At 66.9% G+C, this 54,763-nt stretch carries 53 protein-coding genes, 1 tRNA gene and 1 pseudogene (1 of these 55 cut by a window edge); 35 read left to right on the top strand and 20 right to left on the bottom strand.

All coding sequences use genetic code 11. The features are described 5' to 3' along the window. Positions 1 to 479, top strand: partial view of a TRAP transporter large permease gene (locus ACWGRX_RS23985; RefSeq protein WP_291648596.1) — the 3' portion only. It extends 841 nt beyond the left edge of the window; only the last 479 of its 1,320 coding nucleotides appear in the window; its start codon lies beyond the left edge, outside the window; its stop codon occupies positions 477 to 479. Positions 480 to 482: 3 nt separating this feature from the next. Here the strand turns inward: ACWGRX_RS23985 and ACWGRX_RS23980 are convergent, their stop codons facing one another. After that, positions 483 to 1,001, bottom strand: a complete 519-nt coding sequence (locus ACWGRX_RS23980; RefSeq protein WP_452119617.1) for a hypothetical protein — start codon at positions 999 to 1,001, stop codon at positions 483 to 485. A gap of 212 nt (positions 1,002 to 1,213) precedes the next feature. Between ACWGRX_RS23980 and ACWGRX_RS23975 the strand changes: the two genes are divergently transcribed. After that, positions 1,214 to 1,519, top strand: coding sequence for a hypothetical protein (locus ACWGRX_RS23975; RefSeq protein WP_452119616.1), 306 nt, complete (start codon positions 1,214 to 1,216; stop codon positions 1,517 to 1,519). Positions 1,520 to 1,672: 153 nt separating this feature from the next. Here ACWGRX_RS23975 and ACWGRX_RS23970 read toward each other — a convergent pair whose 3' ends face one another. After that, positions 1,673 to 3,097, bottom strand: coding sequence for a M20 family metallopeptidase (locus ACWGRX_RS23970; protein ID WP_452119615.1), 1,425 nt, complete (start codon positions 3,095 to 3,097; stop codon positions 1,673 to 1,675). Between the two features lie 141 nt (positions 3,098 to 3,238). Between ACWGRX_RS23970 and ACWGRX_RS23965 the strand changes: the two genes are divergently transcribed. Beyond that, the gene (locus ACWGRX_RS23965; RefSeq protein ID WP_452119614.1) at positions 3,239 to 4,393 is read left to right on the top strand and encodes a glycosyltransferase family 4 protein; all 1,155 of its coding nucleotides are present in this window, start codon (positions 3,239 to 3,241) and stop codon (positions 4,391 to 4,393) included. Continuing rightward, complete coding sequence (locus ACWGRX_RS23960) at positions 4,390 to 5,058, top strand: class I SAM-dependent methyltransferase (RefSeq protein ID WP_452119613.1); 669 nt, start codon at positions 4,390 to 4,392, stop codon at positions 5,056 to 5,058. Before ACWGRX_RS23965 ends, ACWGRX_RS23960 begins: the two co-directional genes overlap by 4 nt. Positions 5,059 to 5,076: 18 nt before the next feature. On the opposite strand, the gene ACWGRX_RS23955 is transcribed toward ACWGRX_RS23960, so the two are convergent. Both ACWGRX_RS23955 and ACWGRX_RS23950 read right to left on the bottom strand, forming a co-directional pair. Next, positions 5,077 to 6,144, bottom strand: a complete 1,068-nt coding sequence (locus tag ACWGRX_RS23955; protein WP_452119612.1) for a patatin-like phospholipase family protein — start codon at positions 6,142 to 6,144, stop codon at positions 5,077 to 5,079. Next, positions 6,141 to 6,926 (bottom strand): 3-hydroxybutyrate dehydrogenase, encoded by a 786-nt coding sequence (locus ACWGRX_RS23950; RefSeq protein ID WP_291638993.1) that lies wholly within the window; start codon positions 6,924 to 6,926, stop codon positions 6,141 to 6,143. Before ACWGRX_RS23950 ends, ACWGRX_RS23955 begins: the two co-directional genes overlap by 4 nt. A gap of 127 nt (positions 6,927 to 7,053) precedes the next feature. Here ACWGRX_RS23950 and ACWGRX_RS23945 point away from each other — a divergent pair, with 127 nt between their 5' ends. The 3 genes from ACWGRX_RS23945 (at position 7,054) to ACWGRX_RS23935 (ending at position 11,033) form a co-directional block, all read left to right on the top strand. Then, positions 7,054 to 7,584, top strand: a complete 531-nt coding sequence (locus tag ACWGRX_RS23945) for a transcriptional repressor (protein WP_452119611.1) — start codon at positions 7,054 to 7,056, stop codon at positions 7,582 to 7,584. 69 nt (positions 7,585 to 7,653) lie between these two features. After that, positions 7,654 to 8,940: a flavodoxin-dependent (E)-4-hydroxy-3-methylbut-2-enyl-diphosphate synthase gene (gene ispG / locus ACWGRX_RS23940; RefSeq protein WP_452119610.1), complete on the top strand. Its 1,287-nt coding sequence runs from the start codon at positions 7,654 to 7,656 to the stop codon at positions 8,938 to 8,940. Positions 8,941 to 9,047: 107 nt separating this feature from the next. Then, positions 9,048 to 11,033, top strand: a complete 1,986-nt coding sequence (locus ACWGRX_RS23935; RefSeq protein ID WP_452119609.1) for a potassium transporter Kup — start codon at positions 9,048 to 9,050, stop codon at positions 11,031 to 11,033. A 48-nt stretch (positions 11,034 to 11,081) separates the two neighbouring features. Here the strand turns inward: ACWGRX_RS23935 and ACWGRX_RS23930 are convergent, their stop codons facing one another. Next, positions 11,082 to 12,032, bottom strand: a complete 951-nt coding sequence (locus ACWGRX_RS23930) for a polyprenyl synthetase family protein (RefSeq protein ID WP_452119608.1) — start codon at positions 12,030 to 12,032, stop codon at positions 11,082 to 11,084. Between the two features lie 84 nt (positions 12,033 to 12,116). Between ACWGRX_RS23930 and mtgA the strand changes: the two genes are divergently transcribed. Both mtgA and rpmF read left to right on the top strand, forming a co-directional pair. Beyond that, on the top strand, positions 12,117 to 12,890 hold the full coding sequence (mtgA, locus tag ACWGRX_RS23925; RefSeq protein ID WP_452119607.1) for a monofunctional biosynthetic peptidoglycan transglycosylase: 774 nt from the start codon (positions 12,117 to 12,119) through the stop codon (positions 12,888 to 12,890). Between the two features lie 89 nt (positions 12,891 to 12,979). After that, on the top strand, positions 12,980 to 13,165 hold the full coding sequence (rpmF, locus tag ACWGRX_RS23920) for a 50S ribosomal protein L32 (protein WP_291638998.1): 186 nt from the start codon (positions 12,980 to 12,982) through the stop codon (positions 13,163 to 13,165). 103 nt (positions 13,166 to 13,268) lie between these two features. Here the strand turns inward: rpmF and ACWGRX_RS23915 are convergent, their stop codons facing one another. Continuing rightward, a complete protein-coding gene (locus ACWGRX_RS23915) occupies positions 13,269 to 13,499 on the bottom strand; it encodes a hypothetical protein (RefSeq protein ID WP_452119606.1) in 231 nt (76 codons plus the stop codon). Between the two features lie 160 nt (positions 13,500 to 13,659). Between ACWGRX_RS23915 and ACWGRX_RS23910 the strand changes: the two genes are divergently transcribed. Next, on the top strand, positions 13,660 to 15,354 hold the full coding sequence (locus tag ACWGRX_RS23910; protein WP_452119605.1) for an EAL domain-containing protein: 1,695 nt from the start codon (positions 13,660 to 13,662) through the stop codon (positions 15,352 to 15,354). 175 nt (positions 15,355 to 15,529) lie between these two features. Here ACWGRX_RS23910 and phaR read toward each other — a convergent pair whose 3' ends face one another. Continuing rightward, positions 15,530 to 16,120, bottom strand: coding sequence for a polyhydroxyalkanoate synthesis repressor PhaR (gene phaR / locus ACWGRX_RS23905; protein WP_452119604.1), 591 nt, complete (start codon positions 16,118 to 16,120; stop codon positions 15,530 to 15,532). 258 nt (positions 16,121 to 16,378) lie between these two features. Here phaR and ACWGRX_RS23900 point away from each other — a divergent pair, with 258 nt between their 5' ends. The 4 genes and pseudogenes from ACWGRX_RS23900 to yddG all read left to right on the top strand — a co-directional run bounded on the left by ACWGRX_RS23900 (position 16,379) and on the right by yddG (position 19,680). Beyond that, positions 16,379 to 17,557: an acetyl-CoA C-acetyltransferase gene (locus ACWGRX_RS23900; RefSeq protein ID WP_291639002.1), complete on the top strand. Its 1,179-nt coding sequence runs from the start codon at positions 16,379 to 16,381 to the stop codon at positions 17,555 to 17,557. 10 nt (positions 17,558 to 17,567) lie between these two features. Further along, positions 17,568 to 17,660, top strand: a pseudogene (locus ACWGRX_RS23895) (DUF1737 domain-containing protein); the annotation flags it as partial. A gap of 274 nt (positions 17,661 to 17,934) precedes the next feature. Further along, a complete protein-coding gene (phbB, locus tag ACWGRX_RS23890) occupies positions 17,935 to 18,657 on the top strand; it encodes an acetoacetyl-CoA reductase (protein ID WP_291639003.1) in 723 nt (240 codons plus the stop codon). Positions 18,658 to 18,786: 129 nt separating this feature from the next. Further along, on the top strand, positions 18,787 to 19,680 hold the full coding sequence (gene yddG, locus ACWGRX_RS23885) for an aromatic amino acid exporter YddG (RefSeq protein ID WP_452119603.1): 894 nt from the start codon (positions 18,787 to 18,789) through the stop codon (positions 19,678 to 19,680). On the opposite strand, the gene ACWGRX_RS23880 is transcribed toward yddG, so the two are convergent. The 3 genes from ACWGRX_RS23880 to gloB all read right to left on the bottom strand — a co-directional run bounded on the left by ACWGRX_RS23880 (position 19,653) and on the right by gloB (position 21,782). Continuing rightward, on the bottom strand, positions 19,653 to 20,414 hold the full coding sequence (locus ACWGRX_RS23880; RefSeq protein ID WP_452119602.1) for a GNAT family N-acetyltransferase: 762 nt from the start codon (positions 20,412 to 20,414) through the stop codon (positions 19,653 to 19,655). The genes yddG and ACWGRX_RS23880 overlap by 28 nt on opposite strands. Before the next feature lie 2 nt (positions 20,415 to 20,416). After that, entirely contained in the window at positions 20,417 to 20,863 is a 447-nt protein-coding gene (locus ACWGRX_RS23875) for a cupin domain-containing protein (protein ID WP_452119601.1), read from the bottom strand. 154 nt (positions 20,864 to 21,017) lie between these two features. Further along, a complete protein-coding gene (gloB, locus tag ACWGRX_RS23870) occupies positions 21,018 to 21,782 on the bottom strand; it encodes a hydroxyacylglutathione hydrolase (protein WP_452119600.1) in 765 nt (254 codons plus the stop codon). 132 nt (positions 21,783 to 21,914) lie between these two features. Between gloB and ACWGRX_RS23865 the strand changes: the two genes are divergently transcribed. The 5 genes from ACWGRX_RS23865 to ACWGRX_RS23845 all read left to right on the top strand — a co-directional run bounded on the left by ACWGRX_RS23865 (position 21,915) and on the right by ACWGRX_RS23845 (position 27,393). Then, a complete protein-coding gene (locus ACWGRX_RS23865) occupies positions 21,915 to 22,685 on the top strand; it encodes a class I SAM-dependent methyltransferase (RefSeq protein ID WP_452119599.1) in 771 nt (256 codons plus the stop codon). Between the two features lie 110 nt (positions 22,686 to 22,795). After that, positions 22,796 to 23,749 (top strand): acetyl-CoA carboxylase carboxyltransferase subunit alpha, encoded by a 954-nt coding sequence (locus tag ACWGRX_RS23860; RefSeq protein WP_291648511.1) that lies wholly within the window; start codon positions 22,796 to 22,798, stop codon positions 23,747 to 23,749. A gap of 171 nt (positions 23,750 to 23,920) precedes the next feature. After that, a complete protein-coding gene (locus ACWGRX_RS23855; RefSeq protein ID WP_452119598.1) occupies positions 23,921 to 25,333 on the top strand; it encodes a L,D-transpeptidase family protein in 1,413 nt (470 codons plus the stop codon). 224 nt (positions 25,334 to 25,557) lie between these two features. Then, entirely contained in the window at positions 25,558 to 26,472 is a 915-nt protein-coding gene (locus tag ACWGRX_RS23850; protein ID WP_452119597.1) for a TorF family putative porin, read from the top strand. Positions 26,473 to 26,598: 126 nt separating this feature from the next. Then, the gene (locus ACWGRX_RS23845) at positions 26,599 to 27,393 is read left to right on the top strand and encodes a 2-keto-4-pentenoate hydratase (protein ID WP_452119596.1); all 795 of its coding nucleotides are present in this window, start codon (positions 26,599 to 26,601) and stop codon (positions 27,391 to 27,393) included. Positions 27,394 to 27,425: 32 nt separating this feature from the next. Here the strand turns inward: ACWGRX_RS23845 and ACWGRX_RS23840 are convergent, their stop codons facing one another. After that, the gene (locus ACWGRX_RS23840; RefSeq protein ID WP_452119595.1) at positions 27,426 to 28,247 is read right to left on the bottom strand and encodes an AraC family transcriptional regulator; all 822 of its coding nucleotides are present in this window, start codon (positions 28,245 to 28,247) and stop codon (positions 27,426 to 27,428) included. A 105-nt stretch (positions 28,248 to 28,352) separates the two neighbouring features. On the opposite strand from ACWGRX_RS23840, the gene ACWGRX_RS23835 reads away from it, so the two are divergent. Then, positions 28,353 to 29,558, top strand: a complete 1,206-nt coding sequence (locus ACWGRX_RS23835; protein WP_452119594.1) for an MFS transporter — start codon at positions 28,353 to 28,355, stop codon at positions 29,556 to 29,558. Positions 29,559 to 29,675: 117 nt separating this feature from the next. On the opposite strand, the gene secA is transcribed toward ACWGRX_RS23835, so the two are convergent. Next, complete coding sequence (gene secA / locus ACWGRX_RS23830; protein ID WP_452119624.1) at positions 29,676 to 32,519, bottom strand: preprotein translocase subunit SecA; 2,844 nt, start codon at positions 32,517 to 32,519, stop codon at positions 29,676 to 29,678. Between the two features lie 327 nt (positions 32,520 to 32,846). On the opposite strand from secA, the gene ACWGRX_RS23825 reads away from it, so the two are divergent. The 5 genes from ACWGRX_RS23825 to mutT all read left to right on the top strand — a co-directional run bounded on the left by ACWGRX_RS23825 (position 32,847) and on the right by mutT (position 36,918). Beyond that, complete coding sequence (locus ACWGRX_RS23825; RefSeq protein ID WP_452119593.1) at positions 32,847 to 33,698, top strand: peptidylprolyl isomerase; 852 nt, start codon at positions 32,847 to 32,849, stop codon at positions 33,696 to 33,698. Positions 33,699 to 33,840: 142 nt separating this feature from the next. Beyond that, entirely contained in the window at positions 33,841 to 35,091 is a 1,251-nt protein-coding gene (gene argJ, locus ACWGRX_RS23820; protein WP_291638587.1) for a bifunctional glutamate N-acetyltransferase/amino-acid acetyltransferase ArgJ, read from the top strand. Continuing rightward, positions 35,075 to 36,001, top strand: a complete 927-nt coding sequence (locus ACWGRX_RS23815; protein ID WP_452119592.1) for a DMT family transporter — start codon at positions 35,075 to 35,077, stop codon at positions 35,999 to 36,001. The genes argJ and ACWGRX_RS23815 overlap by 17 nt, the downstream gene beginning before the upstream one ends. Positions 36,002 to 36,015: 14 nt before the next feature. Beyond that, positions 36,016 to 36,507 carry a carboxypeptidase regulatory-like domain-containing protein gene (locus ACWGRX_RS23810; RefSeq protein WP_452119591.1) on the top strand — a complete coding sequence of 164 codons (492 nt, stop codon included), beginning with the start codon at positions 36,016 to 36,018 and terminating at the stop codon, positions 36,505 to 36,507. Positions 36,508 to 36,513: 6 nt separating this feature from the next. Next, the gene (mutT, locus tag ACWGRX_RS23805; RefSeq protein WP_291638584.1) at positions 36,514 to 36,918 is read left to right on the top strand and encodes an 8-oxo-dGTP diphosphatase MutT; all 405 of its coding nucleotides are present in this window, start codon (positions 36,514 to 36,516) and stop codon (positions 36,916 to 36,918) included. Positions 36,919 to 37,067: 149 nt separating this feature from the next. Here mutT and ACWGRX_RS23800 read toward each other — a convergent pair whose 3' ends face one another. The 3 genes from ACWGRX_RS23800 to ACWGRX_RS23790 all read right to left on the bottom strand — a co-directional run bounded on the left by ACWGRX_RS23800 (position 37,068) and on the right by ACWGRX_RS23790 (position 43,559). After that, entirely contained in the window at positions 37,068 to 38,492 is a 1,425-nt protein-coding gene (locus ACWGRX_RS23800) for a glutamate synthase subunit beta (RefSeq protein WP_452119590.1), read from the bottom strand. Between the two features lie 4 nt (positions 38,493 to 38,496). Continuing rightward, complete coding sequence (gltB, locus tag ACWGRX_RS23795; protein ID WP_452119589.1) at positions 38,497 to 43,215, bottom strand: glutamate synthase large subunit; 4,719 nt, start codon at positions 43,213 to 43,215, stop codon at positions 38,497 to 38,499. Positions 43,216 to 43,418: 203 nt separating this feature from the next. Then, complete coding sequence (locus ACWGRX_RS23790; RefSeq protein ID WP_452119588.1) at positions 43,419 to 43,559, bottom strand: hypothetical protein; 141 nt, start codon at positions 43,557 to 43,559, stop codon at positions 43,419 to 43,421. A 260-nt stretch (positions 43,560 to 43,819) separates the two neighbouring features. Between ACWGRX_RS23790 and ACWGRX_RS23785 the strand changes: the two genes are divergently transcribed. Together ACWGRX_RS23785 and ACWGRX_RS23780 are read left to right on the top strand one after the other, a co-directional pair. Continuing rightward, entirely contained in the window at positions 43,820 to 44,878 is a 1,059-nt protein-coding gene (locus ACWGRX_RS23785; RefSeq protein WP_452119587.1) for a threonine aldolase family protein, read from the top strand. 103 nt (positions 44,879 to 44,981) lie between these two features. Continuing rightward, the gene (locus tag ACWGRX_RS23780; RefSeq protein WP_452119586.1) at positions 44,982 to 45,773 is read left to right on the top strand and encodes a hypothetical protein; all 792 of its coding nucleotides are present in this window, start codon (positions 44,982 to 44,984) and stop codon (positions 45,771 to 45,773) included. A 206-nt stretch (positions 45,774 to 45,979) separates the two neighbouring features. Here ACWGRX_RS23780 and ACWGRX_RS23775 read toward each other — a convergent pair whose 3' ends face one another. Then, positions 45,980 to 46,453, bottom strand: a complete 474-nt coding sequence (locus ACWGRX_RS23775) for an Hsp20 family protein (RefSeq protein WP_291638580.1) — start codon at positions 46,451 to 46,453, stop codon at positions 45,980 to 45,982. Positions 46,454 to 46,633: 180 nt separating this feature from the next. Here ACWGRX_RS23775 and ACWGRX_RS23770 point away from each other — a divergent pair, with 180 nt between their 5' ends. Then, the gene (locus tag ACWGRX_RS23770) at positions 46,634 to 47,689 is read left to right on the top strand and encodes an alpha/beta fold hydrolase (protein ID WP_452119585.1); all 1,056 of its coding nucleotides are present in this window, start codon (positions 46,634 to 46,636) and stop codon (positions 47,687 to 47,689) included. On the opposite strand, the gene hisN is transcribed toward ACWGRX_RS23770, so the two are convergent. Both hisN and ACWGRX_RS23760 read right to left on the bottom strand, forming a co-directional pair. Continuing rightward, positions 47,594 to 48,376 (bottom strand): histidinol-phosphatase, encoded by a 783-nt coding sequence (hisN, locus tag ACWGRX_RS23765; RefSeq protein WP_452119584.1) that lies wholly within the window; start codon positions 48,374 to 48,376, stop codon positions 47,594 to 47,596. The genes ACWGRX_RS23770 and hisN overlap by 96 nt on opposite strands. Before the next feature lie 301 nt (positions 48,377 to 48,677). Next, on the bottom strand, positions 48,678 to 49,592 hold the full coding sequence (locus ACWGRX_RS23760; protein ID WP_452119583.1) for an N-formylglutamate amidohydrolase: 915 nt from the start codon (positions 49,590 to 49,592) through the stop codon (positions 48,678 to 48,680). Positions 49,593 to 49,885: 293 nt separating this feature from the next. Between ACWGRX_RS23760 and cpdR the strand changes: the two genes are divergently transcribed. From cpdR to ACWGRX_RS23745, 3 genes are all read left to right on the top strand, one after another. After that, positions 49,886 to 50,245: a cell cycle two-component system response regulator CpdR gene (cpdR, locus tag ACWGRX_RS23755; RefSeq protein WP_291638577.1), complete on the top strand. Its 360-nt coding sequence runs from the start codon at positions 49,886 to 49,888 to the stop codon at positions 50,243 to 50,245. Between the two features lie 134 nt (positions 50,246 to 50,379). Beyond that, a tRNA-Val gene (locus ACWGRX_RS23750) sits at positions 50,380 to 50,454 on the top strand. A 275-nt stretch (positions 50,455 to 50,729) separates the two neighbouring features. Continuing rightward, entirely contained in the window at positions 50,730 to 51,269 is a 540-nt protein-coding gene (locus ACWGRX_RS23745; RefSeq protein WP_452119582.1) for a hypothetical protein, read from the top strand. Positions 51,270 to 51,547: 278 nt separating this feature from the next. Here the strand turns inward: ACWGRX_RS23745 and ACWGRX_RS23740 are convergent, their stop codons facing one another. Further along, positions 51,548 to 52,129 (bottom strand): hypothetical protein, encoded by a 582-nt coding sequence (locus tag ACWGRX_RS23740; RefSeq protein WP_452119581.1) that lies wholly within the window; start codon positions 52,127 to 52,129, stop codon positions 51,548 to 51,550. 45 nt (positions 52,130 to 52,174) lie between these two features. After that, positions 52,175 to 53,137, bottom strand: coding sequence for a helix-turn-helix domain-containing protein (locus tag ACWGRX_RS23735; RefSeq protein ID WP_452119580.1), 963 nt, complete (start codon positions 53,135 to 53,137; stop codon positions 52,175 to 52,177). Between ACWGRX_RS23735 and ACWGRX_RS23730 the strand changes: the two genes are divergently transcribed. The 4 genes from ACWGRX_RS23730 to ACWGRX_RS23715 all read left to right on the top strand — a co-directional run. Continuing rightward, on the top strand, positions 53,054 to 53,269 hold the full coding sequence (locus ACWGRX_RS23730; protein ID WP_452119579.1) for a helix-turn-helix domain-containing protein: 216 nt from the start codon (positions 53,054 to 53,056) through the stop codon (positions 53,267 to 53,269). The two genes, ACWGRX_RS23735 and ACWGRX_RS23730, sit on opposite strands and share 84 nt — an antisense overlap. A gap of 2 nt (positions 53,270 to 53,271) precedes the next feature. Next, positions 53,272 to 54,009: a hypothetical protein gene (locus tag ACWGRX_RS23725; RefSeq protein WP_452119578.1), complete on the top strand. Its 738-nt coding sequence runs from the start codon at positions 53,272 to 53,274 to the stop codon at positions 54,007 to 54,009. Then, complete coding sequence (locus ACWGRX_RS23720) at positions 54,006 to 54,263, top strand: hypothetical protein (RefSeq protein WP_452119577.1); 258 nt, start codon at positions 54,006 to 54,008, stop codon at positions 54,261 to 54,263. Before ACWGRX_RS23725 ends, ACWGRX_RS23720 begins: the two co-directional genes overlap by 4 nt. Continuing rightward, the coding region (locus tag ACWGRX_RS23715; protein ID WP_452119576.1) for a hypothetical protein at positions 54,260 to 54,763 on the top strand (504 nt) is incomplete at its 3' end. The genes ACWGRX_RS23720 and ACWGRX_RS23715, both read left to right, overlap by 4 nt.

Genomic DNA, 54,763 nt, shown 5'->3' with positions numbered 1-54,763 from the left:
TGACGGCGCGGACCTCGGCGATGGTCTGCTGGCTCTTCGTCGGCTCCTTCATCTTCTCGTCGATCTTCGCCATTCTCGGCGGTCACGAGCCGATCAAGAACCTGGTCACGGCGCTCAACCTGTCGCCGACCATGTTCCTGATCGTCGCGCAGATCATCATCTTCATTCTCGGCTGGCCGCTGGAATGGACCGAGATCATCGTGATCTTCGTGCCGATCTTCCTGCCGCTGCTGGAGTTCTTCAAGATCGATCCGCTGTTCTTCGGCATCCTGATCGCCTTGAACATCCAGACCTCGTTCCTGTCGCCGCCGGTGGCGATGGCGCCCTTCTATCTCAAGGGCATCGCGCCACCGCATGTCACAATCAACCAGATCTTCTCGGGCGTGATGCCCTATCTGGCCCTGGTGCTGGTGGCGATGCTGCTGGTCTATGTCTTCCCGGGCATTGCGCTCTGGCTGCCAAAATATCTCTACGGCTGAGGGTCAGCGCTCGCTGCGGCTGTCCTGGCCGCAGCGGAAGCCTGTAGCCTTCTCGTCGGCGAGGCGGCGCGCTTGCTCATTGGCGTCACTGCTGCGGCCATCGACACTGCCGATGACGCATGAGACGCCGTCCGGGCTGAGCCGGTAGACGACGAGGCGGCTACCATCGAGCCTGCCGACATTCCGGCCGGTGGCGTAGCGCAGAATCGCGGCTTGTGGCCGGCTGCCCCTGGGCCCGCGCCATTCAATGGTCCGGCCGGCTTCGAAGAAGCCCGCCTTGTCCGAGACGGTCTCGGCGATCGGCCGCGTGCTGAAATCGACCGAGGAGGAATCGTCGCCGGCGGTCCAGATCACCGGAATGCCGGCCTTGCCGGCGCAGCGATGCACCGAGACGCCCTGATCGTCGGGTCTGGCCTTCCGGCATTTACCGTAGTCATGGCTGGTGTAGCTGCTGGTCCAGCGCTCGGCGGCCGCGGCGGTGCCGAAGAGAGCCAGGCAGAGCCCGAATGTGATCGTCCTCATCGGCAGGCCCTTCTTCGGCGATGCTGCCTGCATCAAACGCCAGAGAAGGCGGAAAGCAAGTCTCGTGAGAGCGGGCCGCCGACTGTCGTCGCGAACTCGGAAAGGGCGGTCTTCGATTCTTTTTTGAGTGCCCGGCGATTCAGGTTCTGGGGCGAACAAGGCCTGATCATGGCGAATGGTTCGCCACCCGGCTACTCAATCGGAGAACGAACATGACCCGCACCAAGAAGAGCTTCGCCGCCGCCGTCGCCGCCCTGGCGCTGGGCGCTTCCGTTTTCGCCACCTCCGATGCCGAAGCCCGTCCGCGCTATCGCGGCGCAGCCATCGGTGCCGGCATCGTCGGTGCGCTGGCCGTCGGCGCCCTCGCCGCCGCGGCCGCCAGCCCCGCCTATGGCTATGGTTACGGTTATGAGCCGGCCTATGCCTACGGCCCCGTCCGCCGCTGCCATCTGGTCGATCGGGTCAACTATTACGGCGAGGTCATCGGTACCCGCCGCGTCTGCCGCACCTATTACTGAGCTTTCCCGAGGCCGTCCTCCCCGGCCAAACTTCAAGGCCCGCCAGAATGGCGGGCCTTTTTCGTGCTTGTGGCGCTGGAAACGAGCCGCACCGTCATTCCGGACTCAGGCCTTCGGCCCGCCCCGGAATGACGGCGGAGGTTCCGCGCGGAATCAGCCGCCGGTCGACATGGTCAGCGGCGGCTTCACCTCGGCGGGAATCGGCGAGACATAGCCGCCATCGGCGGCGACGCGCTTCTGGAAATCGGCCTTGGCCGCCGCCATCAAAGCAGGGTCGGTCAGCACGGCGGCGCCGGTCGCGGCCATCGCCTTGGCGACCTGGACCATCGCCTTGTGAGCGGCCGGGGTCTTGCCCTGCGCCACCACCTGCCAGGTGTGGAAGGGCGTGCCGATCGCGACCGTCGGCGCATGCGCCTGAACGGTCGGCACGACCCAGCTGACATCGCCGACATCGGTCGAGCCGATCGCCGGGTTGCGCGGGGCGTCGAGCGGCACGGTGAAGTCGGCGAGCGCCGCATCGGTCTTGGGCAGGCCGATCGAGCGCCAGAGCGCGTCGATGTCCTTCTGGGTCAACGTCGCGCGGATCTTGCGCGCGAACTCCTGGTCGGTCTCGTCGAAATGCGGCGGGCCGAGATCCTCCATGATGCCCTGAAGGGCGCTTTCCAGCGGGCCGTTGCCGACGACGTTGGAGACGGCGCTGACGATCTTCACCTCGACCTTGGTCTCGGTCATCAGCGCGGCGCCCTCGGCGATCTTCTTGACGCGGCTGACGAGCTCCAGCATGCCCGGCAGATCGCGGGCGCGGATCGAATAGCGCACGCGGGCATGGGCCTGGACGACGTTCGGCGCGATGCCGCCGGTGTCGAGCAGGGCATAGTGGACACGCGCATCGCTCGGCATGTGCTCGCGCATATAGTTGACGCCGACATTCATCAGCTCGACGGCGTCGAGCGCGCTGCGGCCGAGTTCGGGCGAGGCGGCGGCATGCGAGGTGCGGCCGGTGAAGGTGAAGTCGGCGCGGGTATTGGCGAGCGAGAGCGGCGGCGTCACCTCCCAGAAGCTGTTCGGATGCCATGAGATCGCGATATCGGCGTCCTCGAAGGCGCCGGCGCGGACCATGAAGGCCTTGGCGGCGCCGCCTTCCTCGGCCGGGCAGCCATAATAGCGCACGCGGCCGGGCAGCTTGTTCTCGGCGAGCCAGTTCTTCATCGCGGTCGCGGCTAAAAGGGCGGCCGAGCCGAGCAGGTTGTGGCCGCAGCCATGGCCATGGCCGCCGGCCTCGATCTCGCGATGCTCTGCGACGCCGGCCTCCTGGCTGAGGCCCGGCAGCGCGTCGTATTCGCCGAGGAAGGCGATGACCGGGCCGCCTTCGCCGGCTTCACCGATCACCGCGGTCGGGATGTCGGCGACGTTCTCGGTGATGCGGAAACCCTGATGCTTCAGTTCGGCGACATGCTCGGCGACCGAGCGCTTTTCAGTGTAGCACACCTCGGGGATCGCCCAGACGCGATCGCTGAGTTCGATGAAGCGCTGCTTGCTGGCGTCGACATGGCGCCAGAGATCGTTGCGGTTGTCCATTGCTGGTCTCGTTCTGCGGTGAGCTTTCGGGCCTTTGTCGCAAGCATGGGACCTCGCGTCCAGCAACTGCAAGGCATGGCAGTCCTGTCTGGGGCTATCCTTGGCGCTTGATTTTCGGGGCGGCATCAGCCTGATGCGCGCATGGCTCGCCGCAAGCTCCTTTTCGTCGCCACCGAGGACTGGTTCTTCGCCTCGCATTTCCTGCCTATGGCGCGGGCTGCGGGCGAGATGGGCTTCGACGTCGCGGTGATCGCCCGCGAACGCCAGCACCGGCGCGTGATCGAGGCGGCCGGCGCCAGGCTGATAGCGCTCGAGGCTGAGCGCCGCAGCCTGTCGCCCAAGGCGCTCTACCGGCAGGTTATGGCGCTGAAGCACCTGATCGCCGCCGAGCAGCCGGAGATTCTGCATTGCATCGCGCTGAAGCCGATCGCGCTCGCCGGGTTCGCCGGGAAGATCGCAGGGGTCGAGCGGCGGGTCTATGCGCTGACCGGGCTCGGCTTCCTCGGTGCCCGCGAGGGCGCAGTGGCGCAGGCGGCGCGGTTGGCGGCACGCTTCTGGTTGCGCGAGGCGATCGACGGGCCGCAGGTGCGCTTCCTGTTCGAGAACCCGGATGATCCGGTCATGCTGGGCCTCGATCCCGCCGATGCGACGAAGGTCGCGATCGTCGGCGGTGCCGGCGTCGATCCGCTGATCCTGATGCCGGAGCCGATGCTGCCGCAGCCGCCGCTCAAGGTCGCCGTCGTCGCCCGCATGCTCTGGTCGAAGGGGGCCGACCTCGCCGTCGAGGCGGTGACGCTGGCGCGCAAGCAGGGTGCGCGCATCGAACTCACCCTGCACGGTGCGCCCGATCCGTCCAACCCCAAGGCGGTCCCAGAAGCGACCTTGCGCGAATGGTCGTCGCGCCCCGGCATCAAATGGGCCGGGCCGACGCGCGACATCGAGGGGGTCTGGCGGGCCCATCATGTCTGCTGCCTGCCTTCGCGCGGCGGCGAGGGCCTGCCGCGCACCTTGCTCGAAGGCGCAGCCTGCGGCCGGGCGCTCTTGACCACCGACGTGCCGGGCTGCCGCAGCTTCGTGCGCGACGGCCAGGACGGTTTCGTCGTCCCGGCCAATGATGTCGCGGCCCTGACCAGGGCGCTGATGGCGCTCGCCGGCTCGCCCGGCATGGTCGAGCGCATGGGGCTGAGCGCGCGCGAGCGGCTGCTCGCCGGCTATACCGAGCGCGACGTGATGGAAGGCGTAAAGGCGCTCTATCGCGGCCTGCTCGGGCAACCGCAGGCGGATGTCGTCGCATGAGCGAGGAACTCGCGACGGAGGATCGGCTCGGCTTCATCCGCGCCCATACGCGTCTCCTGCCGGTGCCGCACGCGCCGGAGATCTCGCTGCATGTCGCCGAGGAGGCGACCGAGCTCTGGCAGAAGACCGAGGAGGAGCTCGCGACGATCGGCCTGCCGCCGCCCTTCTGGGCTTTCGCCTGGGCCGGTGGGCAGGCGCTGGCGCGCTATGTCCTCGACCATCCGGAGGTGGTGAGCGGGCGGCGCGTGCTCGATTTCGCCAGTGGCTCCGGGCTCGTCGCCATCGCTGCGGCCAAGGCCGGCGCAGCCGATGTGGCGGCAGCCGATATCGACGCCTTCGCCGCCGCGGCGATCGGCCTCAATGCCGAGGCGAACGGCGTTTCGGTCACGCCCCGGCACGAGGATCTGATCGGCCGGGACGAGGGCTGGGAAACCGTGCTCGCCGGCGATATCTGCTATGAGCGCGAGCTCGCGGGGCGGGTGATCGACTGGCTTTCAGCCCTGTCGAAACGCGGCGCGACCGTGCTGATCGGTGATCCTGGCCGCAGCTACCTGCCCAAGGACCGGCTTGTCGAGGTCGCGACCTATCAGGTTCCGGTGACGCGGGCGCTGGAGGATGCCGAGATCAAGAAGAGCTCGGTGTGGCGGCTGGCGGGCGCACCGTGACGGCGCTGCCGTTCGCTCTCAGTCGATCGCGTCCTTGAGATCGACCGTGCCCTGCTTGCCGATCGCGTCGTAATTGCGCTTGAGCCAGCGCTTGGCGGCATTGCGCCCCATATCGCGCAGGCGCAGCAGGAAATCCCATTCGGCCCTGAGGCGCGAGGAGCTGGTGAGCTGCGCCAGAGGCGCGCCGCCATCGATCCGGTGCATCAGAACGCGCTTGTAATCGGCCGTCGAAAGCTTGCCGGCATCGATCAGGCGGTTGACGAAGGCGATGGCGCGCAATTCGCGCAGGAGCGAGGCGTTGAAGGTGATCTCGTTCAGCCGGTCCTGGATGGCGCGAGCATTGGTCGGCAGCTCCTTGCGCTCGAGCGGGTTGATCTGAACCAGCAGGATGTCGTCACCCTGCGCCTCGTAGAACAGGGGGTAGAGCGCCGGGTTGCCCATATAGCCGCCGTCCCAATAGGCCTGCCCGTCGATCTCGACGGCCTGGAACAGCATCGGCAGGCAGGCCGAGGCCATCAGATGGTCGGCGGTGAGTTCCTGGCGGGTGAAGACCCTGATCTTGCCGGTACGGACATTGGTCGCGGCGATGAACAGGTTGACGTCGGCGCAGCCGCGCACCTTGTCGAAGTCGATAAGGTCCGAAATGACGCCGCGCAGCGGGTTGATGTTGAGCGGGTTGACGTCATAGGGGCTCGCCATCTTCGAGAACATCTCGAACCAGATCAGGCCGGGCGGATGGCCATTGCTCCAGGCGCCGAGCATGGTGTCGAGCAGCGAGCGCTCGGAGCCGCCATATTTGCCGTCGACGCTGATCCGGCGCCAGAAGTTCTCCAGCGCCGTGCGGGCGCCGTCGGCGCCGCCATCGAGCCAGCCCTCGGCGAGCACGACGGCGTTCATCGCACCGGCGCTGGCGCCGGTCATCGCCTCGATGGCGATCCTTCCATCGGCGAGGATCGCGTCGAGCACGCCCCAGGTGAAGGCGCCATGGGCGCCGCCACCCTGCAGGGCGAGGTTGACCGACTTCTCCGCCTTCGGCCCGGCGAGGCCCTTGACCTGGGGGACGCGGCGCTGGCGGCGGCCGGTCACGCGGCGGTCCAGCCGCCGTCCATCGGCAGGGTCGTGCCGGTGATCGACTTCGCCGCGTCGGTGCACAGGAAGACGGCGAGCGCCGCGACCTGCTCGACGGTGACGAACTGCTTGGTCGGCTGGGCGGTCAGGAGCACATCGTTGATGACCTGCTCCTTGGTCAGGCCCCGCGCCTTCATCGTGTCGGGGATCTGCTTCTCGACCAGAGGCGTCCAGACATAGCCGGGGGCGATGGCGTTGACGGTGATGCCCCTGGTCGCGACCTCGAGCGCCACCGTCTTGGTGAAGCCGGCGATGCCGTGCTTGGCGGCGACATAGGCCGATTTGAAGGGGGAGGCGACGAAGGCGTGGGCCGAGGCTGTGTTGATGATCCGGCCCCAGCCCTTCTCCTTCATCTTCGGCAGGGCGGCGCGGGTGGCGTGGAAGGCCGAGGACAGGTTGATCGCGATGATCTGGTCCCATTTCTCGAGCGGGAATTCGTCGACTGGGGCGACATGCTGGATGCCGGCATTGTTGACGAGGATATCGATGGCGCCGAATTCCTTCTCGGCCTCGGCGACCATCGCCGCGATCTCGTCGGGCTTCATCATATTGGCCGCGGAATAGCGCGCCTTGACCTTGAACTCGGTCTCGATGCCGGCCCGTTCCTTCTCGATCGCGGCGGCATCGCCGAAGCCATTGATCACGACATTGGCGCCCTCCGCGGCGAGTGCGCGGGCATAGGCGAGGCCGATGCCGGAGGTGGAGCCGGTGACGAGCGCGGTGCGGTCTTTGAGGAACATTGCGGGCGGCTCCTGACAAGGGGCGGGGAATTGCTTAGCTTACAGGCGGCGAGGGCGGCCGCGCCAGTCGGCGAGACTTGGTCGCCGGACGGTGCCTTATGTGATATTGCAACGCAACATGACAAAAATGCAGCCAGATGCGCACGATCACAGCCATGAGCACGCCCATGCCGAGGGCGGCTGCCGGCATGCGCACGACCATGCCGGCCAGGCCGAGGCGGGGCTGGCCCGGGCGGAGGCGGTGTGCAGCGAGCGCGGCCTGCGGCTGACGCCGATCCGGCGCAAGACGCTCGAGGCGCTCTATGCCGACCACCGCCCAGTCGGCGCCTATGATCTCGCCGACCGGATTTCGCCGCCGGGCGGGCGCCGGCTGGCGCCGATCTCGATCTATCGCGCCCTCGACTTCTTGGTCGAGCAGGGCTTCGTGCACCGTCTGAGTTCGCGCAACGCCTTCATCGCCTGCCCGCACGGCCATGGCGCCGACGAGGCGGTCGCCTTCCTGATCTGCGAGGTCTGCGGCGGGGTCGACGAGGATGCCTCGCCCGCCATGCGCGGCGCGATCCGCGGCATGGCGCAGGCCCGGCAGTTCAAGCCTTCCTATCAGGTCGTGGAGATCGTCGGACGCTGTGAGCATTGTCGTCATGCCGACGCTGCTTGACGATTTTCCTTCAAGGGCGCAGTTCAGCCGCAGTGAACCGTTCCCGGCCCTGAAATCCGGACCTTCTTCATGACCGAGCCGCTCCAGATCTGCCTGCCCGAAGGTCCGCATGCCGCGCCCGCGCCGCGGGCGGGCACGGTCCCGGTCATGGTCGGGCACGTCAAGGTCGGCGGTGGCGCGCCGATCGTCGTGCAATCGATGACCAATACCGACACCGCCGACATCCCGGCGACGGTCGGCCAGGTCGCGGCGCTGGCGCGGGCCGGCTCCGAGCTGGTGCGGATCACGGTCGACCGCGACGAGGCGGCGGCGGCGGTGCCGCATATCCGAGAGCGGCTCGACATTCTCGGCATCGACGTGCCGCTGATCGGTGATTTCCACTATATCGGGCACAAGCTGCTGGCCGATCACCCGGCCTGCGCGCAGGCGCTGGCGAAATACCGGATCAACCCCGGCAATGTCGGCTTCAAGGACAAGAAGGACCGGCAGTTCGGCCAGATCGTCGAGCTCGCGATCAAACACGGCAAGAGCGTGCGCATCGGCGCCAATTGGGGCTCGCTCGACCAGGAGCTGCTGACCGGGCTGATGGACATCAATGCGAGGTCGCCGCGGCCGATTGATGCGCGCGCCGTGATGCGCGAGGCGATGGTGCGTTCGGCGCTGTTCTCGGCGGAGCGCGCCGAGGAGATCGGGCTCGGGCGCGACCGGATCATCCTCTCGGCCAAGGTCTCGGGCGTGCAGGACCTGATCGCGGTCTACCGGATGCTGGCCTCGCGCGGCGACTACGCCATCCATCTCGGCCTGACCGAGGCGGGCATGGGCTCCAAGGGGCTGGTCGCTTCCTCGGCGGCGCTCGGCGTGCTGCTGCAGGACGGCATCGGCGACACGATCCGCTTCTCGCTGACGCCGGAGCCGGGCGGAGACCGCACGCTCGAGGTCAAGGCCTCGCAGGAGCTGCTGCAGACCATGGGCTTCAGGGCCTTCGTGCCGCAGGTCGCCGCCTGTCCGGGCTGCGGGCGCACGACCTCGACGGTTTTCCAGGAGCTGGCGCGGGACATCCAGGACTGGATCGCCGCTTCGATGCCCGAGTGGAAACTGCGCTATCCCGGCGTCGAGGAGCTGAACGTCGCGGTGATGGGCTGCATCGTCAACGGCCCCGGCGAATCCAAGCATGCCGATATCGGCATCTCGCTGCCCGGCACGGGCGAGGCGCCGACCGCACCGGTCTTCGTCGATGGCAAGAAGGTCACGACCCTGCGCGGCGCCAACATCGCGACCGAGTTCAAGACCATGGTCGACGAGTATATCGGCCGGCGCTACGGGCAGGCCTATGAGTTGCGCAAGGCGGCGGAATAGCCGCGAGCCGACTGTGGCTTTGCTGGGCTTGCGCCTAGGCGGGCGAGACGGGCTGTGCTAGAGGCCCCGGCCTTTCGCTGCATCGCAGCATCCGCGGAGCGTCCCTGATGGGTCATGACCAGCAGAATCCGGCCCCTGCCAAGCCGGACGGGGACCGTTTCGGGCTCGAAGAGCCGGTAAATGGCGGGCATTCCTCGCATAGCTATGCGGCGCTGGCGCTCGGCGCGCTCGGCGTGGTTTTTGGCGATATCGGCACCAGTCCGCTCTATGCGTTGCGCGAGACGATCCTGGCCGCGACCGGCGCCGCCTCCGGCGGCCATGGCGGTGCGGTCGACGTCACGCTCGCCGGCCCGCTGCCGCGCGAGGTCATCCTCGGCGTGCTCTCGCTGATCCTGTGGTCGCTGGTCAGCGTCGTGACGCTGAAATATGTCGTGCTGCTGCTGCGGGCCGACAATAACGGCGAGGGCGGCACGCTGACCCTGGTCGCGCTGGCGCAGCGTGCGCTCGGCCGGTCCCGCGGTGGCGTGGTGCTATTCCTCGGCATGGCGGGGGCGGCGCTGTTCTATGGCGATGCGGTGATCACCCCGGCGATCTCGGTGCTCTCGGCGATCGAGGGCATCAAGCTGGTGACGCCGGTGCTCGACGATTATGTCGTGAGCATCGCCTCAGTGATCATGATCGCGCTCTTCCTGGTGCAGAGCCGCGGCACGGCCAAGGTCGCGAATTTCTTCGGTCCGGTGATGACGCTCTGGTTCCTGACCCTGGGTGGGCTCGGAATCTACCATATTTCCGACGATCTCGGGGTCTTGGCCTCGATCAATCCCTATCATGGCCTGCGCTTCTTCGTCGACCATCCGGGCCTGTCGCTCGCCGTGCTCGGCACGGTCTGCTTGGCGGTGACCGGGGCGGAGGCGCTCTATGCCGATATGGGCCATTTCGGGCGCGGGCCGATCCGCGGCGCCTGGCTCTATCTGGTCTTCCCGGCGCTGTGGCTGAACTATCTCGGTCAGGGCGCGCTGATCCTCTCCGATTCCTCGGCGATCGAGAATCCGTTCTTCCGTCTGGCGCCGCAGGGCTTCACCCTGCCGCTGGTGATCATGGCGACGATCGCCACCATCATCGCCAGTCAGGCGGTGATCACCGGCGCCTTCTCGCTGACTCGGCAGGCGATCCAGCTCGGCCTGCTGCCGCGGCTCGAGATCCGGCACACCTCGGAACATACCTCCGGCCAGATCTTCATCCCGCGGATGAACACGCTGCTGCTGCTGACGGTGCTGCTGCTGATCTGGACCTTCAGGACCTCCTCCAATCTCTCGCACGCCTATGGCATCTCGGTGTTCGGCGCGATGGCGGTGGATTCGCTGCTCGCCTTCATCGTGATCTGGCGGGGCTGGCGCTGGAGCCTGCTGGCGACCTCGCTGGTGCTGGTGCCGTTCCTGCTGATCGACATCGCCTTCTTCTCCGCCAATCTGCTTAAGCTGTTCAGCGGCGGCTATGTCCCGGTGCTGTTCGCGATCGCGCTGACCGTGCTGATGTGGACCTGGGTGCGCGGCACGCGGATCCTGTTCGACAAGACGCGCAAGACCGACGTGCCCCTGCTCGAACTGGTCGGCATGCTGACCAAGAGCCCGCCTTACCGGGTCAAGGGCATGGCGGTGTTCCTGACCAGCGATCCAGAGACGGCGCCGGCCTCGCTGCTGCACAACCTCAAGCACAACAAGGTGCTGCACGAGCGCAACGTGATCCTGACCGTGCGCTCGGCCGATACGCCGCGCGTCGCCGAGAGCGAGCGGGTCAGGCTGTCGCGGATCACCGAGGATTTCTGGCGGGTCGAGATGGTCTACGGCTATATGGAGAGCCCGAACATTCCCAAGGGGCTCGCCATCCTGCGCAAGCAGGGCTTCAAGTTCGACATCATGTCGACCTCGTTCTTCCTGTCGCGCCGCTCGATCAAGGCCTCGCCGAATTCGGGCATGCCGGTCTGGCAGGATAATCTCTTCATCGGCCTGACTAAGAGCGCGACCGACGCCACCAACTTCTTCCAGATCCCGACGGGACGCGTGGTCGAGGTCGGTACGCAGGTCACGGTCTGAGCGGGGCGAGCCTCGTCGCGGCGTGGCGCCCGCCCGGGCAGGGCGGGCTCAGCTCTTGCGGTTGGCGGCGAAGCGCGCCGCCGCCCGCAGCATCGCCGCCTCCGGCCCGAACTCGGTCAGCGCCGCCACGGCCGCCTCGCTGAAGCGATCGCGTTCGCGCTTGGCCGCTTCGAGGCCGAGCGCGGCGACCAGCGTCGCCTTGCCCCTGGCATCGTCCTTGGCGGTCGCCTTGCCCATCTGCTCAGGGCTGGCCTCGATATCGAGAATGTCGTCGGCGACCTGGAAGGCCGCTCCGAGCGCCCGGCCGTAATCCGTCAGCGCTGTCATGCTTTCAGCATCGGCGTGTCCGAGACGGGCGCCGAGCGCGACGCTCGCCGCCAGCAGCGCGCCGGTCTTCATCGCCTGCAGGCGCAGGATCGCGGCCTCGCCGAGGCGCGCAGGCGCGCCTTCCGCCGGAAAGCGCCCTTCGGCCGCCAGATCGAGCATCTGGCCACCGACCATGCCGCCGGCACCGAGCGCGCGCGATAGCATCAGCACCAATGCAGCGCGCGTCTCGCCGTGGCGATGCGTGGCGGGGTCAGAGAGGACGTCGAAGGCGAGCGTCAGCAGGCTGTCGCCGGCGAGGATCGCCGTCGCCTCGTCATAGGCCTTGTGCACGGTCGGCCGGCCGCGGCGGATGTCGTCATCATCCATGGCCGGCAGGTCGTCATGGACCAGCGAATAGCAATGGGCGAGCTCGACGGCCGCGCCGGCACGCAGGGCCTGCGCGCGATCGACACCGAAGATGCGGGCGGTCTCGGCGACCAGGAAGGGGCGCAGGCGCTTGCCGCCGCCGAGCGCGCCATGACGCATCGCCGCCAGCAGACGCGCCGGCCGATGGATCTCGCCGGCCTCCGGCTCATCGCGCAGCAGGCTGGCGAGCAGCGCCTCGATGGCATCGGCGGTCTCGGCCAGGCCGGCGGCAAGAGCCTCCTCGGAGGCGGTCTTTGCGGAACTCATCAGGCCCTCTCGCGTTCGCTTGCCGGGCCGGTGCCCAGCGTTTTGGGGCTTGCAGGAGGCGGGCTTCATCGTCAAGCGTGGGGCATGACAGGAATGGCAGGCAATCCGGGACCGAAGCGCAACGGCCTCGCGACGCGAATCATCCGCATCCTGACGATGACCATGCTGGCTCTGGCGATCAGCTTCGGCGTGGCGCTCGTGCTCTACCGCTTCGTTCCGGCGCCATCGACACTGATGCTCGGGCGCTGGCTGAGTTTTCGCGAGGTGAATCGCGACTGGGTACCGCTGGAACAGATCTCGCCGCATCTGGTCCGTGCCGTGATCGCCTCCGAGGATCAGCGCTTCTGCAGCCATGCAGGCGTCGACTGGGGCGAGCTCAATGCCGTGCTTCAGGACGAGGACGGGCCGAGCCGCGGCGCTTCGACGCTGACCATGCAGACCGCGAAGAACCTCTTCCTCTGGCCTGGGCGCTCCTATCTGCGCAAGGCGCTGGAGCTGCCCATCGCCCTGTCGATTGACCTCGCCTGGCCGAAGCAGCGGATCATCGAGGTCTATCTCAACATCGCCGAATGGGGCGAGGGCGTCTTCGGCGCGGAAGCAGCGGCGCAGCGCTATTTCGGCAAGCCGGCGGCGAAGCTGACGCCGGCGGAGGCGGCGCGCCTCGCCGGGGCGTTGCCCAATCCGATCCTGCGCAATCCAGGCCGGCCGAACCGCGCCCTGCAGGCCGCGGCAGGGCGCGTGCAGCGGCGCATGCAGCAGCTCGGGCCGCTCGGCGACTGTGCGCTGCCGCGCCGGAGCGCGGCGGCCTTGCCAGATTTTCGGCGGGGAGCTCTAGCCAGAGCGCGCGCAAGCGTGTAAAGGCCTGCCACCTTACGAATGTGACGTCGTCGCACAGGTCGTGCGGGCGAAAGCCCAGCGCCTCCGGCGGCGGCATGATGGAGAGTACCATGGCCGTTCCGAAGAGAAAGACTTCGCCGTCGAAGCGCGGCATGCGCCGCTCGGCCGACGCGCTGAAGCAGCCTGCCTATATCGAAGACAAGAACTCCGGCGAACTGCGCCGTCCGCACCATGTCGACCTGAAGTCGGGCATGTATCGCGGCCGCCAGGTCCTGAAGGCCAAGACCGAGGCCTGAGGACGAGCGGGCGCGGCCCGCTTGTCCCGAGTGATTTGAGAACGCCGGCCGTCAGGCCGGCTTTTTCGTTTTGCGGGTGCGAGCGGGCCTGATTGCGGGCCGCTCAGGCCAGGCGAGGCGCGCTGCGGGTGGTGCGGGACGCTGTGCCCGCCGCCTTGCGATAATGGCCGGCTGCGGCGGCGGGTGTCTCCAGGCTGCGCCTGGCGAACGGGCCGATCCCGGCATGGCTGGCGGCGAGCTGCACCAGGAAAGCGGCCGGCACGAGCGGCGCATGCGGACGCCGCCGTTCGGAACTGCGCCGCTCGGAAGAGCCGTTCCAGACCTCTTTGCTCATTGTGCCGCTCCGAAACGCCAGGACTGTCCGGGGCTGGAGGCTGCAAGCACGAGGCCGGGCTTAACCGTCCGTTAAGCCAGAGAGATGCATCGTTTCGGGACAGATTCCGCTCTCTCGAATCCGGGTCCGACGGCCCCCCCGTCGCCGAGGCCGTCGTCCGATGCCCGTGCCTTCCATTTTCGGCTCTCGCGACGAGAAGATCGTCGATCCGCGCAGCTTGCTCTCTTCGATCGGCGAGGTGGTCTACACCTGGGACATCGCCACCGATGCGCTGGACTGGGGCCCGAACGTCGCAGAGGTCCTCGGCCCGGTCGCGCCGACGGTGCTGGTGCGTGGCCTCGCCTTTGCCGGTCTGGTCGAGCCGGGAAGCGGGCGCAGCCGCTATGATGCGATCCATTCGGCGGGCGCACAGGATTCGGGCGAGGGGGTGACCTATCGCACGCGCTATGCGGTCGACCTCGCCGGCCGCAAGATGTGGATCGAGGATGCCGGGCGCTGGTTCGCCGGCATGGATGGCCGCCCGGCGCGCGCACGCGGCGTACTGCGCCTCGAGCGGGCGGTGCGGCCACAGGAACTCGATGTCGATCACCACGATCTCTGCGACCGCTCCGCTATGGTCGAGCATGTCGAGGCGGCGCTGGCCGAGCATTTGCCGGCGGAGCGCGGCCTCGTGGTCCTTATCGGCGCGATCGACGAGCTCGCCCGACTCAATGACGATTTCGGCCATGAGGCGACCGACGAGATCATCCAGGAGGTGCAGGAGCGGCTGCGTTCAGTGATGCGCCGGCGCGACCAGCTGATGCGCTATTCCGGCAATCGCTTCGCCATCCTGCTCGCAGGTTGCCCGGCGGCGCAGGTCGAAGTCGCGGCGCAGCGCTTCATCAAGGCGGTGGCGAGTTCGGCGATCGAGACCTCGCATGGCATCGCTCTGGCGCGGCTGCGGCTCGGGGCGGCGATCGCGCCGGATTTCGCGCGTGAGGGCGGCGCCCTCGTCGCCGCGGCCGAGAGCGCGCTCGCCGGCGCCAAGGCCGGCGCTGTCGACGAAGCGGTGATCGCGCGGCGTAATGTCGTGCGCAAGAGCGTCGGCGCCTCGGCCGCCCATGATCTGGAGGCGGTGACGGCGCTCAACGAACGCCGTGTCCGGCTGGCCCTGCAGCCGGTGGTCAGCGCGGTCACGCGCAGCCATGTCTTCAGCGAGGCGCTGCTCAGGGTGGAGCGGGCGCAGGGACAGGGCTTCCTCGCCACAGCCGAGCTGATCCCGCTGCTCGAGCGGCGCGGACTGATCCGATTGTTCGATCATCGCGTGCTCGAGCTCGTGATGGCCCTGCTGGCCGAGCAGCCGCGGTTGAGGCTTTCGGTCAATGTCTCGCCGCGCTCGCTCGCCGACCCGGAATGGCTCGATGCCTTCCTCGCCTGCACCCGAGGCCGCAGCTCCGAGGCGTCGCGGCTGATCGTCGAGGTCACGGAGACGGCGACGATCGCCGATTCCGCGCGGATGGTGAAGCTGCTGACGCGGATCAAGGAACAGGGCGCGCGCGTCGCGATCGACGATTTCGGTGCCGGCCATACCTCGCTGCGGCATCTGCGCGCCTTTCCGATCGACATCCTGAAGCTCGACGGCGCTTTCACCCAGAATCTGCGGCGCTCGACCGATGATCGCTTCTTCGTGCGCACGCTGCTCGATCTCGCGCGCCATCTCGAGGTCGAGACGGTGGCGGAATGGGTCGACGACGATCTCCAGGCCGCGATGCTGCGCGACTGGGGCGTGACCTATCTGCAAGGTCACCTGGTCGGCAAGGCCGAACTCTGGCAGTCCAGTCCGGCCCTGGTCGCGCCGCTTTCCGAGGCGATCTGAGGCTTCGGCATGGACCGCAGGGCGAAGCCGGCCCCAGGTCGATGCCTTAGATCGCCGCGCGTCCGTTCGGACGCGGTTACGGTGATCTATCTCATTGTTACCGCATCGGAATTTTCCAAAAAGTGGAATCCACTTTTCGGTCCGATGCTATAGAGCCGCCCTCGCTCGTCCGGCCTCACTTGCTCTTGGCGAGCTTGTCCAGCATCTCGCGCATCTCGTTAAGCTCGCGCTTGAGATCGCCGAGTTCCGCATTTTCGGGCGTGGCCGGAGGGGCTTCCGCCTGGGCCTTGGCGCCGGCCGCGGCGAAGGGATTGAACAGCCGGAAGGCATCGGTGAACATGGTCATGTTCGCCCGGGTCTGGGCCTGGATCGCGTCGAGAGCGCCGGTGCCGAAAGTCCCGCCGCCGAAGGCCTTGCTCATCTGCTCGCGGAACTGGTTCTGTTCCTTGGCCAGATTCTCCATCGAGAATTCGAGATAGCGCGGCACCAGTGCCTGCATGCTGTCGCCATAGAAGCGGATCAGCTGGCGCAGGAAAGCGATCGGCAAAAGGTTCTGCCCGTCCTTGCTCTCTTCCTCGAAGATGATCTGGGCCAGCACCGAGCGGGTGATGTCCTCGCCGCTCTTGGCATCGTAGACGACGAAATCCTCGCCATTGCGCACCAGGCCGGCGAGATCTTCCAGCGTGACATAGGAACTTGTGCCCGTGTGGTACAGCCGACGATTGGCGTATTTCTTGATGACGGTCGCTTCTTTGTCGCTGGCCATAGATATCCACGCGCCCTGCACCGACCGACCGCCCCGGGATGGGAGCGGCGCCGGAAACGGTTCCCTAGCGTGACGATAGCCTGTCGGCCACCGGCTGCAAGTTTTTTGAGCGCCAGGGCGGCGATGCCTGCCGCTGCCTCGATGATAGGCTTCGCCCGATGGCTGTCTTGACGGCGTCGCCGCGCCCTTCGAAGGTGCGGGGGAGAGTTTGCCGGACCGCCGGGCGCGGAAGGCATGAGAGAACCGGAGGACGAGCCCATGGCTGACAATGACATCGTGATCGTGGGCGCTGCGCGCACCGCCGTCGGCGCCTTCAACGGTGCCTTCGCCAATACGCCGGCTCACGATCTCGGCGCGGCGGCGATCAAGGAGGCGCTGAAGCGCGCCAAGGTCGAGGCCGGTGAGGTCGACGAGGTGATCATGGGCCAGATCCTGACCGCCGGTCAGGGCCAGAACCCGGCCCGCCAGGCCGCGATGATCGCCGGCATCCCGCAGGAGGCGACCGCCTGGGGGCTGAACCAGCTCTGCGGCTCGGGCCTGCGCGCCGTGGCCATCGGTCTCCAGCAGATCGCCAATGGCGACGCCGACATCATCGTCGCCGGCGGCCAGGAATCGATGTCGATGTCGCAGCATGCCCAGCATCTGCGCAACGGCACCAAGATGGGCGACACCAAGTTCATCGACACGATGATCAAGGACGGGCTCTGGGACGCCTTCCACGGCTACCATATGGGCACCACCGCCGAGAACGTCGCGACCAAGTGGCAGCTCAGCCGCGAGGAGCAGGACCGCTTCGCCGTCGGTTCGCAGAACAAGGCCGAGGCGGCCCAGAAGGCTGGCCGCTTCAAGGACGAGATCGTCCCCTTCACCGTCTCGACCCGCAAGGGCGACATCGTCGTCGATGCCGACGAGTATCCGCGCCATGGCGCGACGATCGAGGCGATGGCGAAGCTCAAGCCCGCCTTCTCCAAGGATGGCACCGTCACTGCCGGCAACGCCTCGGGCATCAATGACGGCGCAGCCGCGCTGGTGGTGATGACCGCCAAGGAAGCGGCGAAGCGCGGCCTGACCCCGCTCGCCCGCATCGCCTCCTGGGCGACGGCCGGCGTCGATCCGGCGATCATGGGCACCGGGCCGATCCCGGCGACGCGCAAGGCGCTGGAGAAAGCCGGCTGGAAGATCGGCGACCTCGACCTCGTCGAGGCCAACGAGGCCTTCGCGGCCCAGGCGCTGGCGGTCAACAAGGACCTCGGCTGGAATCCGGACATCGTCAACGTCAATGGCGGCGCGATCGCGATCGGCCATCCGATCGGCGCCTCGGGCGCGCGCGTCCTGGTGACGCTGCTGCACGAGATGGCCAAGCGCGACGCCAAGAAGGGCCTCGCCACGCTGTGCATCGGCGGCGGCATGGGCGTCGCCCTGGCAGTGGAGCGCTGAGCCGCCGGCCATGCCCAAGCAGACCACGCTCTACCGCTACCTGACCGGACCCGATGACGCATCGTTCTGTCACCGGGTCTCGGAGGCGCTGAGCCGTGGCTGGGTGGTCGAGAGCCCGATGATGTCAGGCCATCATGGCCTGACATCTGAATCGGTCTCTCAAACTTGTCGTCTGGAATATGACGTCGCCCCGAAAACCGCTTCGCACTTTTCGGCGTCATGCTCCGGCCCCCCGGACACTGACCGATGACGAGAAGGCGGGGCGCGTGATCTGCGGGCAGGCGATCATCAAGGATGTGGACCGGGCCTACGAGCCCGGTCTTGATCTCTCGCAACAATAAGCGGCCGAGGGGCCGGCCCGAAGGGAGGAGCAGAGGATGTCTAGGGTTGCTTTGGTGACTGGGGGCACGCGCGGCATCGGCGCGGCGATCTGCAAGGCGCTGCAGGAGGCCGGCTACAAGGTCGCCGCGAGCTATGCCGGCAATGACGAGGCCGCCGCCAAGTTCAAGGCCGAGACCGGGGTTCCCGTCTATAAATGGGATGTCGGCGACTATGACGCCTGCGCCGCCGGCATCGCCAAGGTCGAGGCCGAGGTCGGGCCGGTCGACATCCTCGTCAACAATGCCGGCATCACCCGCGACGGCTTCTTCCACAAGATGACCAAGGAGCAATGGTCGGACGTCATCCGCACCAATCTCGACTCGCTGTTCAACATGACCCGCCCGGTGATCGAGGGCATGCGCGGGCGCGGCTTCGGCCGGATCATCGTGATCTCCTCGATCAACGGCCAGAAGGGCCAGATGGGCCAGGTCAACTATTCGGCGGCGAAGGCCGGCGATATTGGTTTCGTCAAGGCGCTGGCGCAGGAGAACGCCAACAAGGGCATCACGGTCAACGCGATCACGCCGGGCTATATCGGCACCGACATGGTCGCGGCGATGCCGGAGGAGGCGCTGAAGCGCGTCGTCGCCGGCATCCCGGTCGGCCGGCTCGGCAAGCCCGAGGAGATCGCCCAGACCGTGGTCTTCCTCGCCTCGGATACCGGCGCCTTCACCACCGGAGCGACCTTCGCCGTCAATGGCGGCCAGTACATGGCCTGACGTCTTCAGGCGCGCCGCCTGCTTGGCGGCGTGCCGTCTCTGCTTTGGTGACGAGGCGGGCATAGCCAGGGCGGGGCCGCTCTGCTAACCGCTGCTGCGCCCCTGCCGCGCCTCTGCCGAGCGCCACCGATGACCTCCCGCACCGCCACCGCGACCGGCCTCGTCGCCATCCTGCTCTGGTCGACTTTGGCGCTGTTCACGGCGATGAGCGGCCGGATTCCGGCCTTCCAGCTCGTCGCCATGACCTTCGTGATCGGCGGCCTGTTCATCCTCGCGATCGCGGCGGCGCGGGGCCGGCTGCATCTGGCGCGGCCGACGCCGGCCTCCTTCCTGCTTGGGCTCTACGGTCCCTTCGGCGACAGCGCGCTCTACTATGCCGCGGTCAAGACGGCGCCGCCGGCCGAGGCCAATCTGATCCATTATCTCTGGCCGCTGCTGATCGTGCTGTTCGCGGCTTTGCTGCCGGGCGGCGGGCTGAGGCTGCGCCATCTCGCCGGGGCCCTGATCGGCCTCATGGCGACGGCGGTGCTGATTTCGGGAAGTCTCGGCGCCGGCGGTGACGGTATTCAGCTCGGCCATGTGCTGGCGGCGCTGGGCGCCTTCGTCTGGGCGAGCTATTCGGTGGTCTCGCGCCGCTTCGCCGGCGTTCCCTCCGAGAGCCTCGGCGTCACCATGCTCGGCTGCGCCGTCGCGGCCCTGGCCTGCCATCTCGCCTTCGAGCAGAGCTTGTGGACGCCGAGCCTCGTCGAGTGGGGCGGCGTGCTGGGGCTCGGCCTTGGCGCGACCGGACTCGCCTTCGTCTGCTGGGACATCGGCATGAAGCAGGGCGACGTCTCCCTGCTCGGCGTCGCCTCCTATGCCGCTCCGGTGCTCTCGACCATCGTCCTGGTGCTCGCCGGCTATGCCGCGGCGAGCTGGCTGCTCGCTTTGGCCTGCGTGCTGATCGCGGTCGGAGCGCTGGTCGCGAGCTTTGGCCCGGGTGCCGGAAGGCCGCTTCAGCGGTCCCGCACGCGCGTCTCGTAGGCGTAGACCGTGCGAAAGCCGAGCCGGCGATACATCTCGAAGGCGAGGCCGTTGCTCTGGTCGACCTGGAGATAGGCGAGGCTGCAGCCCTGCGCCGCGGCCCAGCCCATCAGGCCGAGCATCAGCTTCTTGCCGAGACCTTTTCCGCGCAGGCTCTCGTCGACGATCACCGCGCCGATCTCGGCCATACCGCGCTCGGCGACGCTCATCGCATAGGCGGCGGGGCGGCCCTCATGCAGCAGGGTCGCGAAGGCGGCTGGCAGGCGCACGCCCGAGACGATGGCTGAGAGATGCGCGCGATTGCGCTTGTTGCCGGTCTGGTGGCTGCAGACGCCGGTGACCCAGGCTTCCGCCGCGAGCGGCTCGACGAGCATCTCCGGATCTTCCGGATGCCGGGCAGGATCGAGCTCGGCGACCATGCCGAAGGAGGCGGTCTCGATCCGGTAGCCGCGCGCAGCGAAGCGCCGGCGGGCGCCTTCGGCGACGAGCGGCGTGAAGCGGACGCGCGGCGGCAGCCCGGCCTCGGCATAGAGCTTTTCGATGAATGCGAGGGTGTCATCGTCCATTTCGGCGTCGGCCTGCAGGGCCGAAGCGGAGTTGGCGCGGCCGGAATAGCCATTGGCGAAGCGCACCACCCAGTCGTCGATGACCAAGGTCGTGGGCGCGGGCCAGGCATTGACGATGCGGCTTTCGCAGGCGCGGACCAGCGCGAGGTCGGTGACGGGTTTGTCCATGCTCAGTGATCCCCGGGCTGCCAGCCGGGCTTCGCCATCTCGAAGGTCGAGAAGGCGAAGCCCGGCGCGACCGTGCAGCCGACCAGCGTCCAGCCACCGAGGGAGACGGCGCTCTGCCAGCAGCCGGCGGGCACGACGATCTGCGGGCGCTGGCCGGCGGCGAGATCCTTGCCGAGATGCTGGGTCGCGGCGCTGGCGCCGTCCTGCGACAGGCTGAGCGCCAGAGGCGCGCCGGCATAGTGATGCCAGATCTCGACCGCGTCGACACGGTGCCAGTGCGAGCTCTCGCCGGCATCGAGCAGGTAATAGATCGCGGTCGAGAAGCCGCGGCCTTCCGGCCCCTGCGGGTCGCGGAAGGTCTCGCGGTAATGCCCGCCCTCGGGATGCGGCTGCAGCTCGAGCAGCGCGATGATGCCGGCCGCATCGAGGCCGTCCAGCCGTGGGCTCATGGTTGCGGTCCTGTGTGATGTCTGGGTCCTTCAGCCCTCATCCTGAGGAGCGATCGCAGATCGCGTCTAGAAGGATGTTTCCAGCGTGCTCTGGAGCATCCTGCGAGACGCCGCTGCGCGGCTCCTCAGGATGAGGGCAAAAAAGAGCCGGTGCTCAGAACTTGTTCTTAGCTTCGCGCAGCGCGGCGAAGATTTCGCCGGCCGGCTTGCCGACGAGCCCGAGCGTGGCGGCGAGCGCGGTCTCACCGGCGCGGAAGAACGGATTCGTCGCCTTTTCCTCAGCGATCGTCGTCAGCGCCCAGAAGCGGCCGGCAGCCTTGGCGGCCTCGGCCTCGGCGAAGCGGGCTGCGACTGCGGGATTGCCCGGGTCCATCGCCGCGGCGAAGCGCGCGTTCGACAAGGTGTAGTCATGGCCGGTGATCAGCCTGGTGGCGTCCGGCAGCGCCATCAGGCGCGACAGCGAGGTCCACATCGCCTCCATCCGGCCGGGCATGACGCGGCCGCAGCCCATGACGAAGACGACGTCGCCGACGAGGGCGAGAGCGGAGGCGCGGCTGATCAGGCTGACATGGCCTTCGGCATGGCCGGGCGTCGCCCAGACCTCGAAATCATCGCCGCCGAGCGCGACATGGTCGCCTTCGCCGATGACGACATCGACGGGGGCGGCGCCGCGGGCGGCCGCGGGAGCGTAGACGCGGGCGCCGGTCGCCTGCTTCAGCGCGGCGATGCCCTGGATATGGTCGGCGTGCTCATGGGTGACCAGAATCTGCGAGATCGCCCAGCCCTTGGCTCTGGCCGCGGCGAGGACCTCGCCGGCATCGGGCACGTCGACGGCGGCGCAGGCTCCGCTCGCCGGATCGTGGAGCAGGGCGCCGGCATTGTCGCTGAGCGTGCGGAAGACATGGATGTCGAGAAGCATGGCAGGCTCCGGAAGCAGCGGCCTAACGCCGGCCGTGTCGAGCCGCTTCATAGCGGCTTTGGCAGGCCAAGCCCAATCTCCTCTTCAAGGAGCACCCTTGCACTCGTGCGCTGCCTGCGCCATCTCCGTCGGATGGCTCTCGATGTCGTCGACCTGCGTGCCTTCTATGCCAGTCCGCTCGGGCATGTGGCGCGCCAGGCGGTCGGACGGGTGGTGCTGCGGCTCTGGCCGCATTGCCAGCGCCAGCGATTGCTCGGCCTCGGCTTCGCGACGCCCTATCTGCCCTTGATCGGCGGCGAGGCCGAGCGCGTCATCGCCTTCATGCCGGCGGCGCAGGGCGTGCTGAACTGGCCCTCCCAGGGGCTGTCGTCCTCCGCGCTGGTCGAGCCGACCTTGCTGCCGCTGCCCACCGCCTCGGTCGATCGCGTGCTGATCGTGCATGCGCTCGAAGAGACGGAGAGCCCCGAGGACCTGCTGGAGGAGGCCTCGCGCGTGCTCAATCCCGGCGGCAGGCTGATCGTGATCGCGCCGAATCGCCGTGGGCTCTGGGCCCGGATGGACACGACTCCCTTCGGGCATGGCCGGCCGTTCAGCCGCACCCAACTCGAGAATCTGATGCGCCGGGCGATGTTCTCGCCGGAGAGCTGGAGTGAAGCGCTCTATGTGCCTCCGCTGCGCCGGCGCCTGTTCCTGCGTTCGGCCGGTGCCTGGGAAAAATTCGGTGCCGGGTTGTCGCTGCCCTTCGCCGGGGTGCATATCGTCGACGCCACCAAGCAATTCTATCGCCAGGCGCCCTTGCGGGCGACACGCCGTAGTTTCGCCTTCCGGCCGGTGTTGTTGCCGCAGCCGACGCCGTCGCGCCGGCTGAACCGGGATCATGGTGCGTCACCGCCGCCGGGTTGACAATCGCGGCGGGGCGCGGCCAAGGTCCGCCGCTTTTTCGTGGGTTCCCCGACCGTCGCCGTCGCGCGGATGTGTCTCCCTTCAGGATGTGGGACCAGAACTGGATGTCGATGCGAAGCTATCTGGATTTCGAGAAGCCGGTTGCCGAACTGGAGGCCAAGGCCGATGAGCTGCGGGCGCTCGACGCCAAGGGCGACGGCTATTCGCTGACCGAGGAGATCGGGAAGCTCGAGGCCAAGGCCGGTCAGTCGCTCAAGGACCTCTATGGCGCGCTGACGCCCTGGCAGAAGACGCTGGTGGCGCGGCACCCGCAGCGGCCGCATTTCCTCGATTATTGCGCCGGGCTGATCGATGAGTTCACCCCGCTGGCCGGAGACCGCGCCTTCGGCGAGGACGAGGCCATCGTCGGCGGCTTCGGCCGCTTCCGTGGCGAGCCGGTCTGCGTCATCGGCCAGGAGAAGGGCAACTCGACGGAGACCCGCATCCGGCATAATTTCGGCATGCCGAAGCCCGAGGGCTATCGCAAGGCGGTGCGCCTGATGGAGCTCGCCGACCGTTTCGGCCTGCCGGTTCTGAGCTTCATCGACACGGCCGGAGCCTATCCGGGCATCGAGGCCGAGGAGCGCGGCCAGGCCGAGGCGATCGCCCGCTCGACCGAGACCTGCCTTGCCCTGCGCACGCCGAGCGTCGCGCTGGTGATCGGCGAGGGCGGCTCGGGCGGCGCCATCGCGATTGCGGCGGCGAGCCGCGTGCTGATGATGGAGCACGCGATCTATTCGGTGATCTCGCCGGAAGGCGCCGCCTCGATCCTGTGGCGTGACACCGCCCGGGCGCAGGATGCCGCGACCGGCATGAAGATCACCGCACAGGACCTGCTGAAATTCGGCGTGATCGACAAGATCGTCCCGGAGCCGACCGGTGGCGCCCATCGCGAGCCGCAGCTGGCGATCGAGCGGGCCGGGGCCGCGATCGCCGCGGCGCTCGCGGATCTCGCCGGACTGAGCGCCGACGAGATCGTCGAGCGGCGGGCGGACAAATATCTGGCGATCGGCCGGTCCCTCTGAGGGGGCGGGCGAGCGCCCTGATTCTTCGGTGTTCCAGATATGGCCATTCCGAGGAAGCCTGTGGTAAGGAACGCTCAAGCCTAACGGTTCTAAATCCGGGCTAGCGGCATAATTTGGCCGCGATGCTCGATGCATGGTCGGGTCAGACGGCCGAGCGATGGGAATGACAACGTGGCAGTGAAACATCTCGCGCTGACGGCCCTGATCGCCCTCACCCTGGCCGCCTGCGAAGAGGACCGCTATCGCGGTTCGGCTCGCCACAACATCCCGATTCCGTCCGCGACCTATTCGCTGATGTCCGAGAAGGGCATGAGCAAGAGCCAGCCGATCGTGATTCGCTCCTACAAGAAGGAGTCGGAGCTCGAGATCTGGAAGAAGCGCGCCGACGGCAAGTATGCGCTGCTCAAGACCTTCCCGATGTGCCGCTGGTCCGGCCAGCTCGGCCCCAAGGTCCGCGAAGGCGACCGGATGGCGCCGGAGGGTTTCTACGCCATCACCCCGGCGCAGATGAACCCGAACTCGTCGTTCTATGTCTCGTTCAACATGGGCTATCCCAACGCCTATGACCGCTCGCATGGCCGCACCGGCGCGCATCTGATGGTGCATGGCGCCTGCTCCTCGGCCGGTTGCTATTCGATGACCGACGATCAGATCGGCGAGCTCTATGCCCTGGTCCGCGAGGCCCAAAATGGCGGCCAGCGTGCCGTCCAGATGCAGGCCTTCCCGTTCCGGATGACGCCGGAGAACCTCGCCAAGCACCGGCTCGACCCGAATATGGGGTTCTGGAAGAACCTCAAGGAAGGCTCGGACTATTTCGAGATCGCCAAGGACGAGCCGGCAGTCGGGGTTTCCGGCGGCCGCTACGTCTTCAACAAGGGCGGCGATTCCTCCGTCGCGCAGGCGATCGCGCAAAAGCGCCAGCAGGATGACATCCAGGTCGCTGCACTGGTCTCCAAGGGCACGCCGGCGATCAAGCTGATCTATGACGATGGCGACCAGCATTCCTCCTTCAAGCGCCAGCTGGCGCAGTCCGGCGCCGATGCGCTGAACCGGTCGGTCGCCTGGGGGTCGCGCAATGTCGGCATCAGCCGCGTCGACTCCCTGATCGGGCCGCGTGTCGTCGTGCTCGACGACAAGGGCCGGACGAAGGCGACGGTGCGGGCCGAATCCGCCGAGAACGATGCCGTCCTCGCGGCGGTGCGTGGTGCGGCCGAGCAGCCGGCGGCGGAAACCAAGCCTGCTGAGGTCGCTGTAGCGGCCGCCCCGGCGAAGCCTGCCGCCGCTGCCAAGCCGGCTGACGCGGCTACGCAGCTCGCCAAGGTCTCGCCCGGCGCGGCGACAGCCGAGCCGATCCAGACCGCCAGCGCCGAGCAGCCTTCCTTCTACCAGCGCGCGCTGAGCTTCGTGCCGCTGCTCGGTGGCTCTTCGGAGAAGCCGGCGGAGGCGGCGCCGGTGGCCTCGGTCGTGCCGGAAACGCCACAGCGCATGGTCGCGCCGCTGCCGCCGCGTCGTTCGACGGCGTTGCGCACCTCGCAGCTGGATCAGGCCGACGCCGCCTATGCGAGCAAGCCCGCGACGCGCTGACCCGCGAGGCCGCCCGCCGGCCCGGCTGATACAAAAATATCACGCCCGCTGCGTTCGATCGCAGCGGGCGTTTTGCTGTGCAGTCCTGGGGCCTGCAAGGGCCTCTTTGCTCGTTTGCTGAGCGGCCTGCCGAAATCCTCGTCTTGCCGATTCCGGAGGGAGAAAAGCCTAATCGGGCCAATGCGCGAGCTGTTTCGGGCAGAAACTCTTCGACGGAGCTTTCGATGGTCTTTGGTATCTCCAGGCTCGCGACGGCCGCCACGGCGCTGTCGCTCTCGCTGACGGCCGCCGGCATGGCGCAGGCTTCCGACCTGCCGAGCCGAAAGGCGCCGCCGCCGGCCCCGGTGGCGCCGAGCATCACCTGGTTCGACATTGCGGTCAGCATCAAGGGCATGACCGACTATAATTTCCGCGGCATCTCGCAGACCGATCGCAAGCCGGCGATCCAGGGTGGCGCCGAGCTGCAGTTCTACGACAACCTGGTCTATGCCGGCGTCTACGCCTCGAATGTCGATCTCGCCACCAGCCCGCCGGCCGAGATCGACTTCTATGCCGGCATCCGGCCGAAATTCGGCCCCTTCACCGTCGATGCCGGCGTCTGGCAGTATTATTACCCCAATGAGAAGCAGTATATCGACCTGGCCGGCGGCTACTGGACGCCGAAGAACACCGATTTTACCGAGGTCTATGGCAAGCTGTCCTATAATTTCGAGGATAAGCTGATCGTCGGCGCCAACCTCTTCTACGCCTGGGACTGGCTCGGCACCGGCGCGACCGGCACCTATGGCGCGCTCACGGCCAAGTACAACCTGCCCTTCCTCGAAGGGCTCTCGGTCTCGGGCGAGGTCGGGCGCTATTGGCTCGGCACGCCCAATGCGAGCATCTATTTCGCGGCGCCGGTCGATCTGCCCGACTACACTTATTGGAACGCCGGCCTCTCCTACACCTGGAAGAACCTGACGGCGGATGTGCGCTATCATGACACCAGCCTGTCGAAGACCGAATGCTTCGCGCTGACGGCCGATCCGCGCGGCATCGTCTCCGGGTCCGGCCGCTCGAAATGGTGCAACCCGACCGTGGTCGGCACGCTTTCCTTCGACATCACCGCGAGCAGCGTCGGCATCTTTGCGCCGAAGTGACGTCGCCTGAATTTCGGAAGCGATCTCGAAAGCCCGCGCCAGCGGGCTTTCTGCTTTTGTGGCTCCATGCTGGCCAGATCAGGCGCTGCCATGGCAGGCTTGGCCGGAGAATGCCGGGAGCCCGCCTTGCCTGAGACCAAAGCCATCGATGCCCTTGCGGAGACGATCGCCGCCGCCCGGCTCGCGCGCACGCCCTTGCCGGCGCAAGCGGGCGAGGCCCCGGCCGACGTCGCCCGGGCCTATGCCGTGCAGGGCGCCGTGCACCGCCGACTGGCCGCCTCGCGCTTTGGCCGGCGCAGCGGCTGGAAGATCGGCTGCACCACGCCGGTGATGCAGGATTATCTCGGTATCGACCACCCCTGTGCCGCTGGGCTCTTCGCCGGTACGAGCCATGCGAGCGGAGCCGTGCTGCGCCATGGCGACTTCGTCCGTGTCGGCGTCGAATGCGAGATCGCGGTCAGGCTGGCGCATGATCTTCCCGGGGAGGGCGCGGGCGTCGACAGCGTGCGCGGCGCTGTCGGCGCAGTGATGGCGGCAATCGAGATCGTCGACGACCGCTATGTCGACTGGCAGAGCATCGGCACGCCGATGCTGATCGCCGACGACTTTTTTGCGGCCGGTTGCGTGCTCGGGGCCGGGCTTGCGCCGGATGCCCTGCCGGATCTCGCCGGGCTGCATGGCAGGACGCTGGTCGACGGCGTCGAGGTCGGCGCCGGCGTGGGTGCTGACGTGCTGGGCCATCCCTATGCGGCGCTGGCCTGGCTGGCGGAGCATGCGCAGGCGCGCGGCGCGCCCTTGCGCGCCGGCGAGACCGTGCTGCTCGGCAGCCTGGTGAAGACGCAATGGCTGCCACCAGGCGCCGTCGCCAGGGTCGAGATCGAGGCGCTGGGTGCGGTCGAGGCCCTGTTTGCGGCGGATTGAGCGGCAGCAACGCCAGATGCGCGAGGCAGCAACTATCGCGCCGTCGCGGCGCGCATATAGTTGCGCGGCGCGGTTCCGAGCCTGCGCCGGAACATCGTCGTGAAGGCCGCGACATTGTCGTAGCCAGCCAGCATGGCGATATCGGTGACGGACGCGCCTTCGGCCAGTTTCGGCAGGCAGGCGAACAGGCTCGCCTGCTGGCGCCAGGCGACGAAGCTGAGGCCGGTCTCCTTCTGGAAGAAGCGCGTGAAGGTGCGCCGGCTCATGGCGAGCTTCCCGGCCCAGTCGCCCAGCCGCTCATCGGCCGCGGGCGCGGTCATATAGGTCCGGCAGAGCGCGGCGAGACGCTTGTCCGCCGGGAAGGGCAGGCCGAGCGGCCGTGCTTCGAGGGTCGCGATCTCCTGCGCCAGCAATTCCAGCACCAGTACGGCCTTGCGCGTGCCCGGCGCCGCATCGCGCAGCCGGATCGCCTCGCCGATCAGTGCGCGGGCAAGGTCGGTGACCCCTAGCACCTGCAGCATGCGGCCCGCGAGGTCGCCGAGCCCGGGCAGGAGATAGACCGATTTCATGTCGACAGCGCTCAGCATCTCGACGGCGTGCTGCAATTGCGCGGGAATGAGGAGCGCGTGGCCGGGCGGGATCATCCAGCAGCCCCGCTCGGTCTCGACGAGCACCACGCCCGCGAAGGCACAGAGCAACTGGTCGTGGCGATGGCAGTGGAGCGGGATCCTGTAGCCCACAGGGTTGTCCGAGCTGTGGACGAGGATGTCGGAATCCGAGCGGGCGATCCAGCCGAGATTGCGGCGGTGTTGCTCGTCGAGTGCTTCCAATCTCTGGCGTGGCAACGCTTTCATCTTTGGCCCAAACGCGAAAGTTTTTGACCGAAACACGAATGAAGGTCATCGGCAAGCTCTGTAGAAGAGCCTCGCGCGATCGATCCGCGCGAGGAGATCAAGTCGATGGTCGCAGTTGCCCCGGAAGCCCGCCCGCGTTTCGAGAAGGCGACGACCTCGATCCTGCTCGCCGTCAGCTTCTGCCACCTGCTCAACGACGTCATGCAGTCGCTGCTGGCCTCGCTCTATCCGCTGTTCAAGGCGAATTACGGCCTGGACTTCGTCCAGATCGGCCTGCTGACCATGGCCTTCCAGGTCACCGCCTCGCTGCTGCAGCCGGTCGTCGGCATGGTGACGGATCGCTGGCCGATGCCCTATTCGGCGCCCGCCGGCATGGCCTCGACCTTCGGCGGGCTGATCCTGCTCGGGAATGCGCATAATTTCGCGGTGCTGATCGTCGCGGCCTGCCTGATCGGCTTCGGCTCGGCCGTCTTCCACCCGGAGGCGTCCCGGGTGGCGCGGCTCGCCTCGGGCGGGCGCCACGGCCTGGCGCAGTCCCTGTTCCAGGTCGGCGGCAATCTCGGCTCGGCGCTGGGCCCGTTGCTGGCGGCTTTCATCGTGCTGCCCTTCGGCCAGGGCAGCGTCGCCTGGCTCTCGGTGATCGCGATGGCGGGCGTGCTGATCCTCACCCGGGTCGGGCGCTGGTATGCGGCCCATCGCCGGGCGCAGGCGGGACGCCCGCCAGTCAGCCGGGCCTTGCCGCTGCCGGGGAGGCGCGTTGCCTTCGCGCTGTTCGTGCTCGTGCTGCTGACCGCGACGAAGAACGTCTACATGGCGAGCATATCGAGCTATTTCACCTTCTACGTCATCGAGCAGTTCCAGCTCGGCTTCCGGGACGCGCAGCTGATGCTGTTCCTGTTCCTCGGTGCCGCGGCGGTCGGGACCTTCGTCGGCGGGCCGATCGGCGATCGATTCGGGGCGCGCTTCGTGATCTGGTTCTCGATCCTGGGCGTCATCCCGTTCGCGCTGCTGCTGCCCTATGCCAATCTGTTCTGGACCGGCGTGCTGAGCGTCGCGATCGGGCTGATCTTCGCCTCCGCCTTCTCGGCCATCGTGGTCTTTGCGCAGGAGCTGGTTCCGGGCCGTGTCGGCCTGATCGCTGGCATGTTCTTCGGCTTCGCCTTTGGAGCGGGGGGCCTCGGCGCCGCCCTGCTCGGTGGCCTGGCCGATGCCCATGGCATCGGCTTCGTCTATCGCATCTGCTCCTATCTGCCGCTGCTGGGCTTGCTGACCATCCTGCTGCCGCGCTTGCCGCAGCGCCACAGAGCCTGAATGGCGGCCTGATCGGGCTTCGCCTAAGCCAAAAGCGGAGCCGATGCTGCTCGCAAGAAAAAAGCTCCGGCCCATGGGCCGGAGCTTTTCGCTTCTATCAGCGCCTGCGGGGACGGCTCAGACGAACTGGCCGTGGCAGTGCTTGTACTTCTTGCCGGAGCCGCAGGGGCAAAGCTCGTTGCGGCCGACCTTGCCCCAGCTCGCGGGGTCGTTCGGGTCGCGCTCGGCGACGGCGATGTCACCCTCGATCGCGGCGAACTGCGACTGGCCGCCGAAGAAGCCGGCCGGGGGCGCAGGGAGCTCGCCGCCGGGCTGATCGAAGCCGCCGCCGCCCTGCTCGGGCGCGTCGAAGCGGACCTCGATGCGCATCAGATTGCCGGTGACCTGCTCGCGCAGGCGGCCGATCAGGCCATCGAAGAGCTCGAAGGCCTCCTGCTTGTACTCGTTCAGCGGGTCGCGCTGGGCATAGCCACGCCAGCCGATGACTTGGCGCAGATGGTCGAGGGTGACGAGGTGTTCGCGCCAGAGATGGTCGAGCGTCTGCAGCAGCACCTGCTTCTCGACATAGGTCATCACCTCTTCGGTGTTGCGCTCGATGCGCGCGGCATAGTCCTCGTCGGCGATCTTGCGGATTCGCTCGCGCAGTTCGGCGTCGGCGATGCCTTCTTCCTTGGCCCAGTCCTCGATCGGCAGGTCGAGATTGAGATAGGTCGCGACGTCCTCGCGCAGGCCGGCGGCATCCCACTGCTCGGGATAGGCCTCCTCGGGAATGCGGCGCGAGACGGTGTCCTCGACCACGCCATGGCGCATGTCGTCGATGGTCTCGCGCACGCTCGCCTCGCGCATGAAGTCGCGGCGCTGCTCGAACACGACCTTGCGCTGGTCGTTCATGACGTCGTCGTATTTCAGGATGTTCTTGCGGATGTCGAAATTGCGCGCCTCGACCTTGCCCTGCGCCTTCTCGACCGCCTTGTTGATCCAGGGATGGACGATGGCCTCGCCCTCCTGAAGGCCGAGCTTCTGCAGCATGCCGTCCATCCGGTCGGAACCGAAGATCCGCATCAGATCGTCCTGCAGCGACAGGAAGAACTTGGAGCGACCGGGATCGCCCTGGCGGCCGCCGCGGCCGCGCAGCTGGTTGTCGATGCGGCGGCTCTCATGGCGCTCGGTGCCGATGATGTAGAGGCCGCCGGGGCGGGTCATGGTCTTGGCCGGGCGCGAGCCCTTGGCCGGCTCGAGCTCGATAGTCTCGGAGGCGTTGAGCACGATCTCCTTGAAGCGCGCGACCTCGGCCTCGATCTCCTTGATCCTGGCCTGCTTCTCCGGCCCGTCCTCCATGCCGGCGGTCTCGTGGGCGACACGCATCTCGACATTACCGCCGAGCTTGATGTCGGTACCGCGGCCCGCCATGTTGGTGGCGATGGTGATCGCGCCGGGCACGCCGGCCTCGGCGACGATGAAGGCTTCCTGCTCGTGGAAGCGGGCGTTCAGCACGGCGAACTGCTTGGCGCTCTTGCCCGAGCGGGCGGCCGAATAGAGCTTGTCGAGCGCGCCGGGCTGGGTGAAGTCGATCTGCTTGAAGCCGGCGGCGATCAGCATCTCGGCGACCATCTCGGATTTCTCGATCGAGGCGGTGCCGACCACGACGGGCTGAAGGCGCTCGCTGGCGCGCTCCAGCTCCTTGATGATCGACTGCACCTTCTCCGGGAAGGTGCGGTAGACCTCGTCGTCGTCGTCGATACGGGCGACCGGGACATTGGTCGGGATTTCGACCACTTCGAGCTTGTAGATCTGCTCGAACTCGTCGGCCTCGGTCGCGGCGGTGCCGGTCATGCCGGCGAGCTTCTTGTAGAGGCGGAAATAGTTCTGGAAGGTGATCGAGGCCAGCGTCGCGTTCTCGGGCTGGACGGTGACGCCTTCCTTGGCTTCCAGCGCCTGGTGCAGGCCTTCCGAATAGCGCCGCCCCGGCATCATGCGGCCGCTGAACTCGTCGATGATGACGACCTCGTCGCCGCGGACGATGTAGTCCTTGTCGCGGGTGAACAGGGTGTGGGCGCGCAGGGCCTGGTTGACGTGGTGGACCAGCGTGACGTTGGCGGAATCGTAGAGATCGCCCTCCTTGAGCAGGTCGGCGGCTCGCAGCAGCTCCTCGATATGCTCGTTGCCGGCCTCGGTCAGCGCCACCGTGCGCTGCTTCTCGTCGACCTCGTAATCGCCGGGGATCAGCCCCGGCAGGACCTTGTCGATCGAGACGTAGAGGTCGGACTTGTCGTCGAGCGGGCCGGAGATGATCAGCGGGGTGCGGGCCTCGTCGATCAGGATCGAGTCGACCTCGTCGACGATCGCGAAATGGTGGCCGCGCTGGGTCATCTGCGCGACCTCGTACTTCATGTTGTCGCGCAGATAATCGAAGCCGAACTCGTTGTTGGTGCCGTAGGTGATGTCGCAGGCATAGGCGCGCTGGCGCTCCTCGTCGTCGAGGCCGTGCACGATGATGCCGACGCTGAGGCCGAGGAAATTGTAGATCCGGCTCATCCACTCCGCATCGCGGCGGGCGAGGTAGTCGTTGACGGTGACGACGTGCACGCCATTGCCGGCGAGTGCGTTGAGATAGACCGGCAGCGTCGCGACCAGGGTCTTGCCTTCGCCGGTCTTCATCTCGGCGATGGCGCCCTCGTGCAGCACCATGCCGCCGATCAGCTGAACGTCATAGGGGCGCTGGCCGAGGATGCGCTTGGCGGCCTCGCGGACCGTGGCAAAGGCGGGGACGAGCAGCTCGTCGAGCGATTTGCCTTCGGCGATCTGCTTGCGGAAGGTCTCGGTGCGGGCCTTCAGCTCATCGTCGGAGAGCTTCGCGACCTCGGCTTCGAGCGCGTTGATGGCGGCGACACGGGGCTGGTAGCCTTTGACCCGCCGGTCGTTCGACGAGCCGAAGAGTTTCTTTGCGAGCGCGCCAAGCATGTCCGGTCTTTCCATGGGCGCTTCCGGCTGGAGGACCCGGCACGAGGCGGGCGCGGCCGAAAGCGGATAATCCTGAAATCACGCGCGTGTTTAGACGCGTGCGGGCGCGCGGTCCAGCGCGCGCTTGCTGTGAAGGTGGTCGTCGCGACAGCCGATGCGACGCAGCGCATGTGGGGTCCGGCCGCGGCCCTGCCAAGAGGCGGCGGGGTGACGCAGAAGCGCGCCGGTCGCAGCGACGCGCGCGCTGTGCCTTGCCAAGGCCGTGATCTGCTGGCACTCAGCCAGCCGATCCGTTTTTAGCGCCATTCATCGAAAGGCCAACACCCGATGGTTGTTTCCCGTCTCGCCACGCTGTCGCTCGGCCTCGTGCTGGCTGCAGCTGCGCCTGCCTTCGCGCAGCAGGACAAGGTCGTCGCGAAGGTCGACGGCATCGAGATTACCGAGAGCGAGCTCGCGCTCGCGGCCGACGATCTCGGCGAGCGCACCGCCCAGATGCCGGAGGAGCGCAAGCGCGAGGAGCTGATCAACTTCCTGGTCGACCTCAAGCTCGGCGCCCGCGCCGCCGCCGCCGCCAAGATCGGCGAGGGGCCGGATTTCGCCAAGCGCGTGGCCTATAATCGCAACAAGCTCCTGCTCGACGAGTATCTGACGACCGAGGCCAAGAAGGCGGCGACGCCCGAGGCTGCGAAGAAGCTGTTCGAGGACACGGTCAAGACGCTGAAGCCGGAGGAGGAGGTCCACGCCCGCCATATCCTCGTGCCGGAAGAGGCGCAGGCCAAGGCAGCGCTGGAGCGCCTGAAGAAGGGCGAGGACTTCGCCAAGGTCGCGGCCGAACTCTCCAAGGACCCGGGTTCGGGCAAGGAAGGTGGCGATCTCGGCTGGTTCGCCAAGGAGCGGATGGTTCCGGAATTCGCCGAGGCCGCCTTCAAGCTCGAGAAGGGCCAGCTCTCTGAGCCGGTGAAGAGCCAGTTCGGCTGGCATGTGATCAAGCTCGAGGACAAGCGGACCAAGCCGCTGCCGACCTTCGACGAGGTCAAGCCGCAGATCGAGCAGTACCTGGTCCGCAAGGCGCAGCAGGACATCATCGTCGGGCTGCGCGACAAGGCCAAGGTCGAGCGCCTCGACAAGCCGGCGGCGACGCCGGCTCCGGCGACGCCGGCCGAGCCGAAGAAGCCCTGAGGCAGACTTAGCGGGCGCCTCGGAAGAGGGGCGCCCGAAATGCCCCGGAGCCGGCCCGGGCATGATCTGCACGCCGGCATTGCCTGCTTGTTTTCCGCACGCTGCTGCGGCACATCGAAGCGCCTCAAAAGGAGACGCCCCGATGGCCGGCAAGGATGTTCCCGTTTCCCCGCTCGCGCCAAAGCGCCAGCCCAAGGTTCCGGCGGTGCCGGGCGTGCGTTTCGCCACGGCGGAAGCCGGCATCCGCTATAAGGGCCGTACCGACGTGCTGCTGGTGCTGCTCGACGAGGGCTCTCAGGCCGCCGGCGTCTTCACCCGTTCGAAATGCCCGTCCGCGCCGGTCGACTGGTGCCGGGCGAATCTCGCCCAGGGCACGGCCCGGGCCGTGGTCGTCAATTCCGGCAACGCCAACGCCTTCACCGGCCTGAAGGGCCGCGACTCCGTCGCACTGACCGCGAAGATCGCGGCCAAGGCCGCCGGCTGCAAGCCCGAGCAAGTCTTCATCGCCTCGACCGGCGTGATCGGCGAGCCGCTCGACGCGACCAAGTTCGAGGGCGTGCTGGCTGACTGTGCCTCTCGCGTGGCCGACGGATCCTGGCTCGATGCCGCCAAGGCGATCATGACCACCGACACCTTCCCCAAGGCGGTGTCGCGCAAGGCCAAGATCGACGGGCACGAGGTCGTCATCGCCGGCATCGCCAAGGGGGCGGGTATGATCGCGCCCGACATGGCGACGATGCTCTCCTTCGTCTTCACCGATGCGCCGATCGCCGCCCCGGTGCTGCAGGCTCTGCTCGGCAAGGGCGTCAAGGGCTCGTTCAACGCGATCACGGTCGACAGCGACACCTCGACCTCGGACACGCTGATGCTGTTCTCGACCGGCAAGGCCGCGGCGCGCGGCGTGCCTGCGATCAGCGATCCTGCCGATCCTCGTCTCTCTGGCTTCAAGCGGGCGCTGAACGCGCTCCTGCTCGAGCTTTCGCATCTCGTCTGCAAGGATGGCGAGGGCGCCCGCAAATTCGTCGAGATCCGGGTGCAGGGCGCCGCCTCGTCGCGCTCGGCCAAGAGGGTCGCGCTCTCGATCGCCAATTCGCCGCTGGTGAAGACCGCGATCGCCGGCGAGGACGCCAATTGGGGCCGCATCGTCATGGCGGTCGGCAAGGCCGGCGAGCCGGCCGATCGCGACCGGCTCGACATCTCCTTCGGCGGGATCATGGTGGCGCAGCAGGGCGCCCGCGCACCGTCCTATGACGAGGTCGCCGTATCCAACTACATGAAGGGCGAGCACATCGTCATCACCACCGACCTCGGACTTGGCCGAGGCAAGTCCACCGTGTGGACCTGTGATCTCACCAAGGCCTATGTCGAGATCAATGGTGACTATCGCTCCTGAGCCCGCGCGGCCGGCGGGGCCGAGCAAGACGTTCATCGTCAGCAACCTCGCCGTCTGCTCCTTCCTCTGGGGTTCGAGCTACCTGTTCATCAAGCTGATGGCCGGCGACGTCGTCCCCTGGGCGATCGCAGCCTGCCGCGGCCTGCTCGGCGCTGTGACGCTGGCGCTGTTCGTCGCGGCGCGCGGCCAGAGCCCGCTGCCGCGCCGCCACGAGCTCCGTCATTGGCTCGTGCTCGGCACCTGCAATGGCTGGCTGCCGAACGTGCTCGTCGCCTATGCGCTGATCCAGCTCGCCAGCGGCCCGGCGGCGATGATCCAGGCGGCGGGCCCGCTGGTCACGGCGCTGTTCGCGCATTTCCTGTTCTCGGAAGAGCATCTCAGCCGGCGCCGGCTCGGCGGCATACTGGTCGGCATGGCGGGCGTCGCCATCCTGATCGGGCCGCGCCTGGTCGAAGGCGGCGGCACGGCGCTCAGCCTGCTCGCCATGGTCGGCGCGACGTTGTCCTATGCCTGCGCCAATCTCTATACGCGCGCGGTGCCGCCGCGCGCGGGCGATCCGATCCGGTTGGCGCTCGGCCAGCAGGTGGTCTCCGGCGGCGGGGCACTGCTGCTGACGCTGACCTTCTCCGGCTGGGGCGCGCTTCTGGCCCTGACGCCGCATTGGCAGGCGGCGCTGGCGCTCGGCGTGTTCGCGACGGCGATGCCGGTGGCGTTCTTCATGCGATTGATCCGTGCGGCCGGGCCGACCCGGGCGGCGATGACCGGCTATCTCGTGCCGGTCGTCGCTGCCGTCATGGGTGTGCTGGTTCTCGGCGAGACGCTTGAGTTGCGGCAGATCATCGGAGGCGTCATCATCCTCGCAGGCGTCTTCTTCGTGACGACGGCGCCGGCGGGGGCGAAAACGGGATGAAAGCTGCGGCGTGCATGCTGGGCCTGACGGCCTTGCTGGGGGCCTGCGTCGAGCGGCGTCCGACAGCGAGCTCGTCCTTCTCGCCGGAGGAGGCGGCCTATATCCGCAAGCCGGGAGCCGGCGTGATCACCGGGCACGCCTTCCGCACGCGCGCCAAGGGCCAGGTCGTCAACGCGGCCGGCGAGGTGGTCCGGTTGGTGCCGGCGACCGCCTATGCGAGCCAGCGCTTCGCCAGCCTCTATGGCCGCGCCAAGTTCATCCCCGCTGCCAGCTATCCGCAAGAGGAACCGGATCCACGCTACGTCGAATACACGCGCACCACCAAGGCAGAGGCGAATGGCCGTTTTGCCTTCGACAAGGTGGCGCCGGGTCGCTATTTCGTCACCACCCAGGTGATCTGGGGCGAGGAGGACGCGCTCTCCCGGGAGGGCGGTTCGGTTTATGACGAGGTGACGCTGACCGGCAGGGAAACCGAGCCGGTGCGGGTCATCCTTTCGGGAAAATGAGGCTTCGTGAAACTGCTGCTCGTCGTCGCCTGCGCGCTGGTCGATTCCGATAACCGCGTCCTCGTCACCCAGCGCCCCGAGGGCAAGGCCCTGGCCGGGCTCTGGGAGTTCCCGGGCGGCAAGCTCGAAGCCGGCGAGCGGCCGGAGCCGGCGCTGATCCGCGAGCTCTCCGAGGAGCTTGGCATCGAGGTCAAGGAAGCCTGTCTCGCGCCGCTGACCTTCGCCAGCTACGCCTATCCCGAATTCCACCTCCTGATGCCGCTCTATATCTGCCGGCGCTGGGAAGGGACGGTGACCTCGCGCGAGGGCCAGGCGCTGAAATGGCTGCGTGCGAGCAAGCTGCGCGAGCTTGCCATGCCGCCGGCCGACGAGCCGCTGATCCCGCATCTGATCGATCTGCTCGGGGCGTGAGCCGCTGCGACTGATGCCATTCGCAGCATGGTCGGGCTTGTCCCGACCATCCACGTCTTGGCTGCACTGGTCAGGCTCGATGCTCAAGACGTGGATGCTCGCCACAAGGGCGAGCATGACGTCGTGGTTCTCGTGAGTGCACCCGCCGCTCAGCGCGGCAGGATGGTCTCGCCCATCAGGTGCTTGTCGATCGAATGCGCCATCTGGCGACCCTCGCGGATCGCCCAGACCACCAGCGACTGGCCGCGGCGCATGTCGCCGGCGGCGAAGACCTTCTCGACCGAGGTCTTGTAGGCCAGCATGTTGGCCTCGACATTGCCGCGCCCGTCGAGCTTGACGCCGAGCTTTGCGAGCAGGCCGTCATGCACCGGCGAGACGAAGCCCATGGCGAGCAGGACGAGATCGGCCTTGAGGTCGAACTCGGTGCCCGGGATCGGCTTGAAGCCGGCATCGACCTTGGCGCAATGCAGGCGCTTCACCTTGCCGTTCTCGCCCGAGAACTTCAGCGTGCCGATGGCGAAGTCGCGCTCGGCGCCTTCCTCATGGCTGGAGGAGGTGCGCAGCTTCAGCGGCCAGTTCGGCCAGGTCAGCTGCTTGTTCTCCTTCTCCGGCGGCTGCGGCATGATCTCGATCTGGGTGACCGAGAGCGCGCCCTGGCGCACCGAGGTGCCGATGCAGTCGGAACCGGTGTCGCCGCCGCCGATGACGACGACATGCTTGCCGCCGGCGAGGATCGGCCTGGCATTGCCCGTGGTCTCCGGCTCGCCGCCATTGCGGCGGTTCTGCTGCGGCAGGAAGTCCATGGCGAACTGGACGCCGTCGAGGTCGCGGCCCTCGATCGGCAGATCGCGCGGCTTCTCGGCGCCACCGGTCAGGCCGATGGCGTCGTACTCAGCGAGCAGCTCCTGCGGGTCGATGTCGATGCCGACATTGACGCCGTAATGGAAGACGACGCCTTCGGCCTCCATCTGCTTCACCCGGCGCTCGACATGCGACTTCTCCATCTTGAAGTCGGGGATGCCGTAACGGAGCAGGCCGCCGGCGCGGGCCTGGCGCTCATAGACATGGACCTCGTGACCGGCGCGGGCGAGCTGCTGCGCGGCGGCGAGGCCGGCCGGGCCGGAGCCGATCAGGGCGATCTTCTTGCCTGTCCTGGTCGCGGCCGGCTCGGGCTTGATCCAGCCCTCCTGCCAGCCCTTGTCGACGATGGCGCATTCGATCGACTTGATGGTGACCGGGGTATCCTCGAGATTCAGCGTGCAGGACGCCTCGCAGGGTGCGGGGCAGACGCGGCCGGTGAACTCCGGGAAATTATTGGTCGAGTGCAGGTTCAGCAGCGCCTCGCGCCACTTGTCGTTGTAGACGAGGTCGTTCCAGTCCGGGATCTGGTTGTTCACCGGACAGCCATTGTGACAATACGGGATGCCGCAGTTCATGCAGCGCGCCGCCTGGTCGCGGGTCGCCTCGGCGCCGAGCGGGATCACGAACTCCTTGTAGTTCCTGATCCGGTCGGAGGCTGGGAGATACTTCCGGTCGCGCCGGTCGATTTCGAGAAAGCCGGTTACCTTGCCCATCGTCTCACTCCGCCGCGACCGAGACGCCGGCCTGGGCCCGCTCGATTTCCATTAGCGCCCGCCGATATTCGACCGGCATGACCTTGACGAACTTGGGCAGGTACTCCGCCCAGTTCTCCAGAATTGCCTGAGCCCGCGCCGATCCGGTGTATTTCAGGTGGTCGGCGATGAGCTGGTGCAGGCGCTCGGCGTCGTAGCCCGACATGTTGGCCATGACGTCGATGCGGCCCTTGAACTCGAGGTCGCCGCCGTGATGGTAGAGGCGCTGGGTCAGCTCCTCCTCCTCCGGCACCGGCTCGAGATCGACCATGGAGAGGTTGCAGCGCTTGGCGAAGCTCTTGTCCTCGTCGAGCACATAGGCGATGCCGCCCGACATGCCGGCCGCGAAGTTGCGGCCGGTCTGGCCGAGCACGACGACGACGCCGCCGGTCATGTATTCGCAGCCATGGTCGCCGGTGCCCTCGACCACCGCGATCGCGCCGGAATTGCGCACCGCGAAGCGCTCGCCGGCGACGCCGCGGAAATAGCATTCCCCGGAGATCGCGCCGTAGAGCACGGTGTTGCCGACGATGATCGCGTCCTCGGCGACGGTGCGCGACTTCGGGTCGGGGCGGATGATCAGCTTGCCGCCGGACAGGCCCTTGCCGACATAGTCGTTGGCCTGGCCGGTGAGGTCGAGCGTCAGGCCGCCGGCGACCCAGGCGCCGAAGCTCTGGCCGGCGGTGCCGGTGAGCTTCACCGTGATCGCATCCTCGGGAAGGCCGGCCGCGCCGTGGCGCTTGGCGATCTCGCCGGAGATCATCGCGCCGGTCGAGCGGTCGACATTGCGGATCGTGCTCTCGATCACCACCGGGGCGCCGCTGTCGAGCGAGGCGCCGGCCTTGGCGATCAGGGTGCGGTCGAGCACCGACTCGATCGGGTGGACCTGGCGCTCGACATTGCGGATGGCGACACCTTCGCCGGCTTCAGGCTTGTGGAAGATGCGGGCGAAGTCGAGCCCCTTGGCCTTCCAGTGGTCGATCGCCTGCTTCTTGTCGAGCCAGTCGGAGCGCCCGACGAGCTCGTCGAAGCTGCGCACGCCCATCGCGGCCATGATCTCGCGCACGTCCTCGGCGAGAAAGAAGAAGAAGTTGATGACGTGCTCGGGCTGGCCCTTGAAGCGCTTGCGCAGCACCGGATCCTGGGTGGCGACGCCGACCGGGCAGGTGTTGAGATGGCATTTGCGCATCATGATGCAGCCGGCGGCGATCAGCGGCGCGGTGGCGAAGCCGAACTCGTCGGCGCCGAGCAGCGCACCGATGACGACGTCGCGCCCGGTGCGCAGGCCACCATCGACCTGCAGCGCGATGCGGCCGCGCAGCTTGTTCATCACCAGGATCTGGTGGGTCTCGGCGAGACCGATCTCCCAGGGCGAGCCGGCATGCTTGATCGAGGTCAGCGGCGAGGCGCCGGTGCCGCCCTCATAGCCGGCGATGGTGATGTGGTCGGCGCGGGCCTTGGCGACGCCGGCGGCGACGGTCCCGACGCCGAGCTCGGAGACCAGCTTGACCGAGACGTCGGCCGCCGGGTTGACGTTCTTCAGGTCGAAGATCAGCTGCGCCAGATCCTCGATCGAGTAGATGTCATGGTGCGGCGGCGGCGAGATCAGGCCGACGCCCGGGGTCGAATGCCGGACCTTGGCGATGCGGGCATCGACCTTGTGTCCGGGCAGCTGGCCGCCCTCGCCGGGCTTGGCGCCCTGCGAGACCTTGATCTGCATCATCGCCGAATTGACGAGATATTCGGTGGTGACGCCGAAGCGGCCGGAGGCGACCTGCTTGATCGCCGAGCGCATCGAGCGTCCGTCCGGCAGCGGCACGAAGCGCTCCGGCTCCTCGCCGCCCTCGCCGGTGTTCGACTTGCCGCCGATCGCGTTCATCGCCAGCGCCAGCGTCGAATGCGCCTCGTGGCTGATCGAGCCGAAGGACATGGCGCCGGTCGAGAAGCGCTTGACGATCGAGGCCGCGCTCTCGACCTCTTCGAGCGGCACCGCCTGATGGCCGAGCTCCTCGGCCATCTTGACGTGGAACAGGCCGCGAATGGTCGAGAAGCGCTGGCTCTGGTCGTTGAGCAGGTCGGAATAGGCCTTGAACTTGTCGCGGGCATTGCCGCGCACCGCATGCTGGAGCAGCGAGATGTTCTCCGGCGTCCAGGCATGGTCCTCGCCGCGGATGCGGTAGGCGTACTCGCCGCCGACGTCGAGCGCATCGCGATAGACCGGCGAGTCGCCGAAGGCGTCGCGATGGCGGCGCAGGGTCTCCTCGGCGATCTCGGCGAGGCCGACGCCCTCGATCGAGGAGATGGTGCCGCGGAAATACGCGTCGATGAACTCCGAGCGCAGGCCGACCGCGTCGAAGATCTGGGCGCCGCAATAGGACTGGTAGGTCGAGATGCCCATCTTCGACATGACCTTGAGCAGGCCCTTGCCGATCGACTTGATGAAACGCTTGACCACCTCGTAGGCGTCGACCTCCGGTGGGAACTCGCCGGCCTCGAGCAGCGCCTCCATGGTCTCGAAGGCGAGATAGGGGTTGATCGCCTCGGCGCCGAAGCCGGCGAGCAGGGCGAAGTGGTGGATCTCGCGCGGCTCGCCGGATTCGACGACGAGGCCGACCGAGGTGCGCAGGCCCTTGCGGATCAGGTGATGATGGACGGCCGCGGTCGCGAGCAGCGCCGGTATTGGGATGCGGTCCGCGCCGACCTGCCGGTCGGAGAGGATGATGATGTTGTAGCCGCCATGCACCGCCGCCTCGGCGCGCTCGCAGAGCCGCGCGATCGCGCCTTCCATGCCGTTCGCGCCTTCGCGCGCCGGATAGGTGATGTCGATCGTCTTGGTGTCGAAGCGATCCTCGTAATGACCGATGCAGCGGATCTTCTCGAGATCGTCATTGGTCAGGATCGGCTGGCGCACTTCGAGGCGCTTGCGGCGCGAGGTGCCCTCGAGATCGAGGATGTTCGGGCGCGGCCCGATGAAGGAGAGGAGGCTCATCACGAGCTCCTCGCGGATCGGGTCGATCGCCGGGTTGGTGACCTGGGCGAAGTTCTGCTTGAAATAGGTGTAGAGCAGCTTTGACTTCGAGGAGAGCGCCGAGATCGGCGTGTCCGTGCCCATCGAGCCGACGGCTTCCTGTCCGGTCACCGCCATCGGCGCCATCAGGATCTTGGTGTCTTCCTGGGTGTAGCCGAAGGCCTGCTGGCGATCGAGCAGGGCGACGTCGGTGCGCGAGGCGCGAGCCTCCACCGGCGGCAGCTCTTCCAGGACGATCTGGGTGCGCTTCAGCCAGTCCTTGTAGGGATTGGCCTGGCAGAGGCTCTGCTTGATCTCGTCGTCGCCGATGATGCGGCCCTCTTCGAGGTCGATCAGCAGCATCTTGCCGGGCTGGAGCCGCCACTTCTGGACGATCTTCTCCTCCGGGATCGGCAGCACGCCGAACTCCGAGGCCAGCACGACGAGCCCGTCATCGGTGACGAGATAGCGGGCCGGGCGCAGGCCGTTGCGGTCGAGCGTCGCGCCGATCTGGCGGCCATCGGTGAAGGCGATCGCCGCCGGGCCGTCCCAGGGCTCCATCAGCGCGGCATGGTATTCGTAGAAGGCGCGCCGGCTCTCATCCATCAGCGGATTGCCGGCCCAGGCCTCGGGTACCAGCATCATCATGGCGTGGGCGAGCGAGTAGCCGCCCTGGACCAGGAATTCGAGGGCGTTGTCGAAGCAGGCGGTGTCGGACTGACCCTCATAGGAGATCGGCCAGAGCTTGGAGATATCGGCGCCGAAGAGCTCGGAATCGACCGAGGCCTGACGGGCCGCCATCCAGTTGACGTTGCCGCGCAGCGTGTTGATCTCGCCGTTATGGGCGACCATCCGGTAGGGATGGGCGAGGCGCCAGGACGGGAAGGTGTTGGTGGCGAAGCGCTGGTGGACGAGGGCGAGGGCGCTCTCGAAGCGCGGATCGGTCAGGTCCTTGAAATAGGAGCCGAGCTGGGTGACCAGCACCATGCCCTTGTAGACGATGGTCCGGCAGGAGAAGGAGACCGGGTAATAGGTCGCGGTCGCCCGGTCCTGGCGCTTGTAGACCTTGTTCGAAACCGACTTCCTGAGGACGTAGACCTTGCGCTCGAAATCGTCCTCGTCGGAGATCTCGGCCGGGCGGCCGACGAAGATCTGGCGATGGGTCGGTTCGGTTTCCTTGACGGCTTCGCCGAGGTCGCTGTTGTCGACCGGCACGTCGCGCCAGCCGAGGAAGATCAGGCCTTCCTCCTCGACGGTCTGGGCGACGATCTCCTCGCAGACGGCGCGGTTCTCTGCGTCCTGCGGCATGAAGAACTGGCCGATGGCGTAATGGCCGGGCTCGGGCAGCTCGATGCCGATCTTCGCGCATTCTTCCTTGAAGAAGCGGTGCGGGATCTGGGTGAGGATGCCGCAGCCGTCGCCGAGCTTGGGATCGGCGCCGACGGCGCCGCGATGGTCGATATTGTGCAGAATCTGCAGGCCCTGTGCGACGATCGCATGGCTCTTGCGGTTCTTCATGTCGGCGATGAAGCCGACGCCGCAGGCATCATGCTCATTCGACGGATCGTAGAGCCCCTGGCGCTCCGGCATGGCGGGGTCGCGGACAACAGGGAAGCGCTCGAGGGATTTCTCGACCGCAGGCCTGGTGACCAGGTTCGATCCGTTGCGTTCGCGCATCGTCAACTCCGCTGCCGAAGGGGGCCGGCTAGCGCCAGCGCCCGTCAAGGTTTCACACGGTTCCGTGCCTCGGCCGGTCCGCCCTGCTCGCCTTGGCGAGGAACGGGCCGGCTTCGTCTCGTTTTCGAAGGTCGCTTGCGCCTTGTAGTCCCGCGCCTGCGCCCTTCGCAGGCGCGCAGGCTGCTAGGCCCAGTCGCGCCTGGTCAGGCCGACGTTTTACGGGCGGCGCGCGCGCGGATGGCTTCGGCGATATTGGCCATGCCTTCCGTCATGCTCCGCTCCATCATTTGGCGGTCAGCCGGCCAAGCTCGCCGGTCGCCGCTCGCTGAAAAATGGGACAGCATCACTGTCCTAACGTCTCGAACTTGCCAGAATTCCAATCTGGGCACAAGCGGCGATTTTGCACTGCATCGAAATTTTATTGCTAATTGCGTGAGCGCTTCGACATTTTCACATCATTGGTCGGCTTGGGCCAGCCCGGAAGTTGTTCCTGTGGCTTCGTCGTGAACTGCGAGGGTGGCATGGCCGTGCAGCGTGCAAGCGGTAGCGCAGTCCGGGACGATCCCCGACAAAAGCTGCGAAGCTGCTTTCGCGAGACGGTGCCATGAACTTCATCAGCGACAATCTCGCCGGGGCGAGTGCTCCGGTCCTGCAGGCGATGCTGGCTGCCAATGACGGGTTCGCCGCGGCCTATGGCAACGACGCCTGGACGAAGCGGGTCGAGGCGCTGTTCGCCGATCTGTTCGAGCGCGAGGTTGCGGTCTTCCTGGTCACGTCGGGCACGGCGGCGAACGCGCTGGCGCTGGCGAGTCTGGTCCAGCCCTGGGGGGCGGTGCTCTGCCATCACGAGGCGCATGTCGCCGCCGATGAATGCGGGGCGCCGGAATTCTTCAGCGGCGGGGCCAAGATCGTCGGCCTGCCGGGCGATGGCTGCAAGCTCGCGCCGGACGTCGTCGCGGACCAGCTTTCGCGCATGCGGCCGGACTCGTTGCACCAGGTGCAGCCGCAGCTCCTGTCGATCACCCAGGCGACCGAATGCGGGCTGGTCTATCGGCCGGACGAGATCGCGGCGCTGAAGGCGGCGATCACGCCGCGCGGGCTGAAGCTGCACATGGACGGCGCGCGCTTCGCCAACGCTGTTGCGCGCCTTGGCTGCTCGCCGGCCGAACTCACCTGGAAGGCGGGCGTCGACGTGCTCTCCTTCGGCGGCACCAAGAACGGCGCCCTGGCGGCCGAGGCGGTGGTTTTCTTCGAGCCAAAAGCTGCGGCCGAGATGCCCTGGCGTCGCAAGCGCGCCGGCCATACCCTGTCGAAGGGCCGGCTTATTGGCGCCCAGTTCGAAGGCCTGCTGGCCGACGGGCACTGGCTCGACCTCGCCGGCCATGCCAACGCCATGGCCGACAAGCTGGCCGCCGGCATCGCGGCGCTTGGAAGCATCCGGCTCGCCTGGCCCAGCGAGGCCAACGAGGTCTTCGCGATCCTGCCGGCGGCGCGCCGCGACCAGCTCAGGACGCGCGGCGTGCAGTTCCTGGACTGGGCGGATGGGGCGCTGCCGGAAGGAGAGGGGCTGGCGCCCGGCGAAACGATCGGTCGTTTCGTCTGCTCCTTCGCGACGAGGCCGGACGAGGTCGAGCAGCTGCTGGCGATCATCGCCGAGGCTTGAAAAACCCGGGAATCACTGGATTGCGACCGAATTCGTGCCGCAAGCACGCCGTAATCCTTACCGAGAACTGAAGCCTGAGATTCTGCCGTACAAGGACAGGACCATGGCATTCTTCACTACGCCGGAGCGTGGCTCGCAGGATTTGCGCCGCCGTCTCGCTGGGCTGGCCATCGCTGCCACGACCCTGGCTGCGGCCGGCCCGGCGCTGGCTCAGATCGATGATTACGGTGGCGGCTACGCCTATTACGGCCGGGGCTATGAGCGCGATTACGGCTATGAGCGGCGCTATGATTATGCGCCGCTGCCGCCCGCGCCGATCCCGCAGCGCGCGATCGGGCGGGTCGCGGCCCGCGAATTCGGACTCGTCAGGGTCGACCGCACGATCGCGACGCGTTCCTCCTATGTCGTCGACGGCACCGGCCGCGATGGTGCAAGGGTCCGCCTGATCCTCGATCGCTATAGCGGCGAGCTGATCGATAGGATCGTGCTCGGGGCGCCAATGCGCACCGCCCGGCTCGATCCGCAGATCGAACGGCCGGCGCAGCGGCTGATTCCGCGCCCGCCGCCGCGTCCGGCCGAATTGAAGCCGCCCGCCGAGGCGAGCGCTCCGGCGACCGTGGCGCCGCCTTCGCCCGCCGCTCCTCCCGCCCCGGCGGCGGTGCCGGCAAAGCCGCTCGCCGTGCCTGCCGTGGCACCCAAGGAGATCGGCAAGCCGACGCTGGTCAATCCCCAGGATGTCCGCAATGCCGACGGGCCGGAGCTGGCGCCGCCGCTGGCTCGTGCCCATCCGAGCGGAATCCTGGTGCCCGACACCACAGTGCCTCCGGTGCGGATCGAGGGGACCAAGGCGGAGGCGCCGAAATCGGACATGGTGCCGGTCGCGCCGCTGAACTGAGGGGCCGGCGGGGCGCTCTGCAGGGCCAGAGCATCTCAGCGGTTTTCTGAAACGCGAAATGCTCTAGTTGTTTTATCGCATTTTCTTCACGCGAACCGGTGCCTACTTCGCTCGAAAATGCTCCAGCTCCGCATAGAAAAAGGCCTCCCCGGCTTCCCGGGGAGGCCTTCTGGTTTCTGGCGGGCGCAGTTCGCGCCGTGCGGCGGTTACGCCGCCTGCTTGGTCGCGACCTTGGCCTCGATCACCTTGGCGCCCTGCGCACCGATCGGAATCAGGCGCGGTTTCTTGGCTTCGGGAATCTCGCGGACGAGGTCGATATGGAGCAGGCCGTTCTCGAGGCTGGCGCCGGTCACCTGGACATAGTCGGCGAGCTGGAAGCGGCGCTCGAAGGCACGGGCGGCGATGCCCTGATGCAGGACCTCGCGCTTCTCGGCACCTTCGGCGGTCTTCTTCTCGCCGCGGACGGTGAGAGCGTTCTCCTTGCTCTCGATGGAAAGGTCGGCCTCGGCGAAGCCGGCGACGGCGATCGAGATGCGATAGGCGTTATCGGCGGTGCGCTCGATATTATAGGGCGGATAGGTCGGCGCATTGTCGACGCTGGTGGCCTGGTCGAGCAGCGAGAACAGGCGGTCGAAGCCGACGGTCGAGCGATAGAGCGGGGAAAGATCGTAGGAACGCATGATTGTCCTCCAGAGGAAGCGACAGAGTGTTCAGCCCGCCTCGCCATGAGCGCGGGCCTCGGTTGCAGTCTCGCGCAGCCGGTTCCGGCCTGCGCATGACTGATCTGGGGGAGGGTTTCGGGCTTTTCAAGACCCCTGCGAGAGGGGCATAAGCAGCTTATCCGCCAGCTGGACGTGCCGATGGCCGAAGCCGAATTCTTCCACGACGCCGGCTACCCCGTTCCCGGCCATGGCAAGGTCTGGTTCGCTCCGACCGCGGATGGCGCGCGGCTACGCCTCGCCAGCTGGCATCCGACCGTCAGGCCGGCTCGGGGCACGGTGCTGATCGCGCAGGGGCGGGCCGAGTTCATCGAACGTTATAGCGAGACCATCGCCGAGCTGCGCCGGCGCGGTTTCCATGTCATCGCCTTCGACTGGCGTGGCCAGGGCGGTTCGCAGCGCTTCACCGACCGGCCGCGCCGCGGCCATGTCGGGCGCCTGAGGGAGTATGAGCGCGACCTGGCTCTCGCCACCGCCGAGATGCAGGAGCGGCTGCCGGCCCCCTATTTCGCTCTGGCGCATTCGATGGGGGCAGCGCTCTGCCTCGACGCGGCAAGGCGGCAGGCCCTGCCGGTCGCAAGGCTGGTCGCGCTGGCGCCGATGCTCGGCATCGCCATGATCGGGCGCCCGCGTGCGGCAAGGCTTCTGGCTTCCGCGCTCTACTGGCTCGGCTTCGGCAAGGCCTTCGTGCCGGGCGGCGGTGAAACGGCGATCGGCACCAAGCCGTTCGAGGGCAACCGGCTGACGGGCGATCCGGTGCGCTATGCCCGCAATGCGGCGCTCTCCGCCGCAGCGCGTGAGCTCGCCATCGGCGATCCCAGCGTCGGCTGGATTCGGACCGCCTTCGAACTGATGGACCGGCTCGCCGCGCCACGCGCGCCGCTCGAGGTGCGGGTGCCGACGCTGGTGATCGCCGCGGGGCGTGATCCGGTCGTCTCGACGCCGGCGATCGAGCGTTTCGCCGCCAGGCTCAAGACCGGCTCGGCGCTGGTGCTGCCGACGGCCCGTCACGAGATCCTGATGGAAAGCGACGCGATCCGGGCCCAGTTCTGGGCAGCCTTCGATGCCTTCGTCCCCGGCGAGCGGCTGGAAGCGGCGGCGTCAGCCGGCGAGCAGCTCGAGCGCGGCCTGGTGCAGGGCCTTGTTGCCGGCGGCGAGGATGGTCCCGCCCTGGGCGGCGCTGCCGCCGGTCCATGAGGTGACGATGCCGCCGGCGCCCTCGATGATCGGGATCAGCGCGACGATGTCATAGGGCTTCAGCCCGCTTTCGATCACCAGATCGACATGGCCGGCGGCGAGCATGCAGTAGGCATAGCAGTCGCAGCCATAGCGGGAGAGGCGCACGGCGCTCTCGACGCGGCCATAGGCCTCTTTCTCGGTGCCGGCGAAGAGGTGGGGGCTCGTGGTCATCAGCGTCGCCTCGGCGAGCGTCGCGGTCGCGCGGGTATGCAGTTCACGCGGGCCGCCCTGGCCTTCATAGCGGGCCTTGCGGCCGTCGCCGGAGAAGCGCTCGCCGGTGAAGGGCTGGTTCATCATGCCGTAGACCGGCACGCCCTTGCGGGTCAGGCCGATCAGCGTGCCCCAGACCGGAATTCCGGAGATGAAGGCGCGGGTGCCGTCGATCGGATCGAGCACCCAGACATATTCGGCATCGGCATTCTCGGTGCCGAACTCCTCCCCGAGCACGCCATGCTCAGGGAAGCTGCGCTTGATCAGATTGCGCATCGTCGCCTCGCCGGCGCGATCGGCCTCGGTGACGGGATCGAAATTGCCGCCGGCCGATTTGTCCTCGGTCGTGTGCATGGAACGGAAGAAGGGCAGGATCGCCTGGCCGGACGAGGTGGCGAGCCCGGCGACGAACTCCGTGAAATCGACCGCGCTCATCGCCTCTTCCTCGTCTCGCTGTCCGGCCGTTGCTGCGGGGCCGGTCGCCGCCTGGGTCCTTCATGCGTTCCGTCCGGCCGGAAGACAAGCCGCCTGCGTCGCCCGCGCCGATCTGTGTCTGTTGCATGCCTGCGGCACGTTTCATCGGCGGGCTTGCGTTTTTGCGATGCAGCGTCTATTGTGCACTGCGAAGGGGAGATGACCTCAAACCTTCGTTGCCCTCCTTGGGCGTTTCCTCCCTAGACTTGGGCCGCCACGCCAGTGAGCGGCCCTTTTTCTTGCCGAGTCGCCGGAGAGGCGGCTATTCCGCCGCCTGTCGCCAATCGCCGAGCCAGCCGCTCCAGCGCGCAAAGCATTCCGCCATGGTGGCACTGATCACCTGTTGCAGGGCGGTGAAGCCGGCATTCGGCTCGAGCGTCGTCTCGTCCATGTAGAGCGCGCGGTTGATCTCGATCTGCAGCGCATGCACGCCGCTGCCGGGTGCGCCGTAATGCTCGGTGATGAAGCCGCCGGCATAGGGGCGGTTGCGGGTGACCTTGAGGCCGGCACGGCGGAAGGCCTCCTCCGCGGCTTCGACGACGAAGCCGGCGGCGCTGGTGCCGAAGCGGTCGCCGAGGATGACGTCCGCCTTGGCGAGGCCATCGCGGTCGAGCCCGGTCGAGGGCATGGAATGCGCATCGACCAGCACGCAGGTGCCGAAGGCGGACCGGGTGCGGTTCACCAGATGACGCAGGCCGGCGTGATAGGGCCGGTAGAGCTCCTCGATCCGTGTCAGCGCGACCTCGACCGGGATCCGACCCGGATAGATCTCGTGCGCATCGCCGACAATGCGCGGGATCGTGCCGAGGCCGCCGGCGACGCGCAGCGAGCGGGTGTTGGCGAAGCCGGGCAGGCGGCCCTCGAACATGCGCGGGTCGAGCTCGAAGGGCTCGCGGTTTAGGTCGAGGAAGGCCCGGGGAAACTCGGCGACGAGCAGCGGCGCGCCGAGGGCGACGGCGTGCCGGAAGAGCAGGTCGACATAGGCGTCCTCCGAGCGCCGCAGCGAACGCAGTGGCAGGCGCGAGCTCTCGACGAAGGCGGCGGGATAATGCCGTCCGGCATGGGGAACGTCGACGACCACGGGCACCACCTGCAGGGCAGGCTGATGGAGCGTGAACGGGCGCTCGATCTCGGCGATCACGCTTTCAGGATGCGGCGGAAAATGTTCAGTGGGCACGGTCATTTCAAACGACTGAAGCACAAAGCGGGCCGGGGTTGAAGCCGGCTGCCGGCGACGGCGAGAATCGCTGCCGTTCATCGCTTGTTTACTGTACTGGGCGCTAATAAGGGCGCATGAACCTGGAAGGCGCTCGCCGGTGGTAGAGCCGCTGGCGCCGGCTGGGGTCGGCGCGGTCCGGGGCGGCGGGACGGCCGGCCCGGTTTCAGGGAATGACGAGGCGAGCGAATCAGGTGTGGCCGGAGGCTGCGCCCGGCGCGCGTCAGCGCAACAAGACGGACGATGCAGGCGCCATGACGAAGATTCTCCTCGCCGAAGACGACAATGATATGCGCCGCTTCCTGGTCAAGGCGCTGCAGAATGCCGGATACGACGTCGCCTCCTTCGATAACGGGCTTTCCGCCTATAATCGTTTGCGCGAAGAGCCGTTCGAGCTGTTGCTGACCGATATCGTGATGCCTGAAATGGATGGCATCGAGCTCGCCAGACGGGCCACCGAACTCGATCCCGACATCAAGGTGATGTTCATCACCGGTTTTGCCGCTGTCGCGCTGAACCCGGATTCGCAGACGCCGAAGGATGCCAAGGTGCTGTCGAAGCCCTTCCATCTGCGCGAATTGGTGACCGAGGTCGAGAAGCTGCTGGCTGCCTGAGCGGGCGTCACACGCTTCTTGGCGACAAGCCGACGAAGCGCCTTGCAAGGCGGCGCGCGACTCGTTATAGCCGCCTCACTCGCAACGAAGTCGCCTCCGGGCCGGCCTCGTTCCAGAAGGCCTCCGGGCCGGACGGGCGCGTAGCTCAGCGGGAGAGCACTACGTTGACATCGTAGGGGTCACAGGTTCGATCCCTGTCGCGCCCACCATTTTTAGCCCCGTCTCGCAATGACTTAGCGGGACGGGGCGTTGCCCCCACCCTCCGCAGATCACCGGCATTCAACTGCACTTCAACAGCAAACAGCTTGGTTGAGGTCAGCTTCTGCAGTTCGGTGATGACGAAATCCGTTGCCAGCGCGACATCCGCCAGAACCTCGGCGTCGAACGCCTCATAGTGCTCCGTCGTCGTCGAGCCTTCCCTGACGGTGTGCCCGAGCCAGATCGACCGCAGCTCCCGCGGCACCCGGGGGCACATCTTGCGGACATGCGTCGCCATGAAGGCGCGAATCGTCCGCTGCGTCAGATCGGGCACGCCGGCCTCGTCCGCGATTCGCTTGACGGCCTTCTTCACGGTGCCGACCCGCTCGCCCTTGTAGACCAGCAGCGAAACAGGATGGTTCGGGCGCTCGCCGTGCTTCTTGAACCAAGCCTGCGCATCTTCCTCGCGCCAGGCGTCGAGCCAATCGGCCAGCCCTTGGGAAGCCATGATCACCGCCCGCCGCTTGTTGGTCTGAATGCGGCCGGGCGGATTGAGGTCTACCGCGCCGGTGCCTCGGTCGTATTGGACGACCGGATCAAAATCGGTGATCGCCTCCGGGCGGGCCCAGGTGTTGAGCGCCATGATAGCCCAGCGCAGCAAATGCTTCGTCTGGATGGCGTCGATGAACATTGCCATCTGCTGAAGCGTCGGCACGAAGCCCCCTTTCTTCGGAGGGGCAATCTTCAAATCCTTCGCGATTCGGGTTCGCTGGTAGACGATCCTGGGGCAGTGCGAGACGAGAGCGCCTTCGACGGTCCCGCCTAGCGGATCGGGCCGCATCTTCACCTCGGCCGCATCGTTCATGGCCGCTCCGAGCACGCTCAGGGTACGGTCGATCGTCGTGGCGCTGTGGCGGTAGGTCTTGTTGCAGAACCGAGCGAGATCAAGTTGCCGCGACGGCGTCCAGAACGAGACGGGCGCGGCGAGGTTCTTCGCTTCGTCGCGCAGGTATTCGGTGACGATCGTCACCGCGCGAGTCGCTTGCCCTTCACTGGCGATGCCGGTGGCGTGGCCGTTGAGATAGGCCTCCATCACATGCACCGTCAGGACTTGACCAGGGTGAGGGCACTCGTCAGCCGCCCGTGCCGGGGCTGCCGCGATGAGGGCGATGAGTGCTTGCTTCGCCTCTTCGCCAATCTCTGTGCGCAGGCTTCGGCGGCGGACTGAGCGAGCTCCGGCGTCATACCGGCAGGCGTAGTAGATTCCACCGCGATTGGGATGGGGGATGTCGAGGTAGTAGCCGCCGAACTCCCAGCCGACTGCGCTGGCGTCTCCGGCGGGCTCTGCGGCTGCTGGGGCTGGTTTGCGGGCCATGTCGGCTTCCTGCGGTATTTGCGGTCAATGTAGTCCTGGACGGCGTCGGGTGTGTATCGAGGGCCGGTGGCGAAGGCGAAGAATTCGATCACACCGGCCTTCCGTGCGCGGCGGATCTCGCCGGCCTTCAGCACCGGCCAACGACCTTCGACGTCAACTTCGGCGAGATAGTCGCTGGGGTCGATGACAATCGTCTGCTGGGCCATAGTCAGGCGGCCCGGGTGCGAGCGACGCCGTTGGGCAATGCCTTCCTCGGCGCGGACATGAGATTCGGCATAGCTGTCTCCTTGTGACGGGAGGCAGTTACGCATAATTGAATTCCGATCTCAATCTAAATAATGCGCTAAGGAATAATTTTATTCCAACACCCTTTTTGAAGGCGGAGGCGGCGGGGCCCGACGCGTGCGTCGGGTCAACACAAGCGAGTTCTCCTCGGGGGGTTTGCGCGGTGGAATGCGCTCGCTAGCCATGACGTTGAAGATGCCAATGACCAAGCCGACGAAGCCGGCAGCTTCTAAACTGCGCTGCCGGGCGGCCTCTTCCATGCTCTCTGTTGAAATTTCAAGATCCCAGCCCATTCGATCGTTTGTGGGGTTGAATAGTAGGACTTTGTCTTTCGGAGGATCAAAATCGGGAATGGTTGGTGGATTGAGGTATTCCCGGATCGACGTATTGAAGCGACCGTCCTCCGCCTCTTCGGTAAAAATCATGATATCTCCCGGCCTTGGCAAGATTTCATTCTCATCAAAGCCTGCGACGACAACGAATCCACCAGCGTTGACATGATAGTTGGCTGACGTGTCGGCAACTTCATAAGCACTAAGCTCGAGATGCATCCATTCATCAGGAACAAGGATTGAAATACTGTACCAGGCGCCGCCGGGCCTTTTTTGGGTATCGGTCCAGACATTATACGCGGCAGCCCCCACTACAGGGATATCACGCAGATTCGGGCGTGAGGCGCCGAGGTATATGCCGGCCAGTTTTTGGAGCTTTAGAAGCGCTTCGTCATCGATCTCTAGCTGTCCCGTTTCCCATCGCGAGATGGTGCCCTGAGAGACGCCAAGGTTCGCAGCAAGCAAGGCCTGGTTCAGCCCGGTCTGCTTGCGCAAGCGTCGAATTGTCTCTGGATCTTTGCTCATGAGGGAATGCCTACTCACGGAATTCGTCCCAAGCAATCCTCTTACGCATAAAATTGCTTGCATCGGAATATTCCGTAATGCATTAATCGGAATATGATGAACATAATGTTTCATATCCGGAATGGCGTCTTTCGTGAGAACCAGGCGAAGTTCGCTGTCATAGCTGGTGTCAGCCAAGCTACCGTCTCTCGATGGGAGAAGGGGGCGCAGGAGCCGACGCGCGACAAGCTCGCGATGATCCGTGAGGAAGCCCGCAAGCGCCGGATATTCTGGAGCGACGCTTGGTTTTTCGAAGCGCCGGCGGCCTGACCATGGCTGGTCCGATCGAGCCACCCTCCAAGAGCTTCACCAGCCAGAAGCTCGACCTCCAGAAGCGCATGTGCGCCGACCGTCGCGTGACTGATGGGCAGTACCGCATGTTCACGAGGGTTCTGGCCAACATGAACGAGGGAACCGGCATCGCCATCATCAGCGATGAGGCGATCATAGCCGAGGTGGCCAGTTGTGGCAGTCAGTCGACCTGCAAAGCCAATCGGAAAAAGCTCGCGGAGCTTGGGTATTGGACCGTAAAGCCGGGCTCCGGAGCGTCGACCAGCGAATACAAGGTCGATCTTAAGGCCGGCATGGCCCTGATGGCCGGACTGGAGGAGCAGCGCCGGCAGCGCATCAGCCGGCGCCGGCAGAAGCACAGTGACTGGCGAGCCAGGAAGCGTGCAGACCGTCATGGGGATGTCGGGCAGACCGTCATGCAGGACCCCCCGTACACCCTATATACACCCTCAACAGAAACACCCTCATATAGGGCTACCGAGGAATCCAGATATCTCCAGGGGGCAGAGGACAATCTTCTGATCCCCAAGAGTGTCCTTTCGCTGCTCGGTGGTGGTGATGTTGCTGAGGGGCGCCGGTTGGCGGAAGTCGTGCCGCCGGATCGCTTGGCTGAAATCCTCGACTTTGCGTCCAAATTTGGAGCGTCGGCTTGCCGAGGTGGCATCGCCGAAGCGCGCGACCTCGCATTGTCCATTCTCGCTCGGAGGGCATCGGCATGACCGATATCGCATCCGACCTCTTCGCATGGGCTGAGCGCCGGCCGCCCGAAAAGGTCGTCCATTTCCTGGACAAGCGGAAGTTGCTGCCGCGCTGGCAAGCGATCAGACTAAAGCCCTTGGCTGGCTATGACCGAGCTGTGGCGCGGGAAAGCGGCGAGATGCCGCCCGCTCCGATCCTGCGCTTCCCGCGTGCGCATTCCGCAGCGCCAAGCGGCATCTCGCCGGAGCCGCAGCGATCAGGAGCAGGACGATGACAATCGGAACCTGGGAAGAATGGGAACACTGGCGGCGCCAAATGACGCGCGATCGAAGCATGAATAGTTTTGCCAAGGTCGTGCTGCTTGATATCGCTGACCGCATCGAGAACGGTCAAGACCTGATGTCCGAGGGCTATCTAGGCGCTTCGCTCGCTAGATCCCCGCGGACGATCCAGCGCGCAGTGAAGCAGGCGACATCCGCCGGCTGGCTAAGTCGCGAGCGGAGCGGGAAGCGTGTGGTTCTGCCGACGTCGATCCTTCCCTTCAAGCGTGAGGCGTCGCTGGATCAGAAAGCCATTCTCACCGCCGAAGATCGTCTGCACCTGGCTTCCACGGTGCACGACGTTATCGCGAAACCTGCGGAGGGCAAGAAACTGGAATGCATTCCTAAAATAGCAATCAGTGTCAACGGCGGTCGGATTCCAGGCCAGGGTGGCGGAGCAAAAGTAGGCCACTGGCGTCGTGGAGCGGCGGATATGGCAAGGGCCCCGATCGGG

This window comes from Allobosea sp. NPDC055594 (assembly GCF_053618995.1).
Note: the sequence above shows the minus strand (reverse complement) of the source record. Positions and strands in the feature narration are given on the sequence as shown.

Bases quoted from the DNA above. Each gene is read 5' to 3' on its own strand.
- gltB (WP_452119589.1), bottom strand. From the start codon at position 43,215: ATGCGCGAACGCAACGGATCGAACCTGGTCACCAGGCCTGCGGTCGAG.
- ACWGRX_RS23965 (WP_452119614.1), top strand. From the start codon at position 3,239: ATGGCTCGCCGCAAGCTCCTTTTCGTCGCCACCGAGGACTGGTTCTTC.
- ACWGRX_RS23780 (WP_452119586.1), top strand. From the start codon at position 44,982: ATGGCATTCTTCACTACGCCGGAGCGTGGCTCGCAGGATTTGCGCCGC.
- gloB (WP_452119600.1), bottom strand. From the start codon at position 21,782: ATGCTTCTCGACATCCATGTCTTCCGCACGCTCAGCGACAATGCCGGC.
- ACWGRX_RS23910 (WP_452119605.1), top strand. From the start codon at position 13,660: ATGCCCGTGCCTTCCATTTTCGGCTCTCGCGACGAGAAGATCGTCGAT.
- ACWGRX_RS23850 (WP_452119597.1), top strand. From the start codon at position 25,558: ATGGTCTTTGGTATCTCCAGGCTCGCGACGGCCGCCACGGCGCTGTCG.
- ACWGRX_RS23865 (WP_452119599.1), top strand. From the start codon at position 21,915: ATGGCTCTCGATGTCGTCGACCTGCGTGCCTTCTATGCCAGTCCGCTC.
- yddG (WP_452119603.1), top strand. From the start codon at position 18,787: ATGACCTCCCGCACCGCCACCGCGACCGGCCTCGTCGCCATCCTGCTC.
- ACWGRX_RS23840 (WP_452119595.1), bottom strand. From the start codon at position 28,247: ATGAAAGCGTTGCCACGCCAGAGATTGGAAGCACTCGACGAGCAACAC.
- ACWGRX_RS23800 (WP_452119590.1), bottom strand. From the start codon at position 38,492: ATGGGCAAGGTAACCGGCTTTCTCGAAATCGACCGGCGCGACCGGAAG.
- ACWGRX_RS23900 (WP_291639002.1), top strand. From the start codon at position 16,379: ATGGCTGACAATGACATCGTGATCGTGGGCGCTGCGCGCACCGCCGTC.
- hisN (WP_452119584.1), bottom strand. From the start codon at position 48,376: ATGAGCGCGGTCGATTTCACGGAGTTCGTCGCCGGGCTCGCCACCTCG.
- ACWGRX_RS23860 (WP_291648511.1), top strand. From the start codon at position 22,796: ATGCGAAGCTATCTGGATTTCGAGAAGCCGGTTGCCGAACTGGAGGCC.
- ACWGRX_RS23790 (WP_452119588.1), bottom strand. From the start codon at position 43,559: ATGCTGTCCCATTTTTCAGCGAGCGGCGACCGGCGAGCTTGGCCGGCT.
- ACWGRX_RS23770 (WP_452119585.1), top strand. From the start codon at position 46,634: ATGGCCGAAGCCGAATTCTTCCACGACGCCGGCTACCCCGTTCCCGGC.
- ispG (WP_452119610.1), top strand. From the start codon at position 7,654: ATGACCGAGCCGCTCCAGATCTGCCTGCCCGAAGGTCCGCATGCCGCG.
- ACWGRX_RS23880 (WP_452119602.1), bottom strand. From the start codon at position 20,414: ATGGACAAACCCGTCACCGACCTCGCGCTGGTCCGCGCCTGCGAAAGC.
- ACWGRX_RS23775 (WP_291638580.1), bottom strand. From the start codon at position 46,453: ATGCGTTCCTACGATCTTTCCCCGCTCTATCGCTCGACCGTCGGCTTC.
- phaR (WP_452119604.1), bottom strand. From the start codon at position 16,120: ATGGCCAGCGACAAAGAAGCGACCGTCATCAAGAAATACGCCAATCGT.
- argJ (WP_291638587.1), top strand. From the start codon at position 33,841: ATGGCCGGCAAGGATGTTCCCGTTTCCCCGCTCGCGCCAAAGCGCCAG.
- phbB (WP_291639003.1), top strand. From the start codon at position 17,935: ATGTCTAGGGTTGCTTTGGTGACTGGGGGCACGCGCGGCATCGGCGCG.
- rpmF (WP_291638998.1), top strand. From the start codon at position 12,980: ATGGCCGTTCCGAAGAGAAAGACTTCGCCGTCGAAGCGCGGCATGCGC.
- ACWGRX_RS23980 (WP_452119617.1), bottom strand. From the start codon at position 1,001: ATGAGGACGATCACATTCGGGCTCTGCCTGGCTCTCTTCGGCACCGCC.
- ACWGRX_RS23930 (WP_452119608.1), bottom strand. From the start codon at position 12,032: ATGAGTTCCGCAAAGACCGCCTCCGAGGAGGCTCTTGCCGCCGGCCTG.
- ACWGRX_RS23725 (WP_452119578.1), top strand. From the start codon at position 53,272: ATGGCTGGTCCGATCGAGCCACCCTCCAAGAGCTTCACCAGCCAGAAG.
- ACWGRX_RS23745 (WP_452119582.1), top strand. From the start codon at position 50,730: ATGCGTCGCCATGAAGGCGCGAATCGTCCGCTGCGTCAGATCGGGCAC.
- ACWGRX_RS23835 (WP_452119594.1), top strand. From the start codon at position 28,353: ATGGTCGCAGTTGCCCCGGAAGCCCGCCCGCGTTTCGAGAAGGCGACG.
- ACWGRX_RS23945 (WP_452119611.1), top strand. From the start codon at position 7,054: ATGCAGCCAGATGCGCACGATCACAGCCATGAGCACGCCCATGCCGAG.
- ACWGRX_RS23810 (WP_452119591.1), top strand. From the start codon at position 36,016: ATGCTGGGCCTGACGGCCTTGCTGGGGGCCTGCGTCGAGCGGCGTCCG.
- ACWGRX_RS23740 (WP_452119581.1), bottom strand. From the start codon at position 52,129: ATGCGTAACTGCCTCCCGTCACAAGGAGACAGCTATGCCGAATCTCAT.
- ACWGRX_RS23950 (WP_291638993.1), bottom strand. From the start codon at position 6,926: ATGTTCCTCAAAGACCGCACCGCGCTCGTCACCGGCTCCACCTCCGGC.
- ACWGRX_RS23915 (WP_452119606.1), bottom strand. From the start codon at position 13,499: ATGAGCAAAGAGGTCTGGAACGGCTCTTCCGAGCGGCGCAGTTCCGAA.
- cpdR (WP_291638577.1), top strand. From the start codon at position 49,886: ATGACGAAGATTCTCCTCGCCGAAGACGACAATGATATGCGCCGCTTC.
- ACWGRX_RS23825 (WP_452119593.1), top strand. From the start codon at position 32,847: ATGGTTGTTTCCCGTCTCGCCACGCTGTCGCTCGGCCTCGTGCTGGCT.
- ACWGRX_RS23730 (WP_452119579.1), top strand. From the start codon at position 53,054: ATGATGAACATAATGTTTCATATCCGGAATGGCGTCTTTCGTGAGAAC.
- mtgA (WP_452119607.1), top strand. From the start codon at position 12,117: ATGACAGGAATGGCAGGCAATCCGGGACCGAAGCGCAACGGCCTCGCG.
- ACWGRX_RS23970 (WP_452119615.1), bottom strand. From the start codon at position 3,097: ATGGACAACCGCAACGATCTCTGGCGCCATGTCGACGCCAGCAAGCAG.
- ACWGRX_RS23785 (WP_452119587.1), top strand. From the start codon at position 43,820: ATGAACTTCATCAGCGACAATCTCGCCGGGGCGAGTGCTCCGGTCCTG.
- ACWGRX_RS23960 (WP_452119613.1), top strand. From the start codon at position 4,390: ATGAGCGAGGAACTCGCGACGGAGGATCGGCTCGGCTTCATCCGCGCC.
- ACWGRX_RS23975 (WP_452119616.1), top strand. From the start codon at position 1,214: ATGACCCGCACCAAGAAGAGCTTCGCCGCCGCCGTCGCCGCCCTGGCG.
- ACWGRX_RS23935 (WP_452119609.1), top strand. From the start codon at position 9,048: ATGGGTCATGACCAGCAGAATCCGGCCCCTGCCAAGCCGGACGGGGAC.
- ACWGRX_RS23875 (WP_452119601.1), bottom strand. From the start codon at position 20,863: ATGAGCCCACGGCTGGACGGCCTCGATGCGGCCGGCATCATCGCGCTG.
- ACWGRX_RS23720 (WP_452119577.1), top strand. From the start codon at position 54,006: ATGACCGATATCGCATCCGACCTCTTCGCATGGGCTGAGCGCCGGCCG.
- secA (WP_452119624.1), bottom strand. From the start codon at position 32,519: ATGCTTGGCGCGCTCGCAAAGAAACTCTTCGGCTCGTCGAACGACCGG.